The 55861-nt window shown below is 71.4% G+C and carries 55 protein-coding genes (2 of these 55 cut by a window edge); 14 read left to right on the top strand and 41 right to left on the bottom strand.

Going from position 1 to position 55861, the window contains the following annotated elements; translation table 11 throughout:
* The 3 genes from AC6CKD_RS01415 to AC6CKD_RS01405 all read right to left on the bottom strand — a co-directional run.
* Positions 1-1206, bottom strand: partial view of a serine/threonine kinase C-terminal domain-containing protein gene (locus tag AC6CKD_RS01415; RefSeq protein WP_498324609.1) — the 5' end (the start) only. Its footprint begins 2043 nt before the window's first position; only the first 1206 of its 3249 coding nucleotides appear in the window; its start codon is at positions 1204-1206; its stop codon lies off the left edge, out of view.
* Positions 1207-1323: 117 nt separating this feature from the next.
* Positions 1324-3831 (bottom strand): serine/threonine-protein kinase, encoded by a 2508-nt coding sequence (locus tag AC6CKD_RS01410; RefSeq protein WP_498324608.1) that lies wholly within the window; start codon positions 3829-3831, stop codon positions 1324-1326.
* 206 nt (positions 3832-4037) lie between these two features.
* Entirely contained in the window at positions 4038-5756 is a 1719-nt protein-coding gene (locus AC6CKD_RS01405) for a glycerol-3-phosphate dehydrogenase/oxidase (protein ID WP_498324607.1), read from the bottom strand.
* A gap of 333 nt (positions 5757-6089) precedes the next feature.
* Between AC6CKD_RS01405 and AC6CKD_RS01400 the strand changes: the two genes are divergently transcribed.
* Complete coding sequence (locus AC6CKD_RS01400) at positions 6090-7319, top strand: nucleotide sugar dehydrogenase (protein ID WP_243333440.1); 1230 nt, start codon at positions 6090-6092, stop codon at positions 7317-7319.
* A gap of 17 nt (positions 7320-7336) precedes the next feature.
* On the opposite strand, the gene AC6CKD_RS01395 is transcribed toward AC6CKD_RS01400, so the two are convergent.
* On the bottom strand, positions 7337-9382 hold the full coding sequence (locus AC6CKD_RS01395; protein ID WP_498324606.1) for a zinc ribbon domain-containing protein: 2046 nt from the start codon (positions 9380-9382) through the stop codon (positions 7337-7339).
* An 82-nt stretch (positions 9383-9464) separates the two neighbouring features.
* Here AC6CKD_RS01395 and AC6CKD_RS01390 point away from each other — a divergent pair, with 82 nt between their 5' ends.
* Positions 9465-9689, top strand: coding sequence for a hypothetical protein (locus AC6CKD_RS01390; RefSeq protein WP_498324605.1), 225 nt, complete (start codon positions 9465-9467; stop codon positions 9687-9689).
* Here AC6CKD_RS01390 and AC6CKD_RS01385 read toward each other — a convergent pair.
* The 4 genes from AC6CKD_RS01385 to AC6CKD_RS01370 form a co-directional block, all read right to left on the bottom strand.
* Positions 9658-10782: a GuaB3 family IMP dehydrogenase-related protein gene (locus AC6CKD_RS01385; RefSeq protein ID WP_498324604.1), complete on the bottom strand. Its 1125-nt coding sequence runs from the start codon at positions 10780-10782 to the stop codon at positions 9658-9660. The genes AC6CKD_RS01390 and AC6CKD_RS01385 overlap by 32 nt on opposite strands.
* A 145-nt stretch (positions 10783-10927) precedes the next feature.
* Complete coding sequence (gene guaB / locus AC6CKD_RS01380) at positions 10928-12433, bottom strand: IMP dehydrogenase (RefSeq protein ID WP_498324603.1); 1506 nt, start codon at positions 12431-12433, stop codon at positions 10928-10930.
* Between the two features lie 125 nt (positions 12434-12558).
* Positions 12559-13188, bottom strand: a complete 630-nt coding sequence (locus AC6CKD_RS01375) for a sigma-70 family RNA polymerase sigma factor (protein ID WP_254382456.1) — start codon at positions 13186-13188, stop codon at positions 12559-12561.
* A gap of 375 nt (positions 13189-13563) precedes the next feature.
* The gene (locus AC6CKD_RS01370) at positions 13564-14175 is read right to left on the bottom strand and encodes a response regulator transcription factor (protein WP_003948568.1); all 612 of its coding nucleotides are present in this window, start codon (positions 14173-14175) and stop codon (positions 13564-13566) included.
* A gap of 379 nt (positions 14176-14554) precedes the next feature.
* Here AC6CKD_RS01370 and AC6CKD_RS01365 point away from each other — a divergent pair, with 379 nt between their 5' ends.
* Positions 14555-14890, top strand: coding sequence for a WhiB family transcriptional regulator (locus AC6CKD_RS01365; protein WP_498324602.1), 336 nt, complete (start codon positions 14555-14557; stop codon positions 14888-14890).
* Between the two features lie 211 nt (positions 14891-15101).
* Here AC6CKD_RS01365 and AC6CKD_RS01360 read toward each other — a convergent pair whose 3' ends face one another.
* Positions 15102-16001, bottom strand: a complete 900-nt coding sequence (locus tag AC6CKD_RS01360) for a LysR family transcriptional regulator (RefSeq protein WP_498324601.1) — start codon at positions 15999-16001, stop codon at positions 15102-15104.
* Positions 16002-16080: 79 nt separating this feature from the next.
* On the opposite strand from AC6CKD_RS01360, the gene AC6CKD_RS01355 reads away from it, so the two are divergent.
* The 3 genes from AC6CKD_RS01355 (at position 16081) to AC6CKD_RS01345 (ending at position 18330) form a co-directional block, all read left to right on the top strand.
* Entirely contained in the window at positions 16081-16758 is a 678-nt protein-coding gene (locus tag AC6CKD_RS01355; protein WP_498324600.1) for an MOSC domain-containing protein, read from the top strand.
* A gap of 9 nt (positions 16759-16767) precedes the next feature.
* The gene (locus AC6CKD_RS01350) at positions 16768-17541 is read left to right on the top strand and encodes an SDR family NAD(P)-dependent oxidoreductase (RefSeq protein ID WP_498324599.1); all 774 of its coding nucleotides are present in this window, start codon (positions 16768-16770) and stop codon (positions 17539-17541) included.
* A gap of 90 nt (positions 17542-17631) precedes the next feature.
* The gene (locus AC6CKD_RS01345) at positions 17632-18330 is read left to right on the top strand and encodes an ester cyclase (RefSeq protein WP_498324598.1); all 699 of its coding nucleotides are present in this window, start codon (positions 17632-17634) and stop codon (positions 18328-18330) included.
* An 83-nt stretch (positions 18331-18413) separates the two neighbouring features.
* Here the strand turns inward: AC6CKD_RS01345 and groL are convergent, their stop codons facing one another.
* Positions 18414-20045: a chaperonin GroEL gene (groL, locus tag AC6CKD_RS01340; protein ID WP_498324597.1), complete on the bottom strand. Its 1632-nt coding sequence runs from the start codon at positions 20043-20045 to the stop codon at positions 18414-18416.
* 136 nt (positions 20046-20181) lie between these two features.
* Positions 20182-20490 (bottom strand): co-chaperone GroES, encoded by a 309-nt coding sequence (gene groES, locus AC6CKD_RS01335; RefSeq protein WP_008739621.1) that lies wholly within the window; start codon positions 20488-20490, stop codon positions 20182-20184.
* Between the two features lie 608 nt (positions 20491-21098).
* Here groES and AC6CKD_RS01330 point away from each other — a divergent pair.
* The 4 genes from AC6CKD_RS01330 (at position 21099) to AC6CKD_RS01315 (ending at position 26020) form a co-directional block, all read left to right on the top strand.
* Positions 21099-21785, top strand: coding sequence for a response regulator transcription factor (locus AC6CKD_RS01330; protein ID WP_498324596.1), 687 nt, complete (start codon positions 21099-21101; stop codon positions 21783-21785).
* Positions 21778-23220 carry a sensor histidine kinase gene (locus AC6CKD_RS01325; protein WP_498324595.1) on the top strand — a complete coding sequence of 481 codons (1443 nt, stop codon included), beginning with the start codon at positions 21778-21780 and terminating at the stop codon, positions 23218-23220. Before AC6CKD_RS01330 ends, AC6CKD_RS01325 begins: the two co-directional genes overlap by 8 nt.
* A 110-nt stretch (positions 23221-23330) precedes the next feature.
* On the top strand, positions 23331-24611 hold the full coding sequence (locus tag AC6CKD_RS01320; protein ID WP_498324594.1) for an LCP family protein: 1281 nt from the start codon (positions 23331-23333) through the stop codon (positions 24609-24611).
* Positions 24599-26020 carry an FtsW/RodA/SpoVE family cell cycle protein gene (locus tag AC6CKD_RS01315; protein WP_498324593.1) on the top strand — a complete coding sequence of 474 codons (1422 nt, stop codon included), beginning with the start codon at positions 24599-24601 and terminating at the stop codon, positions 26018-26020. The genes AC6CKD_RS01320 and AC6CKD_RS01315 overlap by 13 nt, the downstream gene beginning before the upstream one ends.
* Here the strand turns inward: AC6CKD_RS01315 and AC6CKD_RS01310 are convergent.
* Together AC6CKD_RS01310 and AC6CKD_RS01305 are read right to left on the bottom strand one after the other, a co-directional pair.
* Complete coding sequence (locus tag AC6CKD_RS01310; protein WP_498324592.1) at positions 26011-26895, bottom strand: polysaccharide deacetylase family protein; 885 nt, start codon at positions 26893-26895, stop codon at positions 26011-26013. The genes AC6CKD_RS01315 and AC6CKD_RS01310 overlap by 10 nt on opposite strands.
* Entirely contained in the window at positions 26892-27857 is a 966-nt protein-coding gene (locus AC6CKD_RS01305; protein ID WP_498324591.1) for a polysaccharide deacetylase family protein, read from the bottom strand. The genes AC6CKD_RS01310 and AC6CKD_RS01305 overlap by 4 nt, the downstream gene beginning before the upstream one ends.
* Positions 27858-27957: 100 nt before the next feature.
* Here AC6CKD_RS01305 and AC6CKD_RS01300 point away from each other — a divergent pair, with 100 nt between their 5' ends.
* On the top strand, positions 27958-29136 hold the full coding sequence (locus AC6CKD_RS01300; protein WP_498324590.1) for a class I SAM-dependent methyltransferase: 1179 nt from the start codon (positions 27958-27960) through the stop codon (positions 29134-29136).
* Here the strand turns inward: AC6CKD_RS01300 and AC6CKD_RS01295 are convergent.
* Genes AC6CKD_RS01295 through tsaB form a run of 5 tightly spaced genes read right to left on the bottom strand, consistent with a single transcriptional unit; the run spans position 29116 to position 32470 of the window.
* On the bottom strand, positions 29116-29778 hold the full coding sequence (locus tag AC6CKD_RS01295; RefSeq protein WP_498324589.1) for a hypothetical protein: 663 nt from the start codon (positions 29776-29778) through the stop codon (positions 29116-29118). The two genes, AC6CKD_RS01300 and AC6CKD_RS01295, sit on opposite strands and share 21 nt — an antisense overlap.
* 53 nt (positions 29779-29831) lie before the next feature.
* The gene (locus AC6CKD_RS01290) at positions 29832-30116 is read right to left on the bottom strand and encodes a hypothetical protein (protein ID WP_498324588.1); all 285 of its coding nucleotides are present in this window, start codon (positions 30114-30116) and stop codon (positions 29832-29834) included.
* A complete protein-coding gene (tsaD, locus tag AC6CKD_RS01285; RefSeq protein WP_498324587.1) occupies positions 30113-31264 on the bottom strand; it encodes a tRNA (adenosine(37)-N6)-threonylcarbamoyltransferase complex transferase subunit TsaD in 1152 nt (383 codons plus the stop codon). The genes AC6CKD_RS01290 and tsaD overlap by 4 nt, the downstream gene beginning before the upstream one ends.
* The gene (gene rimI, locus AC6CKD_RS01280) at positions 31257-31778 is read right to left on the bottom strand and encodes a ribosomal protein S18-alanine N-acetyltransferase (RefSeq protein ID WP_498325388.1); all 522 of its coding nucleotides are present in this window, start codon (positions 31776-31778) and stop codon (positions 31257-31259) included. Before rimI ends, tsaD begins: the two co-directional genes overlap by 8 nt.
* Before the next feature lie 29 nt (positions 31779-31807).
* Positions 31808-32470 (bottom strand): tRNA (adenosine(37)-N6)-threonylcarbamoyltransferase complex dimerization subunit type 1 TsaB, encoded by a 663-nt coding sequence (gene tsaB / locus AC6CKD_RS01275; RefSeq protein WP_498324586.1) that lies wholly within the window; start codon positions 32468-32470, stop codon positions 31808-31810.
* A 146-nt stretch (positions 32471-32616) separates the two neighbouring features.
* Between tsaB and AC6CKD_RS01270 the strand changes: the two genes are divergently transcribed.
* Positions 32617-33174, top strand: a complete 558-nt coding sequence (locus tag AC6CKD_RS01270; RefSeq protein ID WP_498324585.1) for a hypothetical protein — start codon at positions 32617-32619, stop codon at positions 33172-33174.
* Between the two features lie 100 nt (positions 33175-33274).
* On the opposite strand, the gene AC6CKD_RS01265 is transcribed toward AC6CKD_RS01270, so the two are convergent.
* The 8 genes from AC6CKD_RS01265 to AC6CKD_RS01230 all read right to left on the bottom strand — a co-directional run bounded on the left by AC6CKD_RS01265 (position 33275) and on the right by AC6CKD_RS01230 (position 41494).
* Positions 33275-33481, bottom strand: coding sequence for a hypothetical protein (locus AC6CKD_RS01265; RefSeq protein ID WP_498324584.1), 207 nt, complete (start codon positions 33479-33481; stop codon positions 33275-33277).
* A 138-nt stretch (positions 33482-33619) separates the two neighbouring features.
* Positions 33620-34144: a tRNA (adenosine(37)-N6)-threonylcarbamoyltransferase complex ATPase subunit type 1 TsaE gene (gene tsaE, locus AC6CKD_RS01260; protein ID WP_498324583.1), complete on the bottom strand. Its 525-nt coding sequence runs from the start codon at positions 34142-34144 to the stop codon at positions 33620-33622.
* Positions 34128-35273 (bottom strand): alpha/beta fold hydrolase, encoded by a 1146-nt coding sequence (locus tag AC6CKD_RS01255; protein WP_498324582.1) that lies wholly within the window; start codon positions 35271-35273, stop codon positions 34128-34130. Before AC6CKD_RS01255 ends, tsaE begins: the two co-directional genes overlap by 17 nt.
* 14 nt (positions 35274-35287) lie before the next feature.
* Positions 35288-36424 carry an alanine racemase gene (gene alr / locus AC6CKD_RS01250; RefSeq protein WP_498324581.1) on the bottom strand — a complete coding sequence of 379 codons (1137 nt, stop codon included), beginning with the start codon at positions 36422-36424 and terminating at the stop codon, positions 35288-35290.
* Positions 36425-36852: 428 nt separating this feature from the next.
* Complete coding sequence (locus AC6CKD_RS01245) at positions 36853-38250, bottom strand: NAD(P)H-hydrate dehydratase (RefSeq protein ID WP_498324580.1); 1398 nt, start codon at positions 38248-38250, stop codon at positions 36853-36855.
* A 27-nt stretch (positions 38251-38277) separates the two neighbouring features.
* Complete coding sequence (locus AC6CKD_RS01240; RefSeq protein ID WP_498324579.1) at positions 38278-38646, bottom strand: holo-ACP synthase; 369 nt, start codon at positions 38644-38646, stop codon at positions 38278-38280.
* 78 nt (positions 38647-38724) lie between these two features.
* Complete coding sequence (glmS, locus tag AC6CKD_RS01235; RefSeq protein ID WP_498324578.1) at positions 38725-40575, bottom strand: glutamine--fructose-6-phosphate transaminase (isomerizing); 1851 nt, start codon at positions 40573-40575, stop codon at positions 38725-38727.
* Positions 40576-40720: 145 nt separating this feature from the next.
* The gene (locus AC6CKD_RS01230) at positions 40721-41494 is read right to left on the bottom strand and encodes a hypothetical protein (RefSeq protein ID WP_498324577.1); all 774 of its coding nucleotides are present in this window, start codon (positions 41492-41494) and stop codon (positions 40721-40723) included.
* A gap of 256 nt (positions 41495-41750) precedes the next feature.
* Between AC6CKD_RS01230 and coaA the strand changes: the two genes are divergently transcribed.
* Both coaA and AC6CKD_RS01220 read left to right on the top strand, forming a co-directional pair.
* On the top strand, positions 41751-42809 hold the full coding sequence (gene coaA, locus AC6CKD_RS01225; RefSeq protein WP_498324576.1) for a type I pantothenate kinase: 1059 nt from the start codon (positions 41751-41753) through the stop codon (positions 42807-42809).
* A 42-nt stretch (positions 42810-42851) separates the two neighbouring features.
* Positions 42852-43802: a DUF389 domain-containing protein gene (locus AC6CKD_RS01220; protein ID WP_498324575.1), complete on the top strand. Its 951-nt coding sequence runs from the start codon at positions 42852-42854 to the stop codon at positions 43800-43802.
* 75 nt (positions 43803-43877) lie between these two features.
* On the opposite strand, the gene glmM is transcribed toward AC6CKD_RS01220, so the two are convergent.
* From glmM to secY, 15 genes are all read right to left on the bottom strand, one after another.
* Positions 43878-45236, bottom strand: coding sequence for a phosphoglucosamine mutase (glmM, locus tag AC6CKD_RS01215; RefSeq protein WP_498324574.1), 1359 nt, complete (start codon positions 45234-45236; stop codon positions 43878-43880).
* Between the two features lie 131 nt (positions 45237-45367).
* Positions 45368-45889, bottom strand: coding sequence for a 30S ribosomal protein S9 (rpsI, locus tag AC6CKD_RS01210; protein WP_356507267.1), 522 nt, complete (start codon positions 45887-45889; stop codon positions 45368-45370).
* A 46-nt stretch (positions 45890-45935) separates the two neighbouring features.
* Positions 45936-46379, bottom strand: coding sequence for a 50S ribosomal protein L13 (gene rplM, locus AC6CKD_RS01205; RefSeq protein ID WP_383946978.1), 444 nt, complete (start codon positions 46377-46379; stop codon positions 45936-45938).
* 234 nt (positions 46380-46613) lie between these two features.
* Positions 46614-47873 (bottom strand): glycosyltransferase family 87 protein, encoded by a 1260-nt coding sequence (locus AC6CKD_RS01200; protein WP_498324573.1) that lies wholly within the window; start codon positions 47871-47873, stop codon positions 46614-46616.
* A 66-nt stretch (positions 47874-47939) separates the two neighbouring features.
* A complete protein-coding gene (locus tag AC6CKD_RS01195) occupies positions 47940-49559 on the bottom strand; it encodes an ABC-F family ATP-binding cassette domain-containing protein (RefSeq protein WP_498324572.1) in 1620 nt (539 codons plus the stop codon).
* A 53-nt stretch (positions 49560-49612) separates the two neighbouring features.
* Complete coding sequence (gene truA, locus AC6CKD_RS01190) at positions 49613-50464, bottom strand: tRNA pseudouridine(38-40) synthase TruA (RefSeq protein WP_498324571.1); 852 nt, start codon at positions 50462-50464, stop codon at positions 49613-49615.
* Positions 50465-50574: 110 nt separating this feature from the next.
* Complete coding sequence (gene rplQ / locus AC6CKD_RS01185) at positions 50575-51036, bottom strand: 50S ribosomal protein L17 (protein WP_030154710.1); 462 nt, start codon at positions 51034-51036, stop codon at positions 50575-50577.
* A gap of 93 nt (positions 51037-51129) precedes the next feature.
* Positions 51130-52152, bottom strand: coding sequence for a DNA-directed RNA polymerase subunit alpha (locus tag AC6CKD_RS01180; protein ID WP_008739666.1), 1023 nt, complete (start codon positions 52150-52152; stop codon positions 51130-51132).
* 190 nt (positions 52153-52342) lie between these two features.
* The gene (gene rpsK, locus AC6CKD_RS01175; protein ID WP_006376016.1) at positions 52343-52747 is read right to left on the bottom strand and encodes a 30S ribosomal protein S11; all 405 of its coding nucleotides are present in this window, start codon (positions 52745-52747) and stop codon (positions 52343-52345) included.
* Positions 52748-52801: 54 nt separating this feature from the next.
* The gene (rpsM, locus tag AC6CKD_RS01170; RefSeq protein WP_053682609.1) at positions 52802-53182 is read right to left on the bottom strand and encodes a 30S ribosomal protein S13; all 381 of its coding nucleotides are present in this window, start codon (positions 53180-53182) and stop codon (positions 52802-52804) included.
* 200 nt (positions 53183-53382) lie between these two features.
* A complete protein-coding gene (rpmJ, locus tag AC6CKD_RS01165) occupies positions 53383-53496 on the bottom strand; it encodes a 50S ribosomal protein L36 (RefSeq protein WP_003956441.1) in 114 nt (37 codons plus the stop codon).
* A gap of 74 nt (positions 53497-53570) precedes the next feature.
* Positions 53571-53792: a translation initiation factor IF-1 gene (infA, locus tag AC6CKD_RS01160; RefSeq protein ID WP_003956442.1), complete on the bottom strand. Its 222-nt coding sequence runs from the start codon at positions 53790-53792 to the stop codon at positions 53571-53573.
* A 184-nt stretch (positions 53793-53976) separates the two neighbouring features.
* Positions 53977-54828, bottom strand: a complete 852-nt coding sequence (gene map / locus AC6CKD_RS01155) for a type I methionyl aminopeptidase (protein ID WP_478687856.1) — start codon at positions 54826-54828, stop codon at positions 53977-53979.
* A gap of 90 nt (positions 54829-54918) precedes the next feature.
* A complete protein-coding gene (locus AC6CKD_RS01150) occupies positions 54919-55566 on the bottom strand; it encodes an adenylate kinase (protein WP_498324570.1) in 648 nt (215 codons plus the stop codon).
* Positions 55566-55861 carry the 3' portion of a preprotein translocase subunit SecY gene (gene secY, locus AC6CKD_RS01145; RefSeq protein WP_478687858.1) on the bottom strand. It continues 1021 nt past the right edge of the window, so 296 of the gene's 1317 nt are visible here — the last part of the coding sequence; its start codon lies beyond the right edge, outside the window; the stop codon is at positions 55566-55568. Before secY ends, AC6CKD_RS01150 begins: the two co-directional genes overlap by 1 nt.

Below are 55861 nucleotides of genomic sequence, written 5' to 3'. Positions count from 1 at the left end.
CGCGGCGATGGCCCCGGCCCGCGCGGCGGCCTTCAGATCGGGCCGATCCCGGGGGCCACCGGCGTTCCCGGAGGCTCCGGGAGCCTCGGGGCTTCCGTGGGTTCCAGGAGCACCAGAAGCACCAGGAGCACCAGGAGCACCAGAGCTTCCATGGGTTCCAGGAGCGACGGGGATTCCGTGAGGGCCAGCGGCTCCGGGAAGGTCAGAAGCAGTCGTCGTGCCGGGCGCACCGGTCGCGCCGGGGCTTATGTGGTCCCGATAACGCGGCCCGGTGTCGTACCCCGGAGCCACCAGCGGCGCGTACTCCGCCGCATTCCCAAGCCCCTGCGCCGCCGTTCCCGAACCGGCCCCGCCATCCCAACCGGCCGCATCCGCGGATCCGGATCCGCTCGCGTACTCGGCGCCGACCCCCTGTCCGTACCCGTACCCGTCCCCGTATCCGGCATCCGCACCGCCGTACCCGGCGCCCGCCCCCGAACCACCGCCGTACCCGGGCCCCACGGCCCCCGCGCCACGACCCGGCGCCCCGAGCTGCGCCACGCCCCCCGAACCGCCATCAGCCGCACCACCCGGAACCGCCCACCCGGCCGACCCCGCACCGGAGTGGTCCGTACCGTCCCGCGCGGGAACCGGGTCGTACCCGCACAGGGCGTCCTCCGCGGCCCCCGCCGCCAGCCCCGTCAGGACGACCCGTCCGTCCTCGCAGATCAGCACCGTCCGCATGGTGATGTTCCGGTGCGTCCACCCGTGCGCGTGCAGCACCCGCAGAGCGGTCAGCACGTCCGCCGCCACCTCCGCCGCCCGGTACGGGCTCAGCGGTTCGTCGGCTATCAGCGCCGCCAGCGGTCTGGCGGGGACGAGTTCGCTCACGATCCACAGCGACCCGCCCTCCGCGAACACGTCGAAGACCTGGTCCAGCCGCGGATGGTCCGGCACGGACGCCGCCGCCTGCGCCGCCTCGATCGCCCTGCGCACGGCGGGCAGTTCACCGTGCGGGACGCGTCGACCGCCGGCCGCGGACGGCCCGCTCCGCGGGCCGTCCAGCAGCTCCGCGTCGACGACCTCCGGCAACGGCACCTGCCGTACGAGGACTTCCTGGCCGCTGCGGGTGTCGAAGGCCCGGGTCTCGATCAGTTCGTAGGCGTCGGACGGCGGCAGCGGCAGACGGTAGCGCTCGGCCAGGATCCGGCCCGCGTAGTCCTCCACATCGCCTCCCCCGAGAGCTGCGGGCCCGTCCCCCAGGCCCCGCTGACACGATACGACGCCCGAGGCGCCCGCGTCCCGGCCCTGGCGAGGCTGACCCGAGCCCGCTCGGGGCGGGTATCAGCCGCGTGGCTGGAAGGTGTCGAACGCCGTCGTGCGCAGCTTCGTGCACTCGTCCGCGCCCCACTGGTCGGCGAGGCAGGTGATCATGATGGCGTAGCCGTGCGTCGCGTCGATCCGGAATCCGCGGTCGAGCACCCGGACCCGCACGCCCTTCTGGTCCCGCTCGAACTCCCAGTCCGCGACGGTCGGGTACCCGCGGTAGTCGACCGGTTCGAGGCGCAGCAGCTTGTAGTTGGTGCTGCTGCTCGCCACGCTCGGCGCCAGTGCCAGCCAGGCGGCGCGGGCGTCTTCCTTCGGCGAGCTGTTGAAGTCGATCTGGATGCGCGGGAAACCGCCGTCACGGCTGTATATGACGCCGTCGTTGTTCCCTATCACGCCGGTCTGCTTGAAGCCCTCGGGCATGACCATCGCGAAGTGGAACCCGGGGTCGTCGACCTGGACGAACCCCGGCGGGATCCCGGGCAGGGATCCCCCGGGCGTGGCTCCCTGGCCGGGGTTGGTACCGGAGCCCGGCGACTGGCCCGGGGCCGGCGAACCGGCGCCTCCGCCGGACGGCTCGCCGGACTTCGGCGAGGGCGAGGGGGCGGACGAAGCCGGGGGCGGCGGCGAGGAGCCGGCCGCGGGGCTCGAAGCGGCGGCGGAGCTGCCGCCCTTGCCGTCCTTCGGGGAACCGCCGTTGTCGTCGTCGCCGCTGATGGCGTACGCGACGAGCGATCCGATGACGGCGAGCGCGACGACCACGCCGGCTATCGCGAGCGCGATGGTGCGGCGCGGCACGACGTCGGTGAGCGGGGCGGCGACGGGCGACGGGCGCGGCGACGGCGACTCGGCGGCGCTCGCGGCCGTGGCGGCGGCCGCGGCGGCCGCACTGGCGGCCGCTTCCTTGCGGGCCGACTTCAACGCCGCGCGGGCGCGCTCGCGCTGCTCGCGCTCACGGCGCTCGCGTTCCTTCTTCTCCGCCTTCTCGGCAGCCTTGGCCGCCTTGTCGGCAGCCGCCTTGTCGGCGGCTTCCTGGGCCTCGGCGAGCGATATCTGCCGGGTCTCCTCGGCGCTCGGCGCGGCTACGGGAGCCGGCGGCTCGGGCGCTTCGATCACGGCGGTGAGCAGCGCCCGCGCGCGGTCGTCGTCGAGCCGGTGGGCGGGGTCCTTGACGAGGAGGCCGTAGATGACCTCGGTCAGGGGGCCGGCGTTCTTGGGCGGCTCGACCGGCTCGGTCATCACGGCGGTGAGCGTCGCGAGGGCCGACCCCTTGTCGTACGGGGGAACCCCTTCGACCGCGGCGTACAGCAGGCCGCCGAGCGACCACATGTCGGCCGGCGGGCCGGGGCGCTGGCCGCGGGCCCGCTCGGGCGAGATGTACGAGGGCGCGCCGACGAGCATGCCGGTGGAGGTGACGGACGGGTCGCCCTCGACCTGGGCGATGCCGAAGTCGGTGAGGATCACGCGGCCGTTGCCGTGGTCGGCGAGGAGCACGTTGGAAGGCTTCACGTCCCGGTGCAGGATGCCCTGACGGTGGGCGGCCCGGAGTACGTCGAGCACGGCGAGGCCGACTTCCGCGGCGCGGCGGGGGGTCAGCGGGCCGCTCTCGCGGATGAACTCCGCGAGCGAGGGGCCCTCGATGAGCTCCATGACGATCCACGGCCGGCCGTCTTCGTCGACGACGTCGTAGACGGTCACCGCGCCGCCGCTGCGGATCCGGGCGATGGCCTTCGCCTCGCGGAGGGTGCGGGTGATGAGGCGGCGCTTCTCGTCGTCGTCGACGCCGCTGCCGAAGCGGAGTTCCTTGACGGCGACGGTGCGGCCGAGGGTCTCGTCCTCGGCGCGCCAGACGGTGCCCATGCCGCCCTTGCCGAGGACGTCCCCGAGCCGGTACCGGCCCGCGAGCAGCCGGCCCCCCTCGTCGCGAGCGCCCTCTCCCGCCCTGGCCGCGGCGGCCTTGACGGCGGCGGCCACCTCGTCGGCCTTGCTCACCGCGACGGGCTTCACCCCCGCGGCCCGACCGCCTTCGGCCCCGCCCAGCGGCTTCGCGTCCTCGACCCCGTCGTGCTCCCGCACGACGGCAGCCTTCCGCAACTCCGCCTTCGCGCCCACGGGCTTCACGACGGCGGCCTCGACGGGCTTCGCGTCCTCGGGCTCCCCGTCAGCGGCCTTCGCGCTCTCCGACTCGGCACCCGCTCCCGCAGGCTTCGCGTCCTCGGGCTCGGCTCCACCGGCAGCCGTCGCCGCAGCCGGCTTCCGCGGCTCCGGCTTCCGCGGCTCCGGCTCCGTCGCGGAAGCGCCGGGCTTCGCCTCCTCCGGCGACGCCGCCCCGGTGGCTTCGGTCTGGGCCGGGGGCACGGTCGCAGCGGGCTTCGCGATCCCGGCCGCAGCACGCTTCGCCCCGGCGGGCGCGGCCTTCGCGGCCCCCGGCGTGGTGGGCTTCGCGCCGGCAGCACGCTTCGCGGCTCCCGCCGCGGGCGTCTTGGCGGGAGGCTTCGGATCCGTCGGGGGTGCTGCCGGAGGCACCGGCGATCCCGTCCCGACAGACGGCTCCGGCGACTCGGTGTGCTCCGGCTTCGACATGCGTCCCCTCTGCGTTCGTGCCGCCTGCTCCGGTTGCCCTGGCAGCGGCCGGGGTGCCCGGTAACCCGCCCCGGCAGAACTCTCATTGTCCCTTACTCCGCAACGGACGGGAGCCCCGGGTCCACGGTTCCGCCCGCAACGTCGCAGAGTTACAACGGGACGATGTCCGGCGCCCCCAGCCTCGCCGCGTCCGCCGTCTGATCGTCCGGCTGGCGCTGCGATTCCCGTTCAGCCTGCACCCTCTTCTCGTAGTGCTCCACTTCCTTCTCGATCTGCTGCTCGTCCCATCCCAGAACCGGAGCCATCAACTCCGCGCACTCCCGCGCTGATCGGGTCCCCCGGTCGAAGGTCTCGATCGAGATCCGCGTCCGCCGGGTCAGCACGTCGTCCAGGTGCCGCGCCCCCTCGTGCGAGGCCGCGTAGACCACTTCGGCGCGGAGGTAGTCGTCGGCGCCCGTCAGCGGCTCCCCGAGCGAGGGGTCTTCCGCGATCAGGGCCAGCAGTTCCTCCGTCAGCGAGCCGTACCGGTTCAAGAGGTGCTCCACCCGCACCACGTGCAGCCCCGTCCGCGCGGCGATCCGCGCCCGGCCGTTCCACAGGGCCCGGTACCCCTCGGCCCCGACCAGCGGCACGTCCTCCGTCACGCACGGCGCGACCCGCTGGTCGAGGCCGTGCACCGCCTCGTCCACCGCGTCCTTGGCCATCACCCGGTACGTCGTGTACTTGCCGCCGGCGACCACCACCAGCCCCGGCACCGGGTGCGCCACCGTGTGCTCGCGCGAGAGCTTGCTCGTCGCGTCCGACTCCCCGGCCAGCAGCGGCCGCAGGCCGGCGTAGACCCCCTGGACGTCGTCCCGGGTGAGCGGGACCGCCAGCACCGAGTTCACGTGTTCCAGCAGGTAGTCGATGTCCGCGCTCGACGCCGCCGGGTGCGCCTTGTCCAGGTCCCAGTCGGTGTCCGTGGTGCCCACGATCCAGTGCCGGCCCCACGGGATGACGAAGAGCACCGACTTCTCGGTCCGCAGGATCAGCCCGGTCGAGGAGTGGATCCGGTCCTTGGGAACGACGAGGTGGATGCCTTTCGAGGCCCGTACGTGGAACTGCCCGCGCTCCCCGATCAGTGCCTGGGTGTCGTCCGTCCACACTCCCGTGGCGTTCACGATCTGCTTCGCCCGGATCTCGTACTCCCCGCCGGCCTCCACGTCCCGCACCCGCGCGCCGACGACCCGCTCGCCCTCCCGCAGGAAGCCGACGACCCTCGCCCGGTTGGCGCACTGCGCCCCGTACGCCGCGGCCGTCCGGACCAGGGTCGCCACGTAACGGGCATCGTCCATCTGGGCGTCGTAGTACTGCAGGGCGCCCACCAGCGCGTCCTTGCGCAGCGCCGGCGCGATCCGCAGGGCGCGCTTGCGCGAGAGGTGGCGGTGGGTCGGCAGCCCGCGCCCGTGGCCGCTGGAGAGCGACATGGCGTCGTACAGCGCGACTCCGGAACCGGCGTAGAACCGCTCCCATCCCTTGTGCTGCAACGGGTAGAGGAAGGGCACCGGCTTCACCAGGTGCGGGGCGAGCCGCCCCAGCAGCAGGCCGCGCTCCTTGAGCGCCTCCCGCACGAGGGCGAAGTCGAGCATCTCCAGGTATCTGAGCCCGCCGTGGATGAGCTTGCTGGACCGGCTGGAGGTGCCCGAAGCCCAGTCCCTCGCCTCCACCAGCCCGGTCGCCAGGCCTCTGGTCACCGCGTCGAGTGCGGTACCGGCGCCCACCACACCGGCGCCGACCACCAGCACGTCCAGCTCCCGCTCGGCCATCCCGGCGAGCGCCTCGGCCCGCTGCACGGGCCCCAGGGAGGCCCGCCCCCCACCACCGCCCATCCCCGCACCCGTCCCCGTGCCTGCCCCTACCTCTGTCCCAGTCCCAGTCCTCACGGCTGCCTGCCTCCCGTTGACGCGGGTCGCCCCGTCCGCCCTATGCGGTCATCCCACCCGTCGTGGGTGATCCCGCTCACATCGCCCGTTCATGATTCTGACCGGCCGCACCCACATCAGCCACCGCCTGTGGATAACACGGAGGTGACCAAACGCCCTGAATACGAGATATCTGTCATATATACGCCTAGTCTGACATTGCGCCAGCTCTCCTCCTCCACAGGACTTGCGCGCTCCGCCCCCTCATGCATGTCAGGGAAGGGAAGGGACGGCACCCCCATGCCCGCAGATCTCGCCGTCATCGGACTCGGCCATCTCGGCCTCCCTCTCGCCCAGGCAGCCGTGGCCGCCGGGATCGAGACGGTCGGCTACGACAGCGGTCCGGCGACGGACTCCACCCTCACCGCCGCCGAGATCCGCCGCATGTCGGCGGCCGGCTTCCGGGTCACCACCAACCCCGCCGAACTCGGCCGGGTCCGCACGGCCGTCATCTGCGCCCCCACCCAGCTCGGCGCCGACCGCGCACTCGACCTGTCCGCGGTCGGCGAGGCGGGCCGCACGCTCGCCGCACGCCTGCGGCCGCACACCACCGTCATCCTCGAATCGGCGGCGCACCCGGGCGTCACCGAGGAGTACCTGCGCCCGATCCTCGAATCGGGCTCCCGCCTGCGCGCCGGTCGTGACTTCCACCTGGCCTACTCCCCCAGCCGCCTCGACCCCGGCAACCGCACGCACGGCATCTCCAACACCCCCAAGGTCATCGGCGGCCTCACCCCCGCCTGCACGGAGTCGGCGCACGCCTTCTACGCCCGGCTCACCGAGAAGGTGGTCCGCGCCCGCGGCCTGCGCGAGGCCGAAACGGTCCAGCTCCTCGAAACCAACTACCGGCACGTCAACATCGCCCTCATGAACGAGATGGCCGTGCTCTGCCACGACCTGGGCGTGGACCTCTGGGACGTCATCCGCTGCGCCGAGACCAAGCCGTACGGGTTCCAGGCCTTCCGCCCCGGCCCCGGGGTCGGCGGCCACGGAGTCCCCCTCGACCCCAACTACCTCCCCCACACCACCCGCACCCCGGGCCACCCGCTGCGCATGGTCGGTCTGGCGCAGGAGATCAACGACCGGATGCCGCAGTACGTCATCCAGCGCAGCGCCACCCTGCTCAACGAGCACGGAAAGTCCGCGCGCGGCGCCCGCGTCCTCCTCCTGGGCGTCACCTACAAGCCGGACCTCGCCGACCAGGAGGGCTCCCCGGCGCGCGAGATCGCCAGTCGCCTGCTCGACCTGGGTGCGCTGATCAGCTACCACGACCCGTACATCGCCGGATGGCGCGTCAGGGACCAGCCCGTCCCCCGCGCCGAATCCTTGTACGAGGCCGCCGCCAACGCCGATCTGACGATCCTGCTCCAGCACCACCGCACCTACGATCTGCAAGGCCTGGCGGTGAAGGCCCAGTTGCTCCTGGACACCCGCGGCGCCAGCCCGGCGGGCGCCGCACACCGCCTGTAGCCCTCCCCCCGGTCGACCTAAACCCCCTCTACGGAGGGGGCGTCATGAATCGTGACAGTCACTCCACGGATGCCGCGGGCTGCTGCTAGCGTCTCTGATAGCGATCCCATATGAGACGTGATGTCTGGTGTGGGATCTTCCCATCGTGGAGGGGTGGCGTGGGTGTGCAGGTTGAAGCCTGCGCCCAGCGCTGCTCCTCGTGGCCGGTGCCGGCCGGTGGCGGGTGTGCTGATCGTCGTCATGCCCTGGTGTCGGTGGGCTGCGCGGGGCAGTCGGGACCGGCCCGTGGGTGCGTGTCCCTCCGGACGCTTGCCCGCCGACCCCTGGGGTCCGGTGGGGGAGGGTGCCCTGCGTCGCCTGGGCGCGGGGCGTGTGGTTCGTGGCCGGGTGGGGCCAGTCTTGGACCGGTCCTTCCGGCTGGTCTTCGCCGTGGGTGTGATCAGGGCACGGGTTTCGAGGATGTCCACGACCGTGCGGATGACCATGGTTCCGGTGGTGCGGTCGGTGACGGTCTTGGTCTGATGGGTGAGGCCGCGCGCGGCGATACGTTGCCACGCCCCGTGGTCGCGGTCACCCTGGTACCCACACGACGGGCAGATGCCCCATTTCCAGCCTGGTGTGGTGGGCCGGTCCGGGGCTTTGCGGTGCCACAGCGGAACCAGACAGCGCGGGCAGTGCTTCGAGGTGTTCTTCGCGGGCACGGTGACGACGGCGATGCCCATCTCGGCGGCGAGGTGCCGCATCCGGTCGACGATCTGCCCGCGCACCGCCTGCGAGAGGCGGGTGTTCATCGTGCGGCCCATACCCCCGGCCTCCATCGAGCGGAGGTCCTCGACATAGATCACCGTGGCTCCGGCGGCAATGGCCTGATCGACAGCCCAGCGCGCGGCAGACCACGCGAGTGCGTCGTTGAGGTTAGACCGGCGGGCGCTAACGCGCCGGATCTCCTCGGCCAGCACCGTGCGCTTGGCCGCCAAGGGATGCTCAGTGTCGCCGCCGGTGAGCCGCTCGTACTGATCGGCTTTGGCGCGCATGTGCTCGGAGAGGCGCCGCAGCCGGTGCTGCTTGGCCAAGACCCCGGCGGCACGGAACATGGCCCCGGCCCCGAGGGCGGTGATCCGCCTGTCAACCTGCAACCGGGTGGCTCCGGCGGACAGCAAGGTGTTCAGGCCCCAGTCAACACCGAGTGCAACGGTGTGCCCGGCAGGCCGGGACTTGGGGACCGTGTGGGTCCAGGCGATATCAGCCCGGACCCTTCCCTGTTGGATACGCAGCGTGGGCAGATGCAGCAGCGCACCCGCCGGAATCGTCGGCGGCAGCGCGATTGGGCACGCCACCCACGTCCAGTCCCGGTACGACCGCGGGTCGGGCCGGGTGGGAAGCTGCAAGCGCAGCAGAGCCCGACCTGGTGCATCTGCCCGCTCAATGGCGGCCTGCTGCCCGTCGCACGCCGACAGCAGCAGCATCCGGGCTGTGCCGGGTGTGGCTTCCAGCTCGAACACATCGACCGGAGGACGGCCGTGCTTCCGGAGGAACGCGACGATCTGCCGGGTGCGGGACTTGATCACGCTGGACGGCAGGAACTGCCCGCCCGGCACCGCCTCACGGACCGAGTCCCACTCCTCAGGCGTCCGCTTACCGGGCTCGGCGGGCCAGGAGACGAGCACCTCAGCGGTCAGATCCGCGCGCCACTTCACCGACCGCAACGTACGCCCGGCCTGCTCCTGCGCCATCCGGACGATCCGGTCATTGACACGAACACCATCAGGCGCCGCAACGGTCCAGCCTAGACGACGCAACGCCATCCACGCGTTCGACGGCAGCTTCCCGCCACCGCCGTCCTGACCGGAGGCGAGTACGTCGACATCAGTGGCATTCCAGTGCTCGGACATCAGCTCAGAGGCCATGTCGGCAACCAGCACGGCACACCAGCCGAGCCTGTCCGCCAGCACAGCGGCAGGCAGCAGTTCGCCGGTCTTCTCATCCACCCCAGTCCGCAGCAATCCACGGGCGCAGGCAGTCCGGGCGGTCTGGCCCTCGGCGAGCGGCACCTTCTGACTCAACACCCACCCCCTACCATCCGGTGCTGTCATCCGATCAACGACATCCCCGCACGAAAGGTCACCCTTTCGCACCACGAACCCTGTGCGCATCGGCGTGTCAGCGCTCCTGCTCGGCACCGTCATGGGCAACGTGTACGGACGCGTGGCCCGGGACAACGCGTGGTTCCTGTTCGAGTTGCTGCTCGTCGCGGGCGCCTTCGTGATCCCGGGGAGCATCTGCCTGAACCTCTGGACGAAGGCAGGAGCTGAGGGCGCGGCGTACGACGGACGAACGGTCAGCGGCGGTGCTGGGAGTCCGCGACGGTGACCTCGACCCGCTGGAACTCCTTGAGCTCGCTGTAGCCGGTGGTGGCCATCGAGCGGCGCAGCGCGCCGAAGATGTTCATCGAGCCGTCCGGGGAGTGCGACGGGCCGGTGAGGATCTCCTCGGTGGTGCCGACCGTACCGAGGTCGACCTTCTTGCCGCGCGGCACGTCCTCGTGGACGGCCTCCATGCCCCAGTGGTTGCCCTTGCCGGGCGCGTCGGTGGCACGGGCCAGCGGGGAGCCGATCATCACGGCGTCGGCGCCGCAGGCGACGGCCTTCGGGATGTCGCCGGACCAGCCCACGCCGCCGTCGGCGATGACGTGCACGTAGCGGCCGCCGGACTCGTCCATGTAGTCGCGGCGGGCCGCGGCCACGTCGGCGACGGCGGTGGCCATCGGAACCTGGATGCCCAGCACGTTGCGCGTGGTGTGCGCGGCGCCGCCGCCGAAGCCGACCAGGACGCCGGCCGCGCCGGTCCGCATCAGGTGCAGGGCCGCGGTGTAGGTGGCGCAGCCGCCCACGATGACCGGGACGTCGAGCTCGTAGATGAACTGCTTGAGGTTCAGCGGCTCGGCGGCGCCGGAGACGTGCTCCGCCGACACGGTGGTGCCGCGGATCACGAAGATGTCCACGCCCGCGTCGACGACGGCCTTGGAGAACTCGGCCGTGCGCTGCGGGGAGAGCGCGGCGGCGGTGACGACACCGGAGTCGCGCACCTCCTTGATGCGCCGGCGGATCAGGTCCGCCTGGATGGGGGCGGAGTAGATCTCCTGGAGGCGGCGGGTGGCGGACTCCTCGTCCAGCTCCGCGATCTCGTCGAGCAGCGGCTGCGGGTCGTCGTACCGGGTCCACAGGCCTTCGAGGTTCAGCACGCCGAGGCCGCCGAGCTCGCCGATGCGGATGGCGGTCTGCGGGGAGACGACCGAGTCCATGGGGGCGGCCAGGAACGGGAGCTCGAAGCGGTAGGCGTCGATCTGCCAGGCGATCGAGACCTCCTTCGGGTCCCGGGTACGGCGGCTGGGGACGATGGCGATGTCATCGAACGCGTACGCCCGGCGGCCGCGCTTGCCGCGCCCGATCTCGATCTCAGTCACGTGTGGTGGCCTTTCCTCTGGGTCTGCCCGTCCAGTATCCCCGAACCCCGGCGCGCCGCGTTCCGGTGACCGCTGTACGGACGCACCCACCCGGCACGCAGGAGGGGCGGGCCCGTACGGGCCCGCCCCTCCTGAGCTGCTCGGATCAGCCCTTGCGGCTGTAGTTCGGCGCCTCGACGGTCATCTGGATGTCGTGCGGGTGGCTCTCCTTGAGCCCCGCCGAGGTGATCCGGACGAACCGGCCCCGGTCCTGGAGCTCCGGCACCGTGCGGCCGCCGACGTAGAACATCGACTGGCGCAGGCCGCCGACGAGCTGGTGCACGACCGCGGAGAGCGGGCCGCGGTACGGGACCTGGCCCTCGATGCCCTCGGGGATGAGCTTGTCGTCGCCGCCCACGCCCTCCTGGAAGTAGCGGTCCTTGGAGAAGGACTTGCGGTCGCCGCGGGACTGCATCGCGCCGAGCGAGCCCATGCCGCGGTACGACTTGAACTGCTTGCCGTTGATGAAGAGCAGCTCGCCCGGCGACTCCTCGCAGCCCGCGAGCAGCGAGCCGAGCATCACCGTGTCGGCGCCGGCGACGAGCGCCTTCGCGATGTCGCCGGAGTACTGCAGGCCGCCGTCGCCGATGACCGGCACACCGGCCGCCTTGGCGGCGAGCGCGGCCTCGTAGATCGCGGTGACCTGCGGAACGCCGATGCCGGCGACGACGCGGGTGGTGCAGATGGAGCCGGGACCGACGCCGACCTTGATGCCGTCGCAGCCTGCGTCGATGAGGGCCTGGGCGCCGTCGCGGGTGGCGATGTTGCCGCCGATGACGTCGACGGTCGAGTTGGACTTGATCTTGGAGACCATGTCGCCGACGAGGCGGGAGTGGCCGTGGGCGGTGTCGACGACGATGAAGTCGGCGCCCGCCTCGATCAGGGCCTGGGCCCGCTCGTACGCGTCGCCCGCGACACCGACGGCCGCGCCGACGAGCAGCCGGCCGTCCTTGTCCTTGGCGGCGTTCGGGTACTTCTCGGCCTTGACGAAGTCCTTGACCGTGATGAGGCCCTTGAGCAGGCCGGCCTCGTCGACGAGCGGGAGCTTCTCGATCTTGTGGCGGCGCAGCAGCTCCATGGCGTCCACGCCGGAGATGCCGACCTTGCCCGTGACCAGCGGCATCGGGGTCATGACCTCGCGCACCTGGCGGCTGCGGTCCGACTCGAAGGCCATGTCGCGGTTGGTGACGATGCCGAGCAGCTTGCCCGCCGGGTCGGTGACCGGGACGCCGGAGATCCGGAACTTGGCGCAGAGCTCGTCGGCCTCGCGCAGGGTCGCGTCGGGGTGCACCGTGATCGGGTCGGTGACCATGCCGGACTCGGAGCGCTTGACCAGGTCCACCTGGTTGGCCTGGTCGGCGATGGAGAGGTTGCGGTGCAGAACGCCGACGCCGCCCTGGCGGGCCATCGCGATGGCCATCCGGGCCTCGGTGACCTTGTCCATGGCGGCGGAGAGCAGCGGGACGTTCACGCGGACGTTGCGGGAGATGAGCGAGGACGTGTCGATGGCGTCCGGGGACATGTCCGACGCCCCGGGGAGCAGCAGCACATCGTCATAAGTGAGGCCGAGTGTGGCGAATTTGTCGGGCACTCCGTCGGCGTTCACAGTCATGACACCTTCCAAGATGGTCTTGCTCAGCGCGGATGTCCATGCTAACGGGATCCCGAGGCGTCTCATTCCACGACCAAGATCAAGGGCAAGGTTCGTAGCTTCCTACGGGAAAAAACCCGTACGGCCTACTGCTCGGCGAGCGCACGGAGCCGGCTCAGCGCCCGGTGCTGGGCGACGCGCACCGCCCCGGGGGACATTCCGAGCATCTGCCCGGTCTCTTCGGCGGTGAGCCCCACGGCCACGCGCAGGACGAGGAGCTCGCGCTGGTTCTCCGGAAGGTTGGCCAGCAGCTTCTTGGCCCAGGCGGCGTCACTGCTCAGCAGCGCCCGCTCCTCGGGGCCCAGGGAGTCGTCGGGCCGTTCCGGCATCTCGTCGGAGGGCACGGCCGTACTGCCCGGATGGCGCATGGCGGCCCGCTGGAGATCGGCGACCTTGTGCGCGGCGATGGCGAAGACGAAGGCCTCGAAGGGGCGCCCGGTGTCGCGGTAGCGCGGCAGCGCCATCAGGACGGCGACGCAGACCTCCTGCGCCAGGTCCTCCACGAAGTGACGGGCGTCACCGGGAAGCCTTGACAGGCGGGAGCGGCAGTAGCGGATGGCCAGGGGGTGCACGAAGGCGAGCAGATCGTGGGTGGCCTGCTCGTCGCCCTCGACGGCACGGCGCACGAGCGCGCTGACGGTGCCGTCGCCGCTGTTCCTGGAGGCGCCGCTGCCGCCTGTGGTCGCGGGTGACCCCGGGGCCTCGTCGTCGCGCATCAATCCATGGTGCCTTGGTGCCGGAGCATTCGCGGCACTGCGGCCCGTGTTGTACGTCGAAGCGTTATGCGTCGACGGGTTGTGCGGGGTGGGTGCACCGGAACTCATGGTCTGGCCCCTCCCCTCCCGCTCGGCCGAATCGTCCCCGCGGCGACATCTCCGGGATGCGCCACACCCTCAAGCATGCGGCATCGCGCCCGAAGCGACACGTCCCCCGGATTGTGCACCGTCAATCCCCGGTGCGCACCCGGGTGCGGCGGATCGGACGGCGGGAGATTCCGGAGGGCGGCCGGGGCCGAGGGACTCGGGCCGGCGGGGGGGACCGGTCGACCGGCCCGCGGCACCGCCGGCCGGTGAGGGCCGGCGGTCGCGCGGTCAGCGGACCAGGCCCCAGCGGAACCCGAGCGCCACGGCGTGCGCCCGGTCGGACGCACCCAGCTTCTTGAACAGCCGGCGGGCGTGCGTCTTGACCGTGTCCTCGGAGAGGAAGAGCTCGCGCCCGATCTCCGCGTTGGACCGGCCGTGGCTCATGCCCTCCAGCACCTGGATCTCCCGCGCGGTGAGCGTGGGCGCGGCGCCCATCTCGGCCGAGCGGAGCCGGCGCGGGGCCAGCCTCCAGGTCGGGTCGGCGAGGGCCTGGGTGACCGTGGCCCGCAGTTCGGCGCGCGAGGCGTCCTTGTGCAGGTACCCCCGGGCGCCGGCGGCGACCGCGAGGGCCACGCCGTCCAGGTCTTCGGCGACCGTCAGCATGATGATGCGGGCGCCGGGGTCGGCCGAGAGCAGCCGGCGAACCGTCTCCACACCGCCGAGCCCGGGCATCCGTACATCCATCAGAATCAGGTCGGAGCGGTCGGCACCCCAGCGGCGGAGGACTTCCTCGCCGTTGGCAGCCGTCGTCACACGCTCGACGCCGGGCACGGTGGCAACCGCGCGACGGAGCGCCTCTCGGGCAAGCGGGGAGTCGTCGCAGACGAGGACGGATGTCATGACCGCCCTCCGCAGCTGCTGATGCGCGTCACCTTGAGCCTCCAGGCTGGTACGTATCGTCACCTGTGCGGTCGATGCCCCCGGACACCTGTCCGAGAACTTCTTGGTTCAACCGCCTTCGCACTCTCAACGATGGTCACTCGAAAGAGTTACGGGTCGGACGGACACCTTCGGCACTCTACGTGAGGAAGCGAACACAAGGCAGGAGCCACTCGCCGCGTGTCCTCCATCTGGCGTTATGCCCTATTTGGCGGCTTTCCTTCCGTTTGGCGCATGTCTGAGGCTAGATTCCCAATGAGTCATATTTACATCTACTACGACAGTAGGTGTGGAGACATGGACCGTATCCGCCTCAGTACCGGCACCAAGAGGACTACCAATGGCAGATTTCTCCCGCCTCCCCGGACCGAACGCCGACCTCTGGGACTGGCAGCTGCTCGCTGCCTGCCGCGGGGTCGACAGCTCCCTCTTCTTCCACCCGGAAGGTGAGCGGGGCGCGGCCAGGAGCGCGCGCGAGGCCTCGGCTAAAGAGGTCTGCATGCGATGCCCGGTGCGTTCGGAATGCGCCGCGCACGCACTCGCCGTCCGCGAGCCCTACGGGGTGTGGGGCGGCCTCACCGAGGACGAACGCGAAGAACTGATGGGCCGCGCCCGCCACCGCCTGATCCCGGCGACGAGCGCGATCGGACCGAGCACGCCGATCACTCCGCACTGAGCGGGCTCCATACGAAACGACCGAAGGAACGTTTCTCCGAATCTCATCGACACGCACAAGACGGGCGTGTCGCGTACCGGACCGGGCTGCCACCCGACCGGCCGTACCGCCGTACGGTCCTTCGCGTGGCGGCCCCGTCCGGCGCCGACGGTCCGGCGCCGATGGGGCCGGATGGCCCGAACGTCGGCGCCGGACCGCCGGCGCCGCACCGTCAGCGCCGGGCGGCCCGCTCCAGCTGGGTCAGGGTCGCGGCCACCGCCGGGACCCTGGCCAGGTCGGGCAGGGTCAGCGCGACGACCTCCCGCTCGACGGCCGGTTCCACGACGAGGGTGCTCACGCCCTTGGCCCGTACGGACTCCACCGCGAGCTCCGGCAGCACCGCGACCCCGAGCCCGGCCCCGACCAGGCCGACCACGGCCGGGTAGTCGTCGGTGGCGAAGTCGATGCGCGGGGTGAAGCCGACGGCCTCGCACACCTCCACCAGATGGCGGCGGCAGCGGGGACAGCCCGCGATCCAGGGCTCGTCGGCCAGCTCCGCCATGCCCACCCGCTCCGCGCCCGCGAGCCGGTGCCCCTCGGGCACCAGTCCGACGAGCCGGTCGGTCAGCAGCGGCCGGACCACGAGGTCCTCCCATTCGGCCGCCGACCCGGAGGCGCCGCCGTAGCGGAAGGCCAGTGCGAGATCGCAGTCGCCCTCGCGCAGCATCTCCACCGAGCGCGGCGGCTCCGCCTCGACCAGCGAGATCCGGGTCCCGGGATGCTCGGCGCGCATCGCCGCGAGCGCGGTCGGCACCAGTGTGGAACTGCCGCTCGGGAAGGAGACCAGGCGGACCCGGCCGGCCCGCAGTCCGGCGATGGCCGCGACCTCCTCCTCGGCGGCCGTCAGACCGGCGAGGATTCCGGCGGCGTGCCGGACCAGCGCCTCGCCGGCCTGGGTGAGGCGCATTTCGCGCCCGGTGCGGATCAGCAGCGGGGTGCCGGCGGACTGCTCCAGCGCCTTCATCTGCTGGGATACGGCCGGCTGGGTGCAGCCGAGCTCGCGGGCGGCGGCGGAGAAGGACCCGGTTCCGGCGACAGCGCGCAGAACTCGGAGATGTCGTGCCTCGATCACCCTTCGAGCATAAGGGCTGCTTTGATGCGGGCCCGAATATCCGGCAGCCGCTTTGGGGTGGCTCGGCTAGCGTGGGGCCATGCATCTGATCTCCGTGAACCTCGGCCGCGCGACGGCCGTCGACCACACCGACGCCCCGGACGGGCTGACCGGTCACGGCAAGATTCCGGCGCCCGGCCCCGTACGGGTCTTCTCGCCGGGTCCCAAGGGTGTCGGCGCGAGCGGCGTGGAGGGGGACGACGTCTGCCATCTGCGCCATCACGGCGGCGACCACCAGGCCGTGTACGCGTACGCCCGCGAGGACCTGGAGTGGTGGGAGGGCGAGCTCGGCCGCGAACTGCCCGGCGGGATCTTCGGCGAGAACTTCACCACCTCCGGCCTCGACGTGAACGGCGCGCTGCTCGGCGAGCGCTGGCGGGTCGGCCCCGACCTGCTCCTGGAGGTGGCCTCGGCCCGCATCCCGTGCCGGACCTTCCAGGGGATGCTCGACGAGAAGGCCTGGGTCAAGCGGTTCACCCGGGAGGCCCGGCCGGGCGCCTACCTGAGGGTCCTGCGGGAGGGCTCGGTCTCCCCCGGCGACCCCATAGAGGTCGTGCACCGCCCGGACCACGAGGTGACGGTGGAGTTCTGGTTCCGCGCCTTCACCACCGAGCGGGATCTGCTGCCGCGCACGCTGGCGGCGGGCGACGCCCTGGAGCCGCAGGCGCGGGACAAGGCGCTGGCCCATGTGGAGAAGTACGGGAAGCGGGGCGACTAGGTTGCGCCTATGACGACTGCGTTGATTACGGGATCCACGGCGGGCATCGGCGCCGCCTTCGCCCGGCGGCTCGCCGCCCAGGGGCACAACCTCGTCCTGGTGGCCCGGGACACCAAGCGGCTCGGCGAGCAGGCCACCGAACTGCACGACCGGCACGGCATCGAGGCCGAGGTGCTGGCCGCCGACCTCTCCACCGAGGAGGGCATCGCGGCGGTCGAGGAGCGCCTCGCCGACCGCAAGCACCCGGTGGACCTGCTGGTGAACAACGCGGGCTTCGGCAACAAGGGCCGCTACCTCGAAGTCTCCATGGCCGACGAGCTCACCATGCTGAAGGTCCACATCGAGGCCGTGCTGCGGCTGACCTCGGCGGCGGTGGAGCCGATGCGCTCGCGCGGCCGCGGCGGCGTGATCAACGTGGCCTCGGTGGCCGCCTTCCTGCCGCGCGGCACCTACGGGGCGAGCAAGGCCTGGGTCGTGCAGTTCACCCAGGGCGCGGCCAAGGACCTGGCCGGCTCGGGCGTACGGCTGATGGCGCTGTGCCCGGGCTTCGTGCGGACCGAGTTCCACGAGCGGGCCGGCATGGGCACGGACAACATCCCCGGCTGGATGTGGCTCGACGCCGACAAGCTGGTGGCGGCGGCGCTGGCCGACCTGGCGCGGGGCAAGACGGTATCGATCCCGGACCCGCGGTACAAGGCGCTGATGGGCATGGTGAAGCTGACCCCGCGGGGGCTGCTGGGCGGGGTCTCCTCGCGCACGGGGCGCACGTACGGACCGCAGTAGCCGAGCCCGTGGGGACCGATGAGTAAACGCGGCATATGGGTGAAATATCCCTAGACTGGACGTGTCCCATCCAGCGCGGGAGGCGACGCGATGACATTCGTACAAGTGATCGACTACGAGACCAAGCGCTTCGACGAGATGAACAGTCTCATCGACCGCTATGCCGAGCAGGCCGCCGGCAAGCGCACGGTCACCCACACCCTCATCGGCAAGGACCGCGACTCCAAGACCCACTACGTGGACCTCGTCGAATTCCCCTCGTACGAAGAGGCCATGAGGAACTCTCAGCTCCCGGAGACCGACCGGATGTTCCAGGAGATGGTGGCGCTCTGCGACGGCATGCCGAAGTTCATGAACCTCGACGTGGTCCGTGACGAGTACCTCAACAAGCTCGTCGTGAACCGCTTCTTCGAGGAGGTCGTGGGCAAGGGCAACTTCGACGCCGTCGAGGAGTGCATCGCGGCCGACTACGTCACCCACGACATCATGGAGAGCGCCGGCCGGGGCAACGGCCGCGAGGGCATCCGCACGACCGTCGGCATGTGGCGGGAAGCCTTCGACATGACCTTCGACCTGAACCGCCAGATCGCCGAAGGCGAGTGCGTCACGACGCTGTGGAGCTGGAAGGGCACCCACAAGGGCGAGTTCATGGGGGTCGCGCCGACCGGCAAGGAATTCACCATGTCGGGCTGTACGACGTGCCGGATCGAGAACGGCCAGATCGCAGAGGACTGGTGGTACTACGACGCCCCGGGCCTGATGCGCCAGATGGGCATGATGCCCGGATAGCAGACGGGAAAGCCCCGGTCACCACCGCTTGGCAGCGGTGACCGGGGCTTTGCCTTACTTACGTGCCGTGCTTACCGACGAGGTCAGTGGCTGTGGCCGTGGCCACCGTGGCCGTGACCGGCGTCGCCCTCGTCGTCGGCCGGCTTCTCGACGACCAGGGTCTCGGTCGTGAGCAGCAGCGACGCGATGGAAGCGGCGTTCTCCAGCGCGGAGCGGGTGACCTTGACCGGGTCGATGACGCCGGCCTTGACCAGGTCGCCGTACTCGCCGGTAGCGGCGTTGAAGCCCTGGCCCTTGTCGAGCTCGGCGACCTTCGCGGTGATGACGTAGCCCTCGAGGCCGGCGTTCTCGGCGATCCAGCGCAGCGGCTCGACGGCGGCGCGGCGCACGACCGCGACACCGGTGGCCTCGTCGCCCGACAGGCCGAGGTTGCCCTCCAGCACCTTCACGGCGTGGACGAGAGCGGAGCCACCGCCGGAGACGATGCCCTCCTCGACCGCGGCGCGGGTCGCCGAGATGGCGTCCTCGAGACGGTGCTTCTTCTCCTTGAGCTCCACCTCGGTGGCGGCGCCGACCTTGATGACGCAGACGCCGCCGGCGAGCTTCGCCAGGCGCTCCTGCAGCTTCTCGCGGTCCCAGTCCGAGTCGGTCGACTCGATCTCGGCCTTGATCTGGTTGACGCGGCCGAGGACCTCGTCGGAGGAGCCGCCACCGTCGACGATGGTGGTGCTGTCCTTGGAGATCGTGACGCGGCGGGCGGAGCCCAGTACGTCCAGACCGGCCTGGTCGAGCTTGAGGCCGACCTCCTCGGCGATGACGGTGGCACCCGTGAGGGTGGCCATGTCCTGGAGCATCGCCTTGCGGCGGTCACCGAAGCCGGGCGCCTTGACGGCGACGGCGTTGAAGGTGCCACGGATCTTGTTGACGACGAGGGTGGAGAGCGCCTCGCCCTCGACGTCCTCGGCGATGATCAGGAGCGGCTTGGAGGCACCGGCCTGGATGACCTTCTCGAGCAGCGGCAGGAGGTCCTGGATGGAGGAGATCTTGCCCTGGTTGATCAGGATGTACGGGTCATCGAGGATGGCCTCCATACGCTCCTGGTCGGAGACCATGTACGGGGACAGGTAGCCCTTGTCGAAGGCCATGCCCTCGGTGAACTCGAGCTCCAGGCCGAAGGCGTTGGACTCCTCGACGGTGATGACGCCGTCCTTGCCGACCTTGTCCATCGCCTCGGCGATGAGGTCGCCGACCTGCTGGTCCTGCGCGGAGAGCGCGGCCACGGCGGCGATGTCGGACTTGTCCTCGATCGGACGGGCGGTCGCCAGGAGCTCGTCGGAGACGGCCTTGACGGCGGCGTCGATGCCCTTCTTCAGGGCGGCCGGGGAAGCACCCGCGGCGACGTTGCGCAGACCCTCGCGGACCAGCGCCTGCGCCAGGACGGTGGCGGTGGTGGTGCCGTCGCCCGCGACGTCGTTGGTCTTGGTCGCGACCTCCTTGACGAGCTGCGCGCCAAGGTTCTCGTACGGGTCGTCGAGCTCGACCTCACGCGCGATGGTGACACCGTCGTTCGTGATGGTCGGAGCGCCGAACTTCTTGTCGATGACGACGTTGCGGCCCTTGGGACCGATCGTCACCTTGACGGTGTCGGCAAGCTTGTTGACGCCACGCTCAAGGGCGCGACGGGCGTCCTCGTCAAACTTGAGAATCTTCGGCATGGGAGCGGTTCAGCCCTCTCGTTGCTATCCCCGGCCGCTCACCGCGACCGCCTGTCAGACACGAACTACGCCCCTCGCCGCCCGGCATCAGCAGGGGTGACCAGGGGCGTAGCTCAAAGCAAAACTGGAGAAGTGATTACTTCTCGACGATCGCGAGCACGTCGCGGGCCGAGAGGACGAGGTACTCCTCGCCGTTGTACTTCACTTCGGTGCCGCCGTACTTGGAGTACAGGACGACGTCGCCGACGGTGACGTCCAGCGGGAGACGCTGGCCGTCCTCGAAGCGACCCGGACCCACGGCGAGGACGACGCCCTCCTGGGGCTTCTCCTTCGCGGTGTCCGGGATGACCAGGCCAGAGGCCGTGGTCTGCTCGGCGTCGAGCGGCTGGACCACAATGCGGTCCTCGAGCGGCTTGATGGCAACCTTGGAGCTGGTGGTCGTCACGATCTGACCTTCCGCTTCGGAGATCCGGGGTTAATTGTCTGAGGTGGCGACCAGGTCGATCCGTCGTCGCGGGTGCCGGATCCGTCTGTCGCCGTGTTGGCACTCACCGGGGGCGAGTGCCAGACGCGAGACTATTCCGGGGATTAGCACTCGGTCAAGCGGAGTGCCAATACGAGCCGCTGGTTTCGCAGCCTCGGCCGCCTGGATGCGCCCCCCTGGGGCACCCCCGAGCCCCCGGATCGCGCGGCGCCGCTGCCGGGGACCAGTCCCCGGACCCCTGCTCCTCAAACGCCGGAGGGGCTGGATTTTCGCCGGCGTCAGCCACATCCAGCCTCGCCGGTGCTTGAGGCGCGGGGTCCGGGGCGGAGCCCCGGGGGGTCCGGGCGGCGCCCGGGGAACGGCGGAAGGGCGGGTAGGGGACTCCGCCCCGCAGGGCCCGGCAACCCGCACCCGCCCACCGAACCCCCGCCGGGACGGCAGTGGGGGCAGCCCCGGCAGGCAGCCGCCGGACGAGTCCGGCGCAGCGGGGCAAGCCCGGGAGGCCCGCCAGGGCCGGGCGGTGCGAGCTCCGCGTCAGGAAGAAGTGCCCGGTATGTGAGGGTTGGGGCATGCGGATCCTGGTCGTCGAAGACGAAGTCAGCCTTGCCGACGCACTGCGGCGCGGCCTCTCCGCCGACGGGCACTGGATCGACCTCGCCCACGACGGCCACCGCGGGCTGGACCTGGCCCTCACCGGAGGGCCGTACGACGTGGTCCTCCTCGACCTGATGCTCCCGGGCCTCTCGGGCTACGAGATCTGCACCCGGATGCGGTCCCACGGCCTCGCCACCCCCGTGCTGATGCTGACCGCCAAGGACGGCGAGTACGACGAGGCCGAGGGCCTGGACTCGGGCGCCGACGACTACCTGACGAAACCGTTCTCCTTCGTCGTCCTCGCCGCCCGCCTCCGCGCCCTCACCCGCCGCGCCGCCGCCGGCGAGGCCCGGCCCGCGGTCCTGCAGGCCGGCGACCTCGTCCTCGACCCCCTCGGCCGCCGCTGCCGCCGCGGCCCGTACGAGATCGAGCTGACCTCCCGCGAGCTCGGCGTCCTGGGCTGCCTGATGGAGCAGCCCGGCCGGGCCGTCGCCAAGCAGGACATCCTCGACGAGGTCTGGGACACCCCGCACGGCATCGACCCGAACATCGTCGAGGTGTACGTCTCCTCGCTCCGCCGGAAGATCGACGCCCCCTTCGGCCGCCGCTCGATCCTCACCGTGCACGGAACCGGCTACCGGATGGCCCCCGACGGTGGCTGATCCCGGACGCGGACGCGGACCCCGGCCCGGCCCCGGACGCGGCCCCCGGCCCCGGCCCCGGCCCCGCCGCCTCGGCGGCCTGCGCGCACGCGCCGCCGCGGCCGCCGCCCTCGCGATGGCCGCCGTGCTGGCCGCCGGCGGGCTGTGGCTCTACACCCTGCTGCGCGCCAACCTCATCGAGAACACCACCGGCCGCACCGAGCTCGCCGCCCGCAAGGTGGCCGCCCAGTACGACACCGGGGGCCTCCCGGCCGGCGGCCGGCTGCCCGCGCCCGAGGGCGGGGTCGACCTGCTGCTCGTGCGGAACGCGGCCGGCACGGTCGTGGCCACCAGCGGGGACCTGAAGGACACGCCGGAGCTCACGGAGCTGGGCCCCGCCCCCGGCCGGGACGTGCGGTCGGCCGTCCTGCCGCCCGCGCGCTCCGGCGCACAGCGGCGCGTGGTGGTCGCCGTGGACGCGCCCGGCCCGCCGGGGGCGCACGACCCGCACACCGTCTACGCCGCGACCGTGCTCGGCGACGTGGACGACGCCAACCGGGCCGTCGCGCTCGGCCTGCTGGCCGGCGCGCCCCCGCTGATCGCCTTCTCCGCGCTGCTGGCCTGGTGGGTGACGGGCCACGCGCTGCGCCCCGTCACCGCGATCCGCACCGGGCTGGCGGCGGTCACCGGGAGCGAGCTGGACCGGCGGGTCCCGGACCCGGGCGGCGCCGACGAGATCGCGCGGCTGGCCCGGGCGGTCAACGACACGCTCGACCGGCTGGAGCGCAGCGACGCCCGGCAGCGGCAGTTCACCGCCGACGCCTCGCACGAGCTGCGCAACCCCCTCGCGGCCGTCCGGTCCCGGCTGGAGGTGGCGCTGCGGGACCCCGACCGGCAGTCGGTGGCGGCCGCGCTGGCCGATACCGAGCGGCTGCAGGCCATCGCGGCCGATCTGCTCCTGCTGGCCCGGCTGGACGGCGGGCCCGCGCCGCGCACCGAGCCGGTGGACCTCGCGCTGCTGGCCGCCGAGGACGCGGCGCGGCGCCCGGAGCCCAGGGTCCCGCTACGGCTGGACGCGCGGGTTCCCGTACCGGCGGCCGGGGATCCGGCGCGGCTGGAGCGGGCGCTGGCCAACCTGGTGGACAACGCCCTGCGGTACGCCCGTACCGGGGTCGTGGTCCGGGCCTCGGCCGAGGACGGCTGGGCGCTGCTGGAGGTCACGGACGACGGGCCGGGCATCCCGGAGGCGGACCGGGACCGGGTCTTCGAGCGGTTCGTACGGCTGGACGCGGGCCGCGGCCGGGCCGGCGGCGGCACCGGGCTGGGGCTGGCCATCGCCCGGGAGATCGCGCGGGCGCACGGCGGCGAGGTCCGCGCGCTCCCGGCGCCCGGCGGGGGCGCCCGGCTGGTGCTGCGCGTGCCCGCGCGAGCCGGATCCGGCGCCACCGGCGCGTGAGGCGCGGGGGTCCGGGGGCCGGCCCCCGGTCGCGGCGCCGCACCCGCCCCTGAAGGCGCCTTCAGGACCCTCAGGGTTCCTTCAGCACCGCTCCCCCAGCATCGACAGGCATGAGCGCCCACCGCAGGAAGCCCCGTGACCCGAAGTCCCCGGTGCCCGCGTCCCGCAGGCGCAGGCTCACCCGCACCCTGCTGGGGGCCGGCTGCGCCCTGGTGGTGCTCGCGGGGGCGACCGCCTGGTACCTGTACGACGACCTCGCCTCCAGCATCGGCAGTTCCAAGGCGCTGGAAGGCGCCGAGAAGTCGAAGTCCGGCGACGTGAACATCCTGCTGATGGGTCTGGACAGCCGCCGGGACCAGAACGGCGACGACCTCCCGCCGGCGGTCCTCGACAAGCTGCACGCGGGCGCGAGCTCCGAAGTCGGCGGCTACAACACCAACACGCTGATCCTGGTGCACGTCCCCGGCGACGGGAGCAGGGCGAAGGCCTTCTCGGTGCCGCGCGACGACTTCGTCGAGCTGCGCGGCGTGCCCGGGTTCACCGGCAAGGCCAAGATCAAGGAGGCCTACGGACGGGCGAAGGCCGGGGTCGAGGACCAGCTCGCCGCCAAGGGGGTCACGGACCGGCGCCGGCTGGAGCGCGAGGGGCGCGAGGCGGGGCGCAAGGCGGAACTGGAGACGGTGCGCACCTTCCTGGGCGTGCCGATCGACCACTTCGCCGAGCTGAACCTGGCCGGTTTCTACCACCTCGCGGACGCGCTGGGCGGCGTACCGGTGTGCCTGAACAAGCCGGTGAAGGACGGTTACTCGGGGGCGGACTTCCCGGCGGGGAGGCAGACGCTCGACGGGCAGCAGTCGCTGGCCTTCGTGCGGCAGCGGCACGGCCTGACCATGGGCGACCTGGACCGGACGAAGCGGCAGCAGGCGTTCCTGGCGGGGGCCGCGTACGAGCTGAACCAGGCCGGGACCTTCACCGATCCGGTGAAGCTGATGAAGCTGATCGACTCGGCGAAGCAGGACGTCGTCACCGACCAGGGGTGGGACCTGCTGTCGTTCGTGAAGCAGGCGAAGAACCTTTCCGGGGGCGACGTGGAGTTTGTGACCCTTCCCATCGAGGGCTTCGGCAGGAACCACGGCGCCGAGATAAACGTCGTAGACGATATGAAGATAAAGCGGTTCATAGCCGAGCGGATCGGGCCCGGGGCCACTGCGAGCCCGAGCGCGCCTGGCGCCGCTCCCTCGTCACCGGGCTCGCCTTCCGCGCCGCAGGGCTCCGCCCCGGACTCCCCGAAGGGCTCCGCGAACTCCGCGCCGGCCCCCGCGCCCGCACCGTCCCGGAGCAGCAGCGGAACCCCCGCCATCGACGGCGGCGGCGTCCCGTGCGTGGACTGAAACCCCTGACGTCGGCGGGCGCGCGCCGCCGCACGGAAGCACTGCTGCTCGTCCTCGTCCTCGCCGTGACCGTTTCCGGCCACATCAGCGCCGGACTGGCGATGAACGACGAGCTCCCGGCCGGCCTCACCGGTTTCGTGGTCAGCATGACGCTGCTCGCGCTGGTGGGGCACCTGGCCGTGCGCCGGTTCGCGGCGTACGCGGATCCGCTGGTCTTCCCGCTGGCCCTGCTGCTGACCGGGCTGGGGCTGGTGCTGCTGCACCGTCTCGATCAGGGGTACCTGGACCGGTACAACGCTCCGGCGGTGGCGCCCGGCCAGCTGATGTGGACGGTGATCGGCGTCGCGGCCTGCATCGCGGTGCTGGGGCTGCTGCGCGACCACCGGCTGCTCCAGCGGTTCATCTACATCACGATGGTCGCGGCGCTGGTGGCGCTGATCGCGCCCGCCTTCTTCGGCGCGGACACCTACGGGGCGAAGCGCTGGATCAAGTTCGGCGGGCTCTCGGTGCAGCCCGGCGAGTTCGTGAAGATCATGATCGCGGTGTTCTTCGCGGGCTACCTGGTGATCCACCGGGACTCGCTGGCCCTGTCGGGCCGCAAGTTCCTCGGCATGCGGCTGCCGCCGATGCGCCAGCTCGGCCCCCTCGTCACGGTGTGGATCATCTCGCTGCTCGTGCTGGTCTTCGAGCGCGACCTCGGCACCTCGCTGATCTTCTTCGGCGTCTTCGTGGTCATGCTCTACGTGGCCACGGAACGCACGAGCTGGATCGTCTGCGGCCTGGTCCTCGCCTCGGCGGGCGCCTTCGTGGTGGGCATGACGGAACCGCACGTCAAGGCCCGCGTGGCCGCCTGGCTGAACCCGCTGTCGTACTACTGGAAGGACCGGCCGCCGGGCGTCGTCTCGGACCAGTCGGCGCAGGCGCTGTTCAGCTTCGGCACGGGCGGGATCTCCGGCACGGGCCTCGGCATGGGCCATCCCGAGCTGATCAAGTTCGCCGGCCGCAGCGACTTCATCCTGACGACGGTGGGCGAGGAGCTCGGCCTGGCCGGGGTCATGGCCGTCCTGATCCTCTACGCGCTCCTCGTGCAGCGCGGGCTGCGGATGGCGCTGGGCGCCCGCGACCCCTTCGGCAAACTGCTGGCGGTGGGCCTCTCGTCGGCCCTCGCGCTCCAGGTCTTCGTGGTGGCGGGCGGCGTCACGGGGCTGATCCCGCTGACGGGCAAGGCCCTGCCCTTCCTGGCAGCCGGCGGCTCGTCCCTCCTGGCCAACTGGATCATGATCGCCCTGCTGCTGCGCATCTCCGACAGCACCGAACGACAACGCGAGGCGGACGCCCGGGGCCCGGCGGAAACGACGATCACGCCGCAGGCCGGGCCCGAACCGCACCCCGCCGCGTCCTACAGGTAGTCCTCCAGCCGGCCGATCCGGTAGCCCTGCTCCTGTATCCGCCGGAGCATCCGGGTCGTCATCTCGGTCTCCGTCGTGCCCTTCAGCTCGGAGGGGCCGCGGAAGTGGGCCAGGATGATGTCGCCCGGTTTGAGGGCGGAGCCCTCGGCGTACTGGAAGTTGTTGATCTGCATCGACACGCGCCACAGGAGGAGCTGGGATATCCCGCACTCGTGCGCGGCCCTGAGGGTGTCGTCGTTGTGATTGCCGTACGGCGGCCGGAAGAGCGTCGGCCGCTTGCCGAAGCGCGTCTCCAGGCGGTCCTGCTGCCCGCATATCTCCTTCTTCTGTGCCTCGAAGGACAGGGTCCGGAGATTCGGGTGCGTCAGGGTGTGGTTGTTTATCGTGCTGTCGGAGCCGTTGTCGCGGAGCTTTTCGAAGTGTCCGTAGTCCGACGAGGCGATGGCGTCCGTCAGGAACATGCTGATCGGCAGCTTCAGATCGGCGGCCATCTTCAGGAACTCGGGGCTCTTCTCCGCGCCGTCGTCGAACGTCAGGAAGACGACCTTGTCGTCCGCCGGGACGGGTATTCGGTCGACGACCTGGACCCGGCCCGCCCCGGCCGGCGGGATCTGGGGTTTGACGGCAGGCTTGGGCGCGTACTGGAGGGGGCCGCCGAGGCCCCACTTCTTGTACGCCTCGTCCGCCGCGGCCGTCGATCCCTTGGCCACGGCGGAGGGGGAGGCCGCGCCCGAGGGCGTCGGAGTCGCCCTGGCCTCCGTGGTCTTGCGCCCCAGCCGCTCGATGGGGTCCACGCTGTCCCCGCACCCCGTCAGGGACAGCGCGAGCGCGCCGGCCGTCAGCGTTCCGGCTACGAACCGGCGCGCGTACCTCACAAGTAATCCTCCAAGCGGGCCACGGCGTACCCCTTGTCCGTGACGGTCTTCATGACGTGACGGATCATGTCAGTCATGCTGCCCTTCCAGTCCTCCTTGCCCCGGAAGTGCGTGAGGATGATGTCGCCGGGATGCAGGTCCTTGTCCCACTCCCGCCAGTCCATCCGGTTCGGGAAGGCCTCCTCGTTCCACAGCGGAACGGCCTTGATGCCGCAGGACTTGGCCGCGCGCAGCGTGTCCTCGTTGTAGTTCCCGTACGGCGGCCGGAAGAGCGTCGGCCGCTTGCCGAACGTCTTCTCGATCGTGTCCTGCTGTCCGCAGATCTCCTGGCGCTGCTTCTCGTACGAGAGCGCCGGCATGTAGCGGTGGTTGAGCGTGTGGTTGTTCAGCGTGACGCCCGCCGCCTGCATCTCCTTGAAGTACGGGTAGTTGTCCCGGACCAGGTAGTCGCTCAGGAAGGCGGTGTACGGGAGCTTCAGTTCCTGCATCATCTTCAGGAACTCGGGGTCCTTCTCGGCCCCGTCGTCGATCGTCAGGAAGACGACCTTCTCCTCCGTGGGGACGGTGGTGAAGACCGGGGGCAGCTCGTCCTGGCCCTCGACCTCGAAGCCGTCGCGGGTGGTGATCTCCGGCTTCTCCTTGGGCGCTTGCGGAGCGGCGAGCGGAGGCTTGGCCAGCCCCCACTTCTTCGCGGCGACCACCCTCGCCTGCTGGAGGGCCTTCAGCCTCTCGGCGTACGTGCCGAGCGCGCCGGCCGCGCCGGCCTGCTCGCCGGCGGCGCCCGCGGCGGCCTTCGCCTTCGCGGCCTTGTCCGGCGTCTCGGATCCGCCGGCCCCGCAACCCGTGCCGAGCGCGGCGACGAGCAGTGCGGCCGTCGCGGCCGTACCCAACCGGCCGCGCGCGACTGCCGCGATCCGGTGACCATGTAGCGTCTTATGTTCCTTTTGTCGGACTAGCTGCATAGTTGGGCATCCTTACACCAGCCATGCACGCACCCCGGCCGACACCGCGAGGGGAATCCGACCTTCCTCCGAGTGGCCCACCGTGGCCGACAATGGACCCGTGACCCCCGAAGACTTCGCCGCGCTCCTCGCCCCCGAGGGCCACGCCCTCCTCGACTCGCTCCGCGACTACGACCCCGCCCAGGAGCTCGCCGTCGCCACCCGGCTGCGCCGCGAACACCCCGCCGCGCTGGTCTCCGCAGCCCTCGGACAGGCCCGGCTGCGGCAGCGCGCGGTGGCGAAGTTCGGGGCCGAGGACGCCCACCGGATGTACTTCACCCCCGGCGGCGGGGAGATGGCCACCCGCGCCTCGGTGGCCTCGTACCGCGCCGAGCGGCTGGCCGCCCTGGGCGTACGGAGCCTCGCGGACCTCTGCTGCGGGATCGGCGGCGACGCCCTCGCGCTGGCCAGGCTCGGCATCCGCGTCCTGGCGGTGGACCACGATCCCCTCACCGTCGCCGTCGCGCGCGCCAATACGGCGGCACTGGGGCTGGCGGACCTGATCGAGGTCCGGGAGGCCGATGTGACGGAGGTCGACACCGCGGGCTACGACGCCGTCTTCATCGACCCGGCCCGGCGTGGGGGGCGGGGCCGCATCTTCGACCCCGAGTCCTACTCGCCGCCGCTGTCCTGGGCGATCGCCACCGCCCGCGCCGCGAAGGTGGCCGCCATCAAGATCGCCCCGGGGATCCCGCACGAGGCGGTGCCCGCCGAGGCCCAGGCCGAGTGGATCTCCGACCAGGGCGACGTGAAGGAGGCCGTGCTGTGGTTCGGGACGGCCCCCGGCGAGATCCGCGCCACCCTGCTGCCCGGCCCCCGCGCGCTGGCGACCGCCGATCCGCTGCCCGATCCCGAGGCCGGACCCGTCGGCCGCTACCTCTACGAGCCCGACGGCGCCGTCATCCGGGCCCACCTCGTCGCCGAGGTCGCCGAGCAGCTCGGCGGCCGGCTGATCGACCCGACCATCGCCTACATCACCGCCGACGAGCTGCGCGAGACCCCGTACGCGACCTCGTACGAGATCACCGACGTACTGCCGTTCGGGCTGAAGAAGCTCAAGGCCCTGATGCGCGAGCGCGGGGTCGGCATCCTCACGGTGAAGAAGCGCGGCTCCGCGATCGAGCCCGAGGAACTGCGCAAGAAGGTGAAGCCGCAGGGGCCGAACTCGGCCACGGTGTTCCTGACCAGGGTCGCCGGCGCCCCCTCGATGCTGATCGGCTCACCGACCGCCCGCCCCTGACGGCCCGCCGGGCCGCCGGGCCGCTCCTCCGAAGACGCGCAGCGCCCACCGGTAGTGCGCGCCCGCCTTGCCGAGGCCCAGCAGGGCGGTGATCCACAGGATCATGCCGAGGCCCATGGTGTAGGCGACCTCCCCGTACGTCTCGGCTCCGGGCCGGGCCGACACCGCCGACCCGAAGGTCACCCAGAGGCCGAGCCCGCCCAGGGCGAAGGAGGCCAGCAGCCAGGCCAGGCTGCGCCCGGGCGCGCGCACGGCCGCGTCCACGGACGGGTCCCGGTCCAGTTCCGCCCAGGCGCACAGCAGCCGGCGCACCTGCCGGTCCCGCTTGGCGCCCCAGGCGAACCAGAACCCGGCCGGTATCAGCACGCCCACCCCGAGCACGGCGAAGATCAGGCCGAAGAGGTACGCGAGCGGCTCGTGCGTCTCGATGGCCATCAGGGCCATGCCGACGAAGGACCAGCCCAGGGCGAAGACCGCCGAGACCGCCCAGAGGAGCAGGAGCCTGCCGAAGCCCAGACTGCGCCGCCCGAGCTCCCTGAGGAACCGGGCGCGGTCGGCCCGTACGGCGCGTACGGCGTGCTCGTCGAACCAGGCGCGCAGGTGAGCGGGAGGGGGCGGCGGCGGCAGGTCACGGCGGGGCATGCCCATGACCATATCCGCACGCCTCGGGGTCCCGCGGGCCGCCGGGCGGGGACTCAGCCTCCGCCCGGCCCTTCGAGGACCTCCACCGATTCGAAGCGCCAGCGGTGGACCGCCCGCGTGATCAAATCGGCTTCGGGCTCCGGCAGTTCGGGCAGTTCCGCGCCGATCCCCTCGGGCGTCTCCCACCAGGTGACGACGAGCACCCGGTCCTGCGGGGCGCTGAACACCTCGCGCCTTACCGGGTCTTGGGCCAGGATCCGCGAACGGGCCCACTCCAGCAGCTCGTTGGCCCGGCCGGGCACGGCCCGGGCCTCCCACATCAGCGCGATGGTGCTCACGAGTACAGGTTGTCCTTGCTCAGCTCGTGCACGTGGTCGTGGTCGTGCGCATGACCGTGGCCGTGGCCGTGGCCGTCCCCGTGGCCGTCGGAATGGCCGTGGGAATGGCCGGGAACATGCGGGTCGGTCACCGGCAGCGAGGAGTCCGCCGACAGGTCCCAGTCCGAGGCGGCCCTGTTCCGCTTGACCATCTCCGCGCCCAGCGCCGCCACCATCGCGCCGTTGTCCGTGCACAGCCCCGGCCGCGGCACCCGCAGGATGATCCCCGCGTCGTCGCACCGCTCCTGGGCGAGCGAGCGCAGCCGGGAGTTGGCCGCGACCCCGCCGCCGATCATCAGGTGGTCGACGCCCTCGTCCTTGCAGGCGCGGATCGCCTTGCGGGTCAGGACGTCCACCACGGCTTCCTGGAAGGAGGCCGCCACATCGCGCACCGGCACGTCCTCGCCCGCCTTGCGCTTCGCCTCGATCCAGCGGGCGACCGAGGTCTTGAGCCCGGAGAAGGAGAAGTCGTACGGGGCGTCGCGCGGACCGGTCAGCCCGCGCGGGAAGGCGATCGCCTTCGGGTCCCCCTCGCGGGCGAGCCGGTCGATGACCGGGCCGCCGGGGAAGCCCAGCTGCAGGACGCGCGCGATCTTGTCGAAGGCCTCGCCGGCCGCGTCGTCGATGGTCGCGCCGAGCGGCCGTACGTCGGAGGTGATGTCGGGGGCCAGCAGCAGCGAGGAGTGCCCGCCGGAGACCAGCAGCGCCATCGTCGGCTCGGGCAGCGGCCCGTGCTCCAGCTGGTCGACGCAGATGTGCGAGGCGAGGTGGTTCACCCCGTACAGCGGCTTGCCCAGCGCGTACGCGTAGGCCTTCGCGGCGGAGACGCCCACCAGCAGGGCCCCGGCGAGGCCCGGGCCGGCGGTGACGGCGATGCCGTCGAGGTCGCGGGCGCTGACCCCGGCCTCCTTCAGGGCGCGCTCGATGGTGGGGACCATCGCCTCCAGGTGTGCGCGGGAGGCCACCTCGGGCACGACCCCGCCGAAACGGGCGTGCTCGTCGACGCTCGACGCGATGGCGTCCGCGAGCAGCGTCGTGCCGCGGACGACGCCGACGCCGGTCTCGTCGCAGGAGGTCTCGATGCCGAGGACGAGCGGTTCGTCAGCCATGGGTCGTCTCACCTTGCAGGGGTTTGAGATATGCGGGGTCGGAATAGGCGGGGTCGGGGTCTACGGGGTGTGCGGGGTCGGAAACGCGGCGCATCACGAGGGCGTCCACATTGCCGGGCTGGTAGTAGCCGCGCCGGAAGCCGATCGGCTCGAAGCCGAAGCGCGCGTAGAGCCTTTGGGCCCGGACGTTGTCGACCCGCACCTCCAGCAGCACCTCGGCGCACTCGAACGCGGTGGCGGCGCGCAGCAGATCGGTCAGCAGCCGGGCACCGAGCCCGGTGCCCCACTGGTCGCGGGCCGCGGCGATGGTCTGTACGTCGGCCAGGTCCCCGGCGGCGGCCAGCCCGGCGTAGCCGACCAGCCGGCCGGCCTCCTCCGCCACGACGTAGCGGCGCGTGGCGCCGGGGCCGCGGGCGTGGGCGAGCTCGGACCAGAACATCCCGGCCGACCAGGCGTCCTCGGGGAACAGCTCGTGCTCCAGCTCCAGCACGGGCCCGATGTCCCACCAGCGCATCTCGCGCAGGACGACTGCTGAGGTGGCTGTCACTGCGGGGTGACCACCTTGTAGTTCTTGGGCACCTCGGCGTCGGGCCGGCGCAGGTAGAGCGGGGTCGGGGGCAGGAAGGCCGCCCCCGCCGCCAGCCGCTCCGCGGCCAGGGCGGCCAGCGCGGCGGCGCTCTGGTGCTCGGGGGCCCGCGCGTCGGTGAAGACCTCCGGGTAGAGCTGCGCGCCCTGCCCCACGGCGGGCAGTCCGGCGACGCGCTCGGCGATGTCGGCCGGCCGGTCCACCGCGGGCTCGCCGGCCCGGGTGCGGGGGTCCTCGTAGCGCGCCCAGTAGACCTCCTTGCGCCGGGCGTCGGTGGCCACGGTGAAGGGGCCCTCGATCCCGGCCGCGCCGGCCGCGTAGGCCAGGCCGTCGAGGGTGCACAGCCCGTGGACGGGCACGCCGAGGACGGAGGCGAAGGTGGCCGCGGTCACGAGGCCGACGCGCAGTCCCGTGTAGGGGCCGGGGCCGACGCCGACGACGATGCCGGTGACGGCTTCGAGCTTCACCCCCGCCGCGGCGAGGACCTTGTCGACGGAGGGCAGCAGGAGCTCCCCGTGGCGGCGGGCGTCGACCTGGTTCGACTCGGCGAGGACGGACTCGCCGTCGTGCAGGGCGACGGTGACGGCGGGCGTGGCGGTATCTACAGCGAGCAAGAGCACGCGAACAGCCTACGACTCCGGGGCCCCCGGCCCTTGCGGCCGGTCTGCGGGCACCCCTGCTGCTACCTTCGGACCAGGTGTCGGGGTGTGATCGTCCGCCCGACGTCCGACTGGCATCGACTGACCATGCGGAGAGGTGGAGCAAGGTGGCACGCAGCAGCTCGGGAATCGTGGCCGGGCTCACCGTCGCGGCGCTCGCCGTCGTCGGTTTCCTCGGCTACCAGGCCTCCGCCTCCGCTCCCGCGCTCCCGCCGAAGGCCTCCGCGCAGAGCCCGGTGCCCGCTCCGAGCGACTCGGGGCCCGCCAAGACGGACCCGGCGAAGCCGGTGGCCCTCCCGGCCGATTCCGGCACCGGGGTGCGCGTCGTGTACTCGCTGAGCGCCAAGCGCGTGTGGCTGGTGGGCCCCACCGGGGAGCCGAAGTCCTTCGCGGTGGTGCCGAGCACGGTGCACCCGGCGCCGGGCCGGTACACGGTGGGCGGCCGCACGGGCGCGATCACCGGCTCGGACGGGGTGCCGATCGAGCACGTCGTCCGGTTCGCGAGTCCGCAGGGGGTCACGGTCGGCTTCAGCGCCCGCGTGGACAACACCCTCCCGGCGCCCGATCCGGCCAAGAAGACCGGCGGTGTCCGCATGCTGCGCGCGGACGGCGACGCGATGTGGGCCTTCGCGACGATCGGCTCGAAGGTCGTCGTCGTTCCCTGACCCGAGTGGCCGACCGCCCCTCGCCGGACGGGTCGGCCGACCCGGTCGCGACACACCAAGTTCACTCGTACGGGGCCTGTGCCGTCAGGCGGTCCCCGCGTCAGGCCGCTTCGGACTCCGGGGCGGCCTGTTCTCCGTCGAGGGCCTGTTCGCTGCCCTCCGCCCCCTCCCCTACGGGATCGGGCTCCGGGGCGTGCTCGCGCGCGGGCGGAGTCGACACGGCGCTGGCGGCGGCGCCCGCGGCGAGCAGCGCCCCCACGGACACGGCGGACGGGCGCGGGACGCCCGCTGCTCCTGTTGTCGACATGGCTGCCTCCTGGCCGGGGCCGGCCCGCACTTAGGTACGCCTAACCAGCCCTCCGTACCATGTGACCACGCGCCCCGCCGCCCGCGCAATATCTTCCCGACGACTTGTCGGAACGTTTCTCGCCGCGCCGCACTGCGCCTACTCCGGCGACAGGACGCCCGCGAGGCTCTCCAGACCCGCCCCGGCGGACCAGCGGGTGCCGATCCCGCGGACCATGACCTCGCGCACGTCGTCCAGGACCTCCTCGTGGCCGACCGCCCGGCGGATCACCACGTGCAGCCGGTCGTCGGACAGCTCCTCGACCTTGCCGTCGCCCCACTCCACGACGATGACGGACTCGGGCAGCGAGACGTCGAGGTCCAGGTCCTCCATCTCGTCCAGCCCGCCGCCCAGCCGGTACGCGTCCACGTGCACCAGCGCCGGACCGCCGGTCAGCGAGGGGTGGACCCGGGCGATCACGAAGGTCGGCGAGGTCACGGCCCCGCGCACGCCCAGGCCCTCGCCGAGGCCGCGGGTCAGGGTGGTCTTCCCGGCGCCGAGCTCCCCCGTCAGCAGGACGAGGTCGCCGGGGCGCAGCAGACCGGCGATCCGGCGCCCGAGGTCCTGCATGGCGTCCGGCGAACCGACGGTGACGTGCGTTTCCGTGTCAGGTACTTCTTCCATGCCGGCCAACGTTAGCCGCTGCGGACACCGTCCCGGTGCGCGCGAGCAGCTCGGTGAGCAGCCGGGTCACGGTGTCCGGGTGCTCCAGCATCATCAGGTGCCCGGCGGCCTCCAGGACGACCAGCTCCGCGGAGGGCAGCGCTTCCTTGATGGCCCGGCTGTGCTCGGGCGGGGTGACCATGTCGCGGTCCCCGGCGATGACGGTGACGGGGATGTCCGCGAACCGCTGGAGGGCGGCCGTCTTGTCGTGCGTCTGGAAGGCCGGGTAGAACTCGGCGACCACGTCGATGGGCGTGGCCTCGATGAGCCGCTCGGCGAAGCGGGCGACGCCCGGGTCGACGTCGCGCGAGCCGAAGGAGTACATCTTGACCATCCCGGCGAACAGGTCGGCGGTGGCCCGCCGGCCCCTCTCCACCAGTTCCACCTGGGAGCCGAGCGCCTTGAGCACCCCGGGCAGCAGGCGTCGTACCGTGCCGAAGCCCAGGGCGGGCAGCCCGTACGTGACCTCGTCCAGCCGGCCGCTGGAGGTGCCGACCAGCGCCACTCCGGCCACCCGGTCCCGGATGAGGCCGGGGAACTCCTGGGCGAGTCCCATGATGGTCATCCCGCCCATCGAGTGACCGACCAGGATCAGCGGGCCCTCGGGGGCGGCGGCGTCGATGACGGCCTTCAGGTCGCGGCCGAGCTGCTCGAAGGTGACCGGCTCGCCGTCGGCCTGGGCCAGGCCGCGCGCGCTGCGGCCGTGGCTGCGCTGGTCCCAGTAGACGGCGCGGACCAGGCCGCGCAGCGCGGCGCGCTGGAAGTGCCAGGAGTCCTGCGCGAGGCAGTAGCCGTGGCAGAACACCACGGTCGGCCGGGCCGGGGCCCTGCGGCGCAGCCGGCGCCGCTTGCCGTCCTCGGGCAGTTCGTCGACCTCGTAGTAGAGCGCGGTGCCGTCCTCGGACCGAGCGGTGCCGGGGGCGCCGCGCAGGGATCCGTAGTCCCCGGTCGCGTCGAGCGCGAGACGCGCCTTCACGCGCATGCCCCGGCCGACGGTGATCCGTTCGACCGCGACCCCGGCCGCCGCTCCGGCGGCTATCACGCCGATGGCGGCGCCGGCCCAGCCCGCCTTGCGCCAGTTCTCGCTCACGCCGCCACCCTCACTCAGCCGTTGAGGTATACGCGGGGGACCCGGCCCCCGATACGGGTGACGATCTCATACCCGATCGTGTGCGCCGCTCGAGCCCAGTCCTCGGCGGTGGGTTCACCGCGCTCCGCGTCGCCGAAGATGACGGCCTCGTCGCCGGCGCGGGCGTGGCCTCCGTCCAGGTCGACCACGAACTGGTCCATGGCCACGCGCCCGGCGACGGTGCGGATGCGGCCGCCGACGAGCACCGGGCCGGCCCCGGACGCCTGGCGCGGGACGCCGTCGGCGTAGCCCGCCGGGATCAGCGCGAGGGTGGTCTCCCGGTCGGTGACGTAGTGGTGGCCGTAGCTGACCCCGTGCCCGGCCGGCACGGTCTTGACCAGCGCGACGGTGGCCTTGAGGGCCATCGCGGGCCGCAGGCCGAGCTGGGCGGGGGTGCCGAGTTCGGGCGCGGGCGAAACCCCGTAGAGGGCCAGGCCGCAGCGGACCAGGTCGAAGTGGGACTCGGGGAGGGTGAGCGTGGCCGGCGAGTTGGCGATGTGCCGGACCTCGGGCTCGACGCCCTCCTTCTCCGCGTACGCGAGCATGTCGCGGAAGGCGGCCAGCTGGAGCTGGATGGAGGGGTGTCCGGGCTCGTCGGCGCAGGCGAAGTGCGACCAGACGCCGGTGACGCGGACGGTGCCCTCGGCCTGGGCGGCGACGGCCGCGGTCACCAGGGCCTCCCAGTCGGCGGGCTGGCAGCCGTTGCGGCCCAGGCCCGTGTCGGCCTTCAGGTGGATCCGGGCCGTCAGGCCGGCGGCGCGGGCGGCTTCCCGTACCTCGTCGAGGGCCCACATCGCGCTGACGGACACGTCGACACCGGCTTCGAGTGCCTCCCGCCAGGGGCCGCCGGGGGTCCACAGCCAGCACATGACGGGGCCTTCGAGTCCGGCGGCGCGCAGTGCGAGGGCTTCCTCGGGCGTCGCGGTCCCGAGCCAGCTCGCCCCGGCCTCCTGTGCGGCCTTGGCGCAGGCCACGGCCCCGTGCCCGTAGGCATCCGCCTTGACGACGGCCATCAGCCCGGACCGGGGCGCCCGCTCGCGCAGTGCGCGCACGTTCGCCCGGACGGCGTCAAGATCGATCTCGGCGTACACGCGCATCGGTGTCTCGTTCATCCCACCCAGTCTCTCAGAGCCCTCCCCGGCGGACCGAACAGGCGGGGCCCGGCGGCCCGCCACCGGGCCCCTTGCCTGTACGGCTGCTTTCCGCTTCCTTTCCGGGTCCGTCAGCCGAGGGACCCGGTACCGGACCACCCGCCGGCGGCGACCTCGACGGAGGGGGAGGCGGATGTCTGATCACCTGGGAGCACGCTGAGGCGCCCCCGAGGCGGCCCCCGGGGCGGCCGCACACACGGCACCGGCCCCGGATCATGATCACCTTACGGCGTGCCCGAACGGCGTCCCCCCGCGTTCTGCGGCGGCCTTCGACCCGCCGGCCCGCACGGACAAGCCGACCGCAGGCCAAACCCAGCCCCGCCGGCGTTTGAGGCGCGGCGGTCCGGGGGCAAAGCCCCCCGGCAGCGGCGCCGCCCCCGGGACCCGAACTAGCGGCGGGCGACCTCGCGCCAGGCCCGGGGCAGGGCTTCGGCCACCTGGTGGGCCAGCAGGGGGCCGCCGGTCAGGCGGGCCGCCAGGCCGTGGAGGTACGCCGCCACGGACGCGGCGTCCACGGCCGGCAGGCCGGCCGCCAGCAGCGACCCGGCCAGTCCTGACAGCACGTCCCCGCTCCCGGCCGTGGCCAGCCACGGAGTCCCGGTCGGGTTGACCCGGACGGGGCCGGGCCCGCCCGGGGCGATCAGGGTCGTCGACCCCTTCAGCAGGGCCACCGCCCCGTACCGCTCCGCGAGCTCCCGCACGGCCGCCAGCCGCCCCGCCTCGACCGTCTCCCGCGCGACCCCCAGCAGCGCCGCCGCCTCCCCCGCGTGCGGGGTCAGCAGGGTCGGGGCCGCCCGGGCCCGCAGCCCGCCGGGGTCCAGCCCGCGCAGGCCGTCCGCGTCCACGAGCACCGGCACCGGCTGCGACAGCGCCTCCCGCACCTCGGGACCGCCCTCGTCGCCCAGCCCCGGTCCGACCACCCACGCCTGTACCCGGCCGGTCCCGATCAGCGTCTCCGGGTACCGGGCCAGTACGGCCTCCGCCACGGCGGGCGGCCCCACGTAGCGCACCGCGCCCGCGCCGCCGCGCAGCGCCCCCGCCACCGCGAGCACCGCCGCACCCGGGTAGCGCGCGGACCCGGCGACGATCCCGAGCACGCCGCGCCGGTACTTGTCGCTCGACGCCGTCGGCTTCGGCAGGAGCCCCGCCACGTCGGCGTGCTGCAGGGCCTGCATCTCCGGGGCCCCGAAGTCCAGCCCGATGTCCACCAGGTGCAGCGCCCCCGCGCGCGAGGCGCCCGGGTCGATCAGCAGCCCCGGCTTGTACGCCCCGAAGGTCACCGTCACGTCAGCCGTCACGGCCGCTCCGGCCACTTCCCCGGTGTCCGCGTCCACCCCGCTCGGCAGGTCCACCGCGACCACCGGCGCGCCCGCCGGGATCCGCTCCACCAGCGCGGCCGCGGCCGGCCGCAGGGCGCCCCGGCCGCCGATGCCGACCAGCCCGTCGAGCACCAGGTCGGCCCGGGCCGGCGGCTCCCCGGCGAGGCGGCCGCCGGCGGCCCGCAGCGCGGCCAGTCCGCCCGCGTGCACCCGGGCGGGATCCACCGCGACGGCCGTCACCCCGGCCCCGCGCCGGGCCAGCCGGGCGCCCGCGTAGAGGGTGTCGCCGCCGTTGTCCCCCGGGCCGACCAGCAGCACCACGCGGGACCCGTACACGCGGGGCAGCAGCCGGACGCAGACGGCGGCCAGTCCGGCCGCCGCCCGCTGCATCAGGGTGCCTTCGGGCAGCCGGGCCATCAGCTCGCGCTCGGCGGCCCGTACGGTCTCCACGCTGTAAGCAGTACGCATGCCACCAGCCTGCCCGAAAGACGCGCCCTACCCCTCGGCGATCACCACGGCGGAGGCGATGCCCGCGTCGTGGCTGAGCGAGATGTGCCAGGACGTCACGCCCAGTGCCAGCGCCCGCGCCTCCACCGTGCCCGACACCCGCAGGCGCGGCTGCCCGGTCTCCTCGACGTACACCTCGGCGTCGGTCCACAGCAGCCCACCGGGCGCACCGAGCGCCTTGGCCAGCGCCTCCTTGGCCGCGAACCGGGCGGCGAGCGAGGCGGTTCCGCGCCGCTCGCCGCTCGGCAGGGTCAGCTCGGAATCGAGGAACAGCCGCTCCGCCAGGCTCGGCGTGCGCTCCAGCGCCGCGCCGAACCGCTCGATCTCCGCCACGTCGATCCCGACGCCGATAATCACAACAACAGCTCCAACTGGGCCACTACTCGACGGTCACCACTGTGCTCGATGGTCGGCGACCCGCTCCGTTCGCTGCGCTCACTCCACAGTCACCGACTTGGCGAGGTTACGCGGCTGGTCCACCTCGTTGCCGCGCGCCGTCGCCAGCTCGCACGCGAACACCTGGAGCGGCACGGTGGCCACCAGCGGCTGGAGCAGGGTCGGGGTGGCCGGGATGCGGATGAGGTGGTCGGCGTACGGGACCACCGCCTCGTCCCCCTCCTCGGCGATCACGATGGTCCGCGCCCCGCGCGCCCGGATCTCCTGGATGTTGGACACGATCTTGTCGTGCAGCACCGAGCGCCCGCGCGGCGACGGTACGACGACCACGACCGGCAGGTCCTTCTCGATCAGCGCGATCGGCCCGTGCTTGAGCTCGCCCGCCGCGAAGCCCTCGGCGTGCATGTACGCCAGCTCCTTGAGCTTGAGCGCGCCCTCCAGCGCCACCGGGTAGCCGACGTGGCGCCCCAGGAAGAGCACGGTGTTCTTGTCGGCGAGCGACCGCGCCAGCTCCCGCACCGGCTCCATGGTCTCCAGTACGGTGTCCACCGCCGCGGCGATGTCCGACAGCTCCCGGATCACGGACCGGATCTCGTCGCCCCACTTCGTGCCGCGGACCTGCCCGAGGTAGAGGGCGACGAGGTAGCAGGCCACGAGCTGCGTCAGGAACGCCTTGGTCGAGGCGACGGCCACCTCGGGTCCGGCGTGCGTGTACAGCACGGCGTCCGACTCGCGCGGGATGGTCGAGCCGTTCGTATTGCAGATGGCCAGCACCTTGGCACCCTGCTCGCGGGCGTGGCGCAGCGCCATCAGGGTGTCCATCGTCTCGCCCGACTGCGAGATCGCGATCACCAGCGTCCGCTGGTCCAGGATCGGGTCGCGGTAGCGGAACTCGCTGGCCAGCTCCGTCTCGCACGGGATGCGGGTCCAGTGCTCGATGGCCAGCTTCGCGATCATGCCCGCGTGGTACGCCGTACCGCACGCCACGATCACGACCTTGTCGACCTCGCGCAGCACCGAGTCGGGGATGCGCACCTCGTCGAGGGTCAGCAGGCCGTTCGCGTCGATCCGGCCCAGGAGGGTGTCCGCGACGGCCTTCGGCTGCTCGGCGATCTCCTTGAGCATGAAGTAGTCGTAGCCCCCCTTCTCGGCCGCCGAAGCGTCCCAGTCCACGTGGTACGCCCGCACGTCCGCGGCCGTGCCGTCGAAGTTGGTCACCGTGACCCCGTCGCGGCGCAGCTCCACGACCTGGTCCTGCCCCAGCTCGATCGCGGACCGGGTGTGGGCGATGAAGGCGGCCACGTCGGAGGCGAGGAAGTTCTCGCCCTCTCCTACACCCACCACGAGCGGTGAGTTCCGGCGCGCGCCGACCACCACGTCCGGCTGGTCCGCGTGCACGGCGACCAGGGTGAAGGCCCCGTCCAGCAGCCGGCAGACCTTCCGCATCGCCTCCGCCAGGTCGCCGCCCGCGTCCTCGAACCGCTCGGCCAGCAGGTGCGCCACGACCTCGGTGTCCGTCTCGGACTCCAGCCGGTGCCCGCGCTCGGCGAGCTCGGCCCGCAGCGCGGCGAAGTTCTCGATGATCCCGTTGTGCACGACGGCCACGCGCCCCGAATTGTCGAGGTGCGGATGGGCGTTGACGTCGGTGGGCCCCCCATGGGTGGCCCACCGGGTGTGTCCGAGCCCCGTGGAACCGGCCGGCAGCGGGTGCCCGACCAGCTCCTTCTCCAGATTGACCAGCTTGCCGGCCTTCTTGACGGCGGCGAGTTCCCCGTCGGCGAGCACGGCGACACCCGCCGAGTCGTAGCCGCGGTACTCCAGCCGCTTGAGTCCGGCAATGACCACATCGAGCGCCGACTGCGCTCCCACGTAACCCACGATTCCGCACATAAGCCGCAGGGTACGCCGTAGTTGGCTCCGTGCCCGGTACCTGAACAAGACGAAAACCCCGCCCGGCGCATGCGCCGGGGCGGGGTCGACGCCCGCGTGAACGGGCGTGCCGGACGAACCGTCAGCCGATCCGTCAGCCGATTTGTCAGCCGAGCTTCTTGACCTGCGCCGCGACGACGACCGTCGGCTGCTCGGCGGTGCCGGCCAGGCTGATGGCGGAGAAGGTGACGAGGGAGTTGCCCTTGCGCACGACCACGAGCTCCGTCGTGGCCTTGTCCCCCGCGTCGTCCAGCTCGATGGTGTAGGCGAGCGCCTCGTCCCCCGCGGTCACGGGGGAGGCGGGGACGACCTTGCTGATCTTGCCCGGCTCGCCGCCCGTCTGGATGCCGAACCCGCCGGCGCAGGCCGTGCCCGCGCTCTTGAGGGAGGCGAAGGCCTCTTCCGCGCCCTTGCCGTCGTACGAGGACAGGGCGACGGCCGTGACGGTGGACCCGAGGGCCGCCAGCCCGGCCTTCGCCTTCTCCGCCTCGCTCGCGTTCGGGTCCACCTCCGTCTTCGGCTTGGCCACGCCCTTGATCCGTGCGGTTCCCGCGGCGGTGCCGACCGGGGCCATCGACTGCGCCTGGATCAGCGGGAGGCAGGCGGGCTTGTCGCTGACGAGCCCCGCGCCGGCCTGGGCCTCCTCCGCGGTCGCCGGCTTGAGGACGTGGTCGGGCAGGTCGGCCTGGGCCACGAGCAGCGGAGCGAGCTCGGCGGCGGTCTTGCCCTTGGCGGCGGGTGCCGCCGGGGCGGAGGCGGCCGGCTTGGTGTCGGACTTTCCGTCCGCCGTGTCGGACGAGCTCCCGCAGGCGGTGGCAAGCAGCGCCAGGGACGCGGCCGAGGCGGTCAGGACGGTACGGCGGACGAATGCGGTGCGCACGGTGGTGTTTCCCCCCACAGGAAAAGATCTACGGAACACGGCAGCGGTCAGGCTGCGGTGATCAACACCGTACGGGCCCCCGCGCCCGGGGTCAGCCCATATACGCGCCCCTCACGCATCGTGATGCCGACGAGACCTCAGCGCCCTCCAATCGGTACCGCCCCCCGTACAACCCACCCACCCCGGACCATAAGACCCCACTCCACGTGACCGACCACACCACCCACGGCGGCCCGTCACCCCTGACAATGGCCGTGTGATCTCTTCGCCGCCACGAAGCACGCCGGACCGCGCAACGGAGCGCCCCGACGGATCGGCCCCGCACCCCGAGCACGCCGCGCACCCCACGCGCCGCCGGGGCCACGAGGCCTCCCCCTACGTAGACCTCACCCGTGCCGAGTGGAGCGCCCTGCGCGAGCGCACCCCGCTCCCGCTGACGGCCGACGAGGTCGAGCGGCTGCGCGGACTGGGCGACGTCATCGACCTCGACGAGGTCCGTGACGTCTACCTGCCGCTCTCCCGCCTGCTGAACCTGTACGTCGGCGCCACCAGCAACCTGCGCGGCACCCTCAACACCTTCCTCGGCGACGCCGGCAACGGCCACGGCGCCCAGCAGGGGACCCCCTTCGTCATAGGGGTCGCCGGCTCCGTGGCGGTGGGCAAGTCCACCGTGGCCCGCCTCCTCCAGGCCCTCCTGGCCCGCTGGCCGGAGCACCCGCGCGTGGAGCTGGTGACCACCGACGGGTTCCTGTACCCGATGAAGGAGCTCGAACGGCGCGGTCTGACCGCCCGCAAGGGCTTCCCCGAGTCCTACGACCGCCGCGCGCTGACCCGCTTCGTCGCCGACATCAAGGCGGGCAAGGACGAGGTCACGGCCCCGGTCTACTCCCACCTGATCTACGACATCGTCCCCGACGAGCGGCTCGTCGTACGCCGCCCCGACATCCTGATCGTCGAGGGGCTCAACGTCCTGCAGCCCGCCATGCCCGGCAAGGACGGCCGCACCCGGGTCGGCCTCGCCGACTACTTCGACTTCAGCGTGTACGTGGACGCCCGCCCCGAGGACATCGAGCGCTGGTACCTCAACCGGTTCCGCAAGCTGCGCGAGACCGCGTTCCAGAACCCCTTCTCCTACTTCCGCAAGTACACCCAGGTCTCCGAGGAGGAGGCCCTGGAGTACGCGCAGACGATGTGGCGGACCATCAACAAGCCCAACCTGCTGGAGAACGTGGCCCCGACCCGCGGCCGCGCCACCCTCGTCGTCCGCAAGGGACCGGACCACAAGGTGCAGAAGCTGAGTCTGCGCAAGCTCTGAGTGCCGCCGGAATCGGGCGCCGCCGGGAGCTAGGGTGCGGCCATGCTGCATCTACGGATGATCATTCCGTCGGACCGGACGGACGCAGTGGTCCGGATCGTCGAAAGGACGGTCGGCACCACCCATCTGGCCGTGCTGCCCGGAGCCGCCCGCATCCCGGAGGGCGACATCGTGCTGTGCGACGTCGCGCGCGAGGCGGGCGACGAGCTCCTGCACGAGCTCCGCGAGCTCGGCATCGACAAGGACGGCTCGATCGCGGTCGAGAACATCGACCTCTCCCTCTCGGACCGCGCCGACCGCGCCGAGGACGAGGCCCCGGGCGAGGCGGCCGACGCCGTCCTGTGGGAGCAGTTGAGCGAGGCGACCCACGAGGAGTCCACCCTCAGCATCACCTACTGCGCCTTCATGATCGTCGCGACGATGATCGCGGCCTGCGGTGTGGTCCTCGACAACGCCATCCTCATCGTGGGAGCGATGGCCGTCGGCCCGGAGTTCGGGCCGCTCGCCGGCGTCTGCACCGCCCTGGTGCGGCGCGCCCCCAAGCTCGCCGCCCGGTCGCTGACCGCCCTGCTGGTGGGCTTCGCCGCCGCGATGATCGCGACCACCGTCTTCAGCCTGGTCATGAACGCGCTCGGCCTGTTCCACCCGGGAATGCTGGACAAGCCCCGCCCCAACACCAGCTTCATCTGGCAGCCGGACCTGTTCTCCTTCGTCGTGGCCGTGCTCGCCGGCATCGCCGGGGTGCTCTCCCTGACCTCGGCGAAGTCCGGCGCACTGGTCGGCGTCGCCATCTCGGTGACCACGGTCCCGGCGGCCGCCAACGCGGCCGTGGCGCTCAGCTACGGGGAGTTCGGCCAGATGTCGGGCTCCATCCAGCAGCTCCTGCTGAACCTCCTCGGCATCATGCTGGCCGGCGTCCTGACCCTGCTCGCCCAGAAGCTCCTGTGGCGCACCCAGCGGGGCCGCTGGCGGCGTACGCCGTCCAAGGCCTGAGCCCCGGCAACGACAGCGGCCCCGCGCTACGAGGCTTCGTAGCGCGGGGCCGCTGTCGTCACGGGAGGGCGGGCTCTAGCCGAGCGCCGACTTCACGACGTCCGCGAGGCGCCCCGCGACCGAGCGGGCCTGCTCGATGTCGGCGGCCTCCACCATCACCCGTACGAGGGGCTCCGTGCCCGAGGAACGCAGCAGTACGCGCCCGGTCGTGCCGAGCTCCCGCTCCGCCTCGGCGACGGCCGCGGCCAGCTCGCCCGAAGTGGTGACCCGCGACTTGTCCACGTCCGGGACGTTGACCAGCACCTGCGGCAGCCGCGTCATGACCCCGGTCAGCTCGGCCAGCGGCCTGCCGGTGGCCGCGATGCGGGCCGCCAGCATGAGGCCGGTCAGGGTGCCGTCGCCGGTGGTGGCGTGGTCGAGGATGATCACGTGGCCGGATTGCTCGCCGCCCAGCGCGTACCCGTGCTCCTTCATCGACTCCAGGACGTACCGGTCGCCGACGCCCGTCTGCACGACGTTGATGCCCTCGGACTCCATGGCCAGCTTGAAGCCCAGGTTGGACATCACGGTGGCGACGACGGTGTCCTCGCGCAGGTGCCCGGACTCGCGCATCGCCAGCGCCAGCACCGCGAGGATCTGGTCCCCGTCGACCTCCTCGCCGTTCGCGTCCACGGCGAGGCAGCGGTCGGCGTCCCCGTCGTGCGCGATGCCCAGGTGGGCGCCGTGCTCGACGACGGCCTGCTTCAGCAGACCGAGGTGGGTGGAGCCGCAGCCGTCGTTGATGTTCAGGCCGTCGGGCTCGGCACCGATGGTGACGATCTCCGCGCCGGCCCGGGTGAAGGCCTCGGGAGAGACGTAGGCGGCCGCGCCGTGCGCCTCGTCCAGGACGACCTTGAGGCCGTCGAGACGGTTGGGCAGGACGCCCATGAGGTGGGCGACGTACTTGTCGAAGCCCTCGGTGTAGTCGGAGACGCGGCCCACGCCGCCGCCCGTCGGGCGGTCCCAGGGAGCACCCGTGCGGTGGTCCTCGTAGACCGACTCGATCCGGTCCTCCAGCTCGTCGGCGAGCTTGTGACCGCCGCGCGCGAAGAACTTGATGCCGTTGTCGGGCATGGCGTTGTGGCTGGCCGAGAGCATGACGCCGAGGTCGGCGCCCAGCGCACCGGTGAGATACGCCACCGCCGGGGTGGGCAGCACACCGACGCGCAGGACGTCCACGCCCGCGCTCGCGAGGCCCGCGACGACTGCCGCCTCCAGGAACTCGCCCGAGGCCCGGGGGTCCCGGCCCACCACGGCGGTGGCCCGGTGGCCGGCGAAGGTACCGGCCTCGGCCAGTACGTGCGCGGCCGCCACGGAGAGGCCGAGCGCGAGCTCGGCCGTCAGATCCGCGTTGGCGACGCCCCGTACACCGTCCGTCCCGAAGAGTCGTCCCACTGTTGTCCTCCCGAGTTCACACGTCACTATGAGCAGTTGTGCCAATTATTTGCCGCTTTTGGCGGTAAACGAACCGCCCCGGCAGCACACGGAGTGCTGCCGGGGCGGAATCGTGCTGAACAGCGGGCAGATTAACGCTTGCTGTACTGCGGAGCCTTACGGGCCTTCTTGAGACCGGCCTTCTTGCGCTCGACCGCACGGTCGTCGCGGGAGAGGAAGCCGGCCTTCTTCAGCGCCGGGCGGTTGTTGTCCACGTCCGCCTCGTTCAGCGCACGGGCCACACCGAGGCGCAGGGCGCCGGCCTGGCCGGACACGCCGCCACCCGAGATGCGGGCGATGACGTCGTAGCGGTTGTCGAGCTCGAGCAGCTTGAACGGCTCGTTGACTTCCTGCTGGTGCACCTTGTTGGGGAAGTAGTCCTCAAGGGTGCGACCGTTGATCTTCCACTTGCCGGTGCCCGGAACGATCCGGACGCGGGCGATGGCGTTCTTGCGACGGCCCAGGCCGGCGGCCGGCTGGGGGTCGCCGAAGCGACCGGCAAGGGACTCGGAGGTGTAGTCGCCCTCAACGGCTTCCACAGACTCGGTGGTGTACTCCTCGACGTTGCCCTCGAACTCTTCGACGGGGGTCGTCTCGGCGGTGGTCTCGGCCACGATGCTCCTCAGAAGTTTCTTGTCTTAGGGGGTGTGGTGGCCGGAACTACTGCGCGACCTGGGTGATCTCGAACGGCACCGGCTGCTGAGCAGCGTGGGGGTGCGCATCGCCCGAGTAGACCTTCAGCTTCGAGAGCATCTGACGGCCCAGGGTGTTCTTGGGGATCATGCCCTTGATGGCCTTCTCGACGGCCTTCTCCGGGTTGTTCGCCAGGAGGTCGTCGTAGCGGACCGAACGCAGACCACCCGGGAAACCGGAGTGGCGGTACGCCATCTTCTGGGTCGCCTTGTTGCCGGACAGGTGGACCTTGTCGGCGTTGATGATGATGACAAAGTCGCCCATGTCCATGTGGGGGGCGTAAGTCGGCTTGTGCTTACCCCGCAGGAGGGTAGCGGCCTGGGTCGCCAGACGGCCGAGGACAACGTCCTGGGCGTCGATGACGTGCCACTGGCGCGAGATGTCGCCGGGCTTGGGGCTGAACGTACGCACGCGTATGCCTTCGCTTCTTCAGTGGTGGGTCATCCCCGGGGGGTGAGCCCGAGGGACGGGTCCTGACATGGGTCACCACGGACGATCACGACAGCCCTGGTTCACATCGGAGACGCAACCCGTGTGTACCGCTGGTCATCGGCCCGGTGGACCGGCGTAAGGCAAATTCACGTGAGAATGAGCAAGCCAATACGCATAACGAACCAGCAGGGTACCCCTGAAGACCTGGAAGGGTCAAAACGCGGTCCGCGAACCCGTTTCGACGGGGGTCGCGGCGCACTCCGGTTCGGTCCTGGGTGGGGACCCCGTAGTTCGTACAAGCTCCACAGTAACCCGAATCGGGCGCAGTGCTCGACGCGCCAGCAGTCCGGCGAGCGCGCACAGGGTCACCATGTCCCTAAATGCCCGCCTCTTGGCCTCGAACTCCGAGGGCCACGGAATGCCCGCCGTCTGGGGCACCAGGGCCACCCAGAACCAGGGCGAGCGCGGCATCGAGCCCGCCCGCACCCCCGAGGCCAGCAGCAGCGGGAGCACCACGATCAGGTAGTGGTCGAAGGAGGGCCGCGACACCAGGAACGCGGCGAGCATCACCATGCAGGCCGTCTCCACCAGCCTCAGCTCGCCCGCGTCGCCGTCCGCAGCGACCGGCCGCCGCCACCGCCGCCAGGTGGCCCACAGCCCGCACGCGGCCCCCGCGAAGGCCAGCGCCACCGCCAGCGGCGCCGGCACCCCCAGCCGCGGCAGCGCCGCGATCGGCGAGGCGTCCCAGGGCAGCGCGTAGGAATCCTGGCCCTGCAGCAGGAACGGCAGGGTCTTGGTGAAGAACAGCGTCGGCTGCGGCATCATCAGCGCCCCCGCCAGCGACAGCCCCACCGGCACGCCCACGGCCAGGGTCAGCCCCCGCCACTGCCGTGCCAGCAGGAAGAGCAGCCCGATCGGCGCCAGCATCGGCTTGCACGCGATGGCGAGTCCCACCACCAGCCCGGCCGCGGCCCAGTGCTTGCGGTGCGCCAGCAGCAGTGCCACCGGCAGGGCGGCGGCCGAGATCGCCGTCCAGTTCCCGATCAGCACGAGGTTGATGTACGGCTTGTAGGCCAGCGCGAACAGCGCGAAACCGCCGACCGCGAACCGCGAGCGCACCGGTACGGAGAAAAGCCGCAGCGAGGCCCACCAGCCGAGGCCGACGAGCCCCGTCATCCCCAGCGGCAGCACGCAGCGCAGCAGCGGCGCCGGCAGCAGGGCCTCGGGAATCGCCATGATCACGGCGCTGGGCAGGTAGAGGAACCGCTTGTCCTCGTACGGGGACACCCCCGCGAGCAGGGCGTCGGCGGCCTTGACCACGAAGGCGTTGTCCGAGCCCCAGTTCACCCGCAGGCTCGCCGAGACCGCCACCGACAGCAGGATCACCAGGCCCGCGAACCGCCAGGACCGGGGCGCAGGCCGCAGCAGCCAGGCCACCCCCCGGTCCCAGGAGGACGGGCTGTCCCACTTCATGACCCAGACACTCGGCCGCAGCCCCACAACGAAGTCCCCTCGACCCAAGCCGGGGGCGGTCTCCCCCTAGCGCTTCCGCTCGACCCTACGTTCGTCCCAGACGGGCTCCGCAGTCTCCCGTACAACACCGTCTGAACCGAAGACCAGGTAACGGTCAAATGTGCGGGCGAACCACCGGTCGTGCGTGACGCACAACACAGTGCCGTCGTACGCCTCCAGCCCGTCCTGCAGTGCTTCCGCCGACTCCAGGTCGAGGTTGTCCGTGGGCTCGTCGAGCAGCAGCGCCGTGGTCCCTGCCAGCTCCAGCAGCAGGATCTGGAAGCGCGCCTGCTGGCCGCCCGAGAGCCTCTCGAAGGGCTGCTCGCCCTGGCGCTCCAGCTCGTAGCGGCGCAGGGCCCCCATCGCCTGGCCGAGCGGCTTGGCCGCCTCCGTCCACAGGATGTCGACGAGCGTGCGGCCGAACAGCTCGGGGTGGGCGTGGGTCTGCGCGAAGTGGCCGGGGATCACGCGGGCCCCGAGCTTCCACGTACCCGTGTGCTTGACGTCCTCCCCCGCCATCAGGCGCAGGAAGTGGGACTTGCCGGAGCCGTTCGAGCCGAGGACCGCGACCCGCTCCCCGTAGAAGACCTCCAGGGAGAAGGGCTTCATCAGCCCGGTGAGCTCCAGGTTCTCGACGGTGAGCGCGCGCACGCCCGTACGGCCGCCCTTGAGCCGCATCCTGATGTCCTGCTCGCGCGGCGGCTCGGGCGGCGGACCGGCCTCCTCGAACTTCTTGAAGCGGGTCTGCATCGCGTGGTAGCGCGAGGCCATGTCCGGGCTGCTCGCGGCCTGGCCGCGCAGGCGCAGCACCAGGGCCTTCAGCCGGGCGTGCTCCTCGTCCCAGCGCCGCTTGAGCTCTTCGAAGCGCGCGAAGCGCTCCTTGCGGGCGTCGTGGAAGGTGGCGAAGCCGGAGCCGTGGATCCACACGTCCGAGCCGTTGGGACCCGCCTCCAGGCTGATGATCTTCTCGGCGGACTGGGTCAGCAGCTCCCGGTCGTGGCTGACGAAGAGCACCGTCTTGCGGGTGGACGCGAGCTGCTCCTCCAGCCACCGCTTGCCCGGGACGTCCAGGTAGTTGTCCGGCTCGTCGAGCAGCAGCACCTCGTCCGGCCCGCGCAGCAGCGCCTCCAGTACGAGCCGCTTCTGCTCACCGCCCGAGAGCGTGCGCACCTCGCGGAACTGCGCCGAGTCGTACGGGATCGCCAGCGCGGCCATCGTGCAGACGTCCCACAGCGTCTCCGCCTCGTACCCCTGCACGTCGGCCCAGTCGCTGAGCGCCTGCGCGTACGCCATCTGCGCGGCCTCGTCGTCCACCGTCAGGATCAGCTGCTCGGCGCGGTCGACCGCCTTGGCGGCCTCCCGGATCCGCGGCTGGGCCACCGAGACCAGCAGGTCCCGTACGGTCGTCTCGTCCCGCACCGAGCCCACGAACTGCGACATCACGCCCAGCCCGCCGCTCACGGTGACCGAGCCGCCGTGCGGCTGGAGCTCACCGGAGATCATCTTCAGCAGCGTGGTCTTGCCGGCCCCGTTCGCCCCGACCAGGGCGACGACCGACCCCTCCCCCACCCGGAAGGAGACGTCGGGGAGCAGGACCCGCCCGTCGGGAAGGTAGTACTCCAGGTGGCTGGCTTCGAGATGTCCCATGCGGGGCATTGTCCAGGTCCGGCCCCGATCCGCCCAAACGAGTTAGCGGGGGACTAGCAGCAGCCGGCTCCGGGCAGCGTCCGCAGGTTCCGTGCTTCCTTGCTGCGGGCGGCCAGCAGCTCGTCGGCCGGATAGCCGACCTCTTCCAGGGTCAGCCCGTGCGGCTTGACCACGTGCACCGAGGAGTCCCGTACGGCCGCGGCCAGCACCTTGCCGGGCCAGTCGGTCGTCCGGTGGCCGTCGCCGACGTGCAGCAGGGCCCCGACCAGCGAGCGGACCATGTTGTGGCAGAAGGCGTCGGCGCGGACGGTCGCGGTGATGATCCCGTCCGCGTCCCGCTCCCAGCTGAGCTGCTGGAGCGTACGGATCGTCGTGGCCCCCTCGCGCTTCTTGCAGTACGCGGCGAAGTCGTGCTCCCCGACCAGGGCGGCGGCGGCCTCGTTCATGGCGTCCACGTCGAGCGGCCACTGGTACCAGAGCACGTGCCCGCGGCGCAGCGGGTCCACCCCGGCCTGGTGGTCGCCCACGCGGTAGGCGTAGCGGCGCCAGATCGCGGAGAACCGCGCGTTGAAGCCGGCCGGGGCCTCGGCGGCCTTCCACACCCGTACGTCGTGCGGCAGCCGCCCGGCGAGGCGGCGCAGCAGCTTGTCCCGGTGCTCGGCCCACACCTCGTCCCGCACGTCGAACTGCGCGACCTGTCCGCGCGCGTGCACGCCCGCGTCGGTCCGGCCGGCGACCGTCAGCTCCACCGGGTCGGGCAGCCGCATCACGGTCTGCAGGGCCGACTCCAGCTCGCCCTGGACGGTCCGCAGCACGCGCTGCTTCGCCCAGCCGGAGAAGTCCTTGCCGTCGTAGCTCAGGTCCAGCCTCACCCGGACGTGTCCGGGCTCCACCTCGTCACTCACGTGACAGATCCTCTCTCAGCCGCGTCTTTTGCACGAAAGCAGAACGGGCCCGCCCCGGTAAGGGGGCGGGCCCGTTCAGAGCCGATCAAGCGAGCTCTGATCCCGGAGGATCAGGCCTCCTTGGTCTCCTCGGCGGGGGTCTCGACAGCCTCCGCCTCCTTGACCGCGCGCTTGGTGGCGGCCTCGGCCTCACCAGTGGCCTGCTGGGCGACCGTAAGGGCCTCGACCAGCTCGATCACGGCCATCGGGGCGTTGTCGCCACGACGGTTGCCGATCTTGGTGATGCGCGTGTAACCACCGGGGCGGTTCTCGTAGCGCGGGGCGATCTCGGTGAACAGCGTGTGCACGATGCTCTTGTCCGTGATCGTCTGCAGCACCAGGCGACGGTTGTGGATGTCGCCCTTCTTGGCCTTGGTCACCAGACGCTCGGCGTAGGGACGCAGACGGCGCGCCTTGGCCTCGGTGGTGGTGATGCGGCCGTGCTCGAAGAGCGCCTTCGCGAGGTTCGCGAGGAGGTGCTTCTCGTGCGCGGCGCTGCCGCCCAGACGGGCACCCTTTGCGGGACGCGGCATGGTCATACTCCTTCATATCTGCACCGGCCGTGTCAGGTACCGGTGACAGTTCCCCCGCGGCGGACGCCGCGGGAAAGTTCTACGGGGTGGTGCTTAGTACTGCTCGGTCTCGACGAAACCGGCGTCCGCGTCGTCGTCGGCGCCGAAGGCGTCGGCGGCGGCGGTCGGGTCGAATCCGGGCGGGCTGTCCTTGAGGGCCAGGCCCATGCCGGCCAGCTTCGCCTTGACCTCGTCGATCGACTTCGCACCGAAGTTGCGGATGTCGAGCAGGTCCGCCTCGGAGCGGGCGACGAGCTCACCCACGGAGTGGATGCCCTCGCGCTTGAGGCAGTTGTACGACCGAACGGTGAGCTCGAGCTCCTCGATCGGCAGGGCGAGATCAGCGGCCAGGGCCGCGTCCGTCGGCGAGGGGCCCATGTCGATGCCCTCGGCGTCGATGTTGAGCTCGCGGGCCAGACCGAACAGCTCGACCAGGGTCTTGCCGGCGGACGCCATGGCGTCGCGCGGGCGCATGGCCTGCTTGGTCTCGACGTCGACGATCAGCTTGTCGAAGTCGGTGCGCTGCTCGACTCGGGTCGCCTCGACCTTGTAGGTGACCTTGAGGACCGGGCTGTAGATGGAGTCGATCGGGATGCGACCGATCTCCTGGCCCAGCTGCTTGTTCTGGACGGCGGAGACGTAGCCGCGACCGCGCTCGACGGTCAGCTCCATCTCCAGCTTGCCCTTGCCGTTGAGCGTGGCGAGGACCAGGTCCGGGTTGTGCACCTCGACACCGGCCGGGGGCGCGATGTCGGCAGCGGTGACCAGGCCGGGACCCTGCTTGCGCAGGTACATCACGACCGGCTCGTCGTGCTCCGAGGAGACGACCAGCTGCTTGATGTTGAGGATGATGTCGGTGACGTCTTCCTTGACACCGGGCACGGTGGTGAACTCGTGCAGGACGCCGTCCACGCGGATGCTGGTGACAGCGGCACCCGGGATCGAGGACAGGAGCGTGCGGCGGAGCGAGTTGCCGAGGGTGTAGCCGAAGCCCGGCTCGAGCGGCTCGATCACGAACCGCGAGCGGTACTCGTCTACGACCTCTTCGGTCAGCGAGGGGCGCTGAGCGATAAGCATGTGGATTCCTTCATTCGTGGACGCCCACTATTTGACGCCCGACGGAGTGCAGCACGGGGCTGCGACTTACAAGGGTACGGGCGGTACGTCCCCCGCGAGGGGTTCGTACCGCCCGGACACTCAAGACGCACAGGTGCGAAGCCTGAGCGCACCTCGTCCTACGCGGCGGCGCTGATCGCGCCGCCCCGGATCAGACGCGGCGACGCTTCGGCGGACGGCAGCCGTTGTGCGGGGTGGGGGTGACGTCCTGGATCGAGCCGACCTCGAGGCCAGTGGCCTGGAGGGAGCGGATCGCGGTCTCACGGCCGGAGCCGGGACCCTTGACGAAGACGTCGACCTTGCGCATGCCGTGTTCCTGCGCGCGACGGGCGGCCGACTCGGCGGCCATCTGCGCGGCGAAGGGGGTGGACTTGCGCGAGCCCTTGAAGCCGACGTGGCCGGCGGAGGCCCAGGAGATCACGTTGCCCGCGGGGTCCGTGATCGAAACGATGGTGTTGTTGAACGTGCTCTTGATGTGGGCGTGCCCATGAGCGACGTTCTTCTTTTCCTTGCGGCGCACCTTCTTGGCAGCGCCCTGACGACCCTTGGGGGGCATCTAAATCTCCTACGGGAGGTGGTCGGTCCTACAGCGCAAGACCGCTGAACAGGACTACTTCTTGCCCGGCTTCTTCTTACCGGCGATCGCGCGACGCGGACCCTTGCGGGTACGGGCGTTCGTGCTGGTGCGCTGACCGTGCACGGGCAGGCCACGACGGTGGCGAACACCCTGGTAGCACTGGATCTCGACCTTGCGACGGATGTCGGCCTGGATCTCGCGGCGGAGGTCACCCTCGGTGCGGAGGTTGGCGTCCACGTACTCGCGGATCTTGACCAGGTCCTCTTCGGCCAGGTCACGAACGCGGGTGTCGGGGTTCACACCGGTGGCCGCAAGGATTTCCTTGGACCGGGTGCGACCGACACCGAAGACGTAGGTAAGTGCGATCTCCACACGCTTTTCGCGCGGGATGTCAACACCGGAAACGCGTGCCATTCAATGGCTCCTGTGTGTTCGGGGGTCTTCCGCAGAACCGAACCCCGACCGCCGACCACACCTGCTGGGTGGTGGTACGCCCGGGTCCCCGGCCCCCGCCGGAGGTGCCGCCGGTCCTGGTCAGGACTGGGCGGGTTCTGCGTATGTACGTTTTCTTACGTCGCGCGAAGAACTGCGTAGTGCAGGTCGGTCGGCGTGCGTCAGCCCTGGCGCTGCTTGTGGCGCAGGTTGTCGCAGATGACCATGACCCGACCGTGACGGCGGATCACCTTGCACTTGTCGCAGATCTTCTTGACGCTCGGCTTGACCTTCATGTTGGTGAGGTTCTCCGGGTCAGTGCCACCACCCGCGCCGGGACAAGACGTCCGGACGGGAGTGAAGACAAGATCTACTTGTATCGGTAGACGATCCGGCCACGCGTCAGGTCGTACGGAGAGAGCTCCACGACAACCCGGTCATCAGGAAGGATGCGGATGTAGTGCATGCGCATCTTGCCGCTGATGTGCGCGAGGACTTTGTGACCGTTCTGGAGTTCCACCTTGAACATCGCGTTCGGGAGGGACTCGATCACGGTGCCCTCGATTTCGATGGCACCTTGCTTCTTGGCCACGCTTCGCCTTTCGAATCGGCTACCTTGATCAGCCCCCCGCCCTCGCATGAGGACATGCGGGTGCAAAGGAGCCGACGAGTCAGTCTACGTCAGGGCCCACTGAAAGACGAATCCGGAAAGTGTGCCCTACAGGATAGATCATCAATCCTGGTCATACCGGTTGGCCCAGCCGGGCCGACCCGGCTCAGCCCAGCGGGTCGGGCGCCGTCGTGACGCCGTACTCCGCCAGCTTCGCCTTGCCGCAGTCCGGGGAGGTGAGGACGATCGGCCCCTCCTCGGTCAGCGCGATGGAGTGCTCCCAGTGCGAGGACCAGGTGCCGTCCGTGGTGATGACCGTCCAGTCGTCCGCCAGGACCTCCGTCTGGGCGGTGCCCAGGGAGACCATCGGCTCGATCGCCAGGCACAGGCCCGGGACGAGCTTGATCCCCTTGCCCCGCTTGCGCGAGACGTAGTTCAGCAGGTGGGGGTCCATGTGCATCTCGGAACCGATGCCGTGGCCGCCGTAGTCCTCGATGATCCCGAACTTGCCGAGGCTGTGCTCACCCGTGGTCGGACGCGGCTGCCGCTTGATGTAGGTCTCGATCGCCTTGGAGATGTCCACGAGGCGGTTGCCGAGCTTCATGGCGGCGATCCCGGCCCACATGGACTCTTCGGTCACCCGGGAGAGCTCCACGAGCTCAGGGGCGTGTCCAGAGCCCACGAAGGCGGTGTACGCGGCGTCGCCGTGCCAGCCGTCGACGATCGCGCCGGCGTCGATCGAGATGATGTCGCCGTCCTTGAGGACCGTCGTGTCGTCGGGGATGCCGTGGACCACGACCTCGTTCACCGAGGTGCAGATGGTCGCGGGGAACCCGCCGTACCCGAGGAAGTTCGACTTGGCGCCGGCGTCCGCGATGACCTTGCGGGCCACCATGTCCAGATCCCGTGTCGTGGCGCCCGGCACGGCCGCCTCACGGGTCGCCGCGTGGATCGCAGCGACGACCAGCCCCGCCTCACGCATCTTCGCGATCTGCTCGGGGGTCTTGATCTGGACCATGACGTACCTGCCACCTTCGGATTCGGGTGCTTCAACAGTACGGCCGCGGCGTCCTGGGGACACCGCGGCCGTGGCTGCACTACGGGGAAACTACTTCTTCAGGGCGTCCATCGCGCGCTGCGTGACGTCCTGGACCTCACCCAGAGCGGGGATCGTCGACACGAGGCCCTGGGCCTTGTAGTAGTCGATGATCGGCTCGGTCTGGGTGTGGTAGACCTCCAGCCGGTTGCGCACGGCTTCCTCGGTCTGGTCCTCGCGCACGTACAGCTCGCCGCCGTCGATGTCGCAGACGCCCTCGACCTTCGACGGGCGGTAGGCCACGTGGAAGATGTGCGAGCTGTCCAGGCGGCAGGTGCGCCGGCCGGCGAGACGCTTGACGACCTCGTCCTCCTCGACCTCCAGGTCGAGGACGGCGTCGAGGTTCATGCCCTCGGTCTTCAGCATCTCGTCGAGGGCTTCCGCCTGCGAGACGTTGCGCGGGAAACCGTCGAGCAGGAAGCCGCCCGCGGCGTCCGGCTGCTCCATGCGGTCCTTGGCCATGTCGATGGTGATCTCGTCCGGGACGAGGTCGCCCGCGTCCATGAACGCCTTCGCACGCCGGCCGAGCTCGGTGCCCTGGCTGATGTTGGCCCGGAACAGGTCGCCCGTGGAGATGTGCGGGATCGACAAGGTCTTGGCAAGGACAGTCGCCTGCGTTCCCTTGCCCGCACCGGGCGGGCCGACGAGGACGATTCGCATCAGCGGAGGAACCCTTCGTAATTACGCTGCTGGAGCTGGCTCTCGATCTGCTTCACGGTTTCCAGACCCACACCCACGATGATCAGGATGCTCGTCCCGCCGAACGGGAAGTTCTGGTTCGCCCCGAAGCCTGCCAACGCCATCGTCGGCACAAGAGCGATCAGCCCCAGGTACAGCGACCCCGGCCACGTGATCCGGTTGAGTACGTAGCTCAGGTACTCGGCGGTGGGCCGACCGGCGCGGATGCCCGGAATGAACCCACCATACTTCTTCATGTTGTCTGCAACTTCCTCGG

The sequence above is a fragment of the Streptomyces sp. GQ60 genome, assembly GCF_059758875.1.
The sequence above is the reverse complement of the archived record's forward strand: the minus strand, read 5'-3'. Positions and strand labels throughout refer to the sequence as shown.

What these genes read in the sequence shown, in the direction of transcription:
- AC6CKD_RS01150 (WP_498324570.1), bottom strand. Translation starts at nt 55,566, where the DNA reads ATGCGAATCGTCCTCGTCGGCCCGCCCGGTGCGGGCAAGGGAACGCAG.
- AC6CKD_RS01400 (WP_243333440.1), top strand. Translation starts at nt 6,090, where the DNA reads ATGCCCGCAGATCTCGCCGTCATCGGACTCGGCCATCTCGGCCTCCCT.
- AC6CKD_RS01365 (WP_498324602.1), top strand. Translation starts at nt 14,555, where the DNA reads ATGGCAGATTTCTCCCGCCTCCCCGGACCGAACGCCGACCTCTGGGAC.
- AC6CKD_RS01350 (WP_498324599.1), top strand. Translation starts at nt 16,768, where the DNA reads ATGACGACTGCGTTGATTACGGGATCCACGGCGGGCATCGGCGCCGCC.
- AC6CKD_RS01265 (WP_498324584.1), bottom strand. Translation starts at nt 33,481, where the DNA reads ATGTCGACAACAGGAGCAGCGGGCGTCCCGCGCCCGTCCGCCGTGTCC.
- tsaE (WP_498324583.1), bottom strand. Translation starts at nt 34,144, where the DNA reads ATGGAAGAAGTACCTGACACGGAAACGCACGTCACCGTCGGTTCGCCG.
- AC6CKD_RS01245 (WP_498324580.1), bottom strand. Translation starts at nt 38,250, where the DNA reads ATGCGTACTGCTTACAGCGTGGAGACCGTACGGGCCGCCGAGCGCGAG.
- AC6CKD_RS01180 (WP_008739666.1), bottom strand. Translation starts at nt 52,152, where the DNA reads ATGCTTATCGCTCAGCGCCCCTCGCTGACCGAAGAGGTCGTAGACGAG.
- AC6CKD_RS01295 (WP_498324589.1), bottom strand. Translation starts at nt 29,778, where the DNA reads ATGCCCCGCCGTGACCTGCCGCCGCCGCCCCCTCCCGCTCACCTGCGC.
- rimI (WP_498325388.1), bottom strand. Translation starts at nt 31,778, where the DNA reads ATGCGCTGGTGGGACATCGGGCCCGTGCTGGAGCTGGAGCACGAGCTG.
- AC6CKD_RS01320 (WP_498324594.1), top strand. Translation starts at nt 23,331, where the DNA reads ATGAGCGCCCACCGCAGGAAGCCCCGTGACCCGAAGTCCCCGGTGCCC.
- tsaD (WP_498324587.1), bottom strand. Translation starts at nt 31,264, where the DNA reads ATGGCTGACGAACCGCTCGTCCTCGGCATCGAGACCTCCTGCGACGAG.
- alr (WP_498324581.1), bottom strand. Translation starts at nt 36,424, where the DNA reads ATGAACGAGACACCGATGCGCGTGTACGCCGAGATCGATCTTGACGCC.
- AC6CKD_RS01305 (WP_498324591.1), bottom strand. Translation starts at nt 27,857, where the DNA reads ATGCAGCTAGTCCGACAAAAGGAACATAAGACGCTACATGGTCACCGG.
- AC6CKD_RS01345 (WP_498324598.1), top strand. Translation starts at nt 17,632, where the DNA reads ATGACATTCGTACAAGTGATCGACTACGAGACCAAGCGCTTCGACGAG.
- AC6CKD_RS01330 (WP_498324596.1), top strand. Translation starts at nt 21,099, where the DNA reads ATGCGGATCCTGGTCGTCGAAGACGAAGTCAGCCTTGCCGACGCACTG.
- guaB (WP_498324603.1), bottom strand. Translation starts at nt 12,433, where the DNA reads ATGACTGTGAACGCCGACGGAGTGCCCGACAAATTCGCCACACTCGGC.
- rpsK (WP_006376016.1), bottom strand. Translation starts at nt 52,747, where the DNA reads ATGCCCCCCAAGGGTCGTCAGGGCGCTGCCAAGAAGGTGCGCCGCAAG.
- rpsM (WP_053682609.1), bottom strand. Translation starts at nt 53,182, where the DNA reads ATGGCACGCGTTTCCGGTGTTGACATCCCGCGCGAAAAGCGTGTGGAG.
- AC6CKD_RS01220 (WP_498324575.1), top strand. Translation starts at nt 42,852, where the DNA reads ATGCTGCATCTACGGATGATCATTCCGTCGGACCGGACGGACGCAGTG.
- AC6CKD_RS01375 (WP_254382456.1), bottom strand. Translation starts at nt 13,188, where the DNA reads ATGCGCGACGACGAGGCCCCGGGGTCACCCGCGACCACAGGCGGCAGC.
- map (WP_478687856.1), bottom strand. Translation starts at nt 54,828, where the DNA reads ATGGTCCAGATCAAGACCCCCGAGCAGATCGCGAAGATGCGTGAGGCG.
- glmS (WP_498324578.1), bottom strand. Translation starts at nt 40,575, where the DNA reads ATGTGCGGAATCGTGGGTTACGTGGGAGCGCAGTCGGCGCTCGATGTG.
- AC6CKD_RS01195 (WP_498324572.1), bottom strand. Translation starts at nt 49,559, where the DNA reads ATGGGACATCTCGAAGCCAGCCACCTGGAGTACTACCTTCCCGACGGG.
- AC6CKD_RS01355 (WP_498324600.1), top strand. Translation starts at nt 16,081, where the DNA reads ATGCATCTGATCTCCGTGAACCTCGGCCGCGCGACGGCCGTCGACCAC.
- groL (WP_498324597.1), bottom strand. Translation starts at nt 20,045, where the DNA reads ATGCCGAAGATTCTCAAGTTTGACGAGGACGCCCGTCGCGCCCTTGAG.
- AC6CKD_RS01200 (WP_498324573.1), bottom strand. Translation starts at nt 47,873, where the DNA reads ATGAAGTGGGACAGCCCGTCCTCCTGGGACCGGGGGGTGGCCTGGCTG.
- rplQ (WP_030154710.1), bottom strand. Translation starts at nt 51,036, where the DNA reads ATGCCGCGTCCCGCAAAGGGTGCCCGTCTGGGCGGCAGCGCCGCGCAC.
- rpmJ (WP_003956441.1), bottom strand. Translation starts at nt 53,496, where the DNA reads ATGAAGGTCAAGCCGAGCGTCAAGAAGATCTGCGACAAGTGCAAGGTG.
- AC6CKD_RS01405 (WP_498324607.1), bottom strand. Translation starts at nt 5,756, where the DNA reads ATGGGCGGTGGTGGGGGGCGGGCCTCCCTGGGGCCCGTGCAGCGGGCC.
- AC6CKD_RS01370 (WP_003948568.1), bottom strand. Translation starts at nt 14,175, where the DNA reads ATGACATCCGTCCTCGTCTGCGACGACTCCCCGCTTGCCCGAGAGGCG.